This window comes from Auritidibacter ignavus (assembly GCF_003703835.1).
In the GTDB taxonomy this organism is placed as follows: Bacteria; Actinomycetota; Actinomycetes; order Actinomycetales; family Micrococcaceae; genus Auritidibacter; species Auritidibacter ignavus.
Genome location: NZ_RDQR01000016.1, coordinates 1 through 57563, shown reverse-complemented (window position 1 = coordinate 57563; position 57563 = coordinate 1). Strand labels below are relative to the sequence as shown.

Sequence of the window (57563 nt, the reverse complement as noted above, 5' to 3'; positions counted from 1 at the left end):
AGGCACGTCGAGGTCTTTCAGATGGCTTGTGTAGGAACTTCCATCATCGGAAGGCCTCGACCTCTATCCAGCTATCGACGCGCCACTTCCCCGAGACCCCCGTCTACACCCTCGATTGTGAAGAGCCCCTTTGGGCCCGATAAGAAAGTGGAGGAATACTTGCAAGCCGTGGTAGACGGTGAAGCCTCGACCGCGGTGGAACTGGCCGACCCGAATGTGACTAATGATCGGCGAGGCCTGCTGAATGATGAAGTTTATGCGGCAGTCGAGAATCGTCCTACCGAATACCGCATCGGTGAGGTTGGTGAACAAGACGATGCTGGGAATGTCACGGTCGAAGCGTTTTTGACTCAGGACGGCCGGGAATATCCGATCACTGTGGAACTGACCGCCGAGGGTAACCAGGCAGTCCTCTTCGACGACTGGAGGATAACCTCTGCACCGTGGAGTTACGTCTACATGAGCCAGGGCCCCTCTACGCTGGAAGTTAACGGTGTAGAGACTGAGCTGTCACCTGCGACAGAAGGAACGGAGATTTCCGAGGGACCCAGCCCGGAGGACTCGGACTACTTTTCGGATGAACCCCAGGATGGTGATGTCGACGTCCCCAGCCTAGATGAACCAGGTATGATGCCGGCCCTCCCCGGTACCTATACTTTCCAGGCGCCTGAAGGTAGCACCTATGTCTTCTACGGTGATGATATTTCCATCACCGTCACTGCGGAGACATCAGATCCGACAGCCGCTGAAATCGTACACTTTGAACAGCAATACACCGATCAGCTGATCGAGGATGTGGTCGCTGACGTCGAATCCAGATTGGCTTCCTGCGTGACCAATGAGAACGTGATTGTGGTGCCTGAATGTGAGGCAGTTTCCTATGAGTCAACCATCTACGAGGCCACCCGCATTGTCTCGCGTAACTGGAGCGAAGGTCCCACGATCCGGTTGAACTCCGATAACGACTCAGGGTATAGCTTAGGCGATGATCAGGTTCCTGCCGAGGAGCTTACTGGCGACTTGTTTGTCACCGTCGACGCGGAGCTTGAGATCGAGTACGAATACCGTGATGAGGGTGACGAAGACTGGGAAGAGAGTTCCACCACCCTCAATCTATTCACCCCACTGAGTGTAACGGATGAGGCGCTTTCAGTTGTGGTGGATGGTGATTCCTTGAGTGTTGATTACTCTTCCTTGCGAGAGATGAACCCCTCGAATGTCAAGAGTGACACCTACAGTAACTATGATTCTCCCGCTGAGCCATCCAATGGTGAGGATGGGCCGGATGAGACATAGTAGTTCGACCTATCGGGGGAACGATCAGAAATGATCCCGGCAACGTATTCAGCAATCTGTCGTGACTATTGCTGAAAACGTCGGCCGAAGGTATCCGTTCACAGGAATAACGCGCGAATCGATTACTGCGCCTGCTGACGACAACAGGTTCATCGCATGTAGGGGCTCATCGTATTCGAGGGTGTGGGAGACGTCTGAAGCCTCCGGTTTCGTGGGGGGCTTAGGCCGGCCCGTTGGGCGTTAGTGGGCGGGTGAAAAATGCCAGTATGTCCTCTGCTCGGTTGATCCCTCACGGTGTGGGATTCAGCATCAGACGACTGTCCGTCGTGGCCCGCCCGACAACCCAGCAACCCGACAACCCGCTGGCCCGCTGCACCGGGCAGATAAGACCCTGCTGACAGGCACCCTCTGCCCAAGCCCCCATCACAACAACGGAACAGGAAGCAATCATGAACCTGTTGGCTAACCCAGGCTTCACCGTTGTCGACGTGACCTGGGGGCTCTACCAGGACATCGTCACCGCCTACAGCACCCGAGAGAGGCGACGGCACAACGCTGTTACACAAAGTCATCTCCGGCCCATACGATCCAGTCGCCGATGACTGGAGGAGCTCAAACGACTCGGACGAACACGCAAACCCCGAACAGAAAACATACTCGCATTCTTCACCCGCCCACCAACGCCCAACGGACCGGGCGAAGCCATCACGAAACCGGTAACTTCAGGCCCCTCCCACACCCCAAATACGATGCACCACATTCCTGTGGAGGCGGTTTTGACCCAGGGCGGACGGGAGCACACGGTCACGTTTGAACTCGCCACCGCTGGTCAGCGGGGCGTGGTGTTTGATGACTGGACGAGCACTTCCACAACCGAAGCGTACCTCCAAACCGCCGCCGAGGACCTGGACCACTCGATACGGGCCCCCACCGGTGGTGATGTCTGCCTTGCCTGGAACCCTTTGGGCCCCTTGCCTGGAATCTCTGTGTTTCACGGGTCTGAAAGCACAAACGACTCCTCGTGGGGCGGTGATGTCACCGTTACCGTGAGTGTAGATATCCCCGATCCCTCGGCCGTAGCAACCGTGGAGTTCGACCAGGGCTATACCGGGAGCTGATCGGTGATGTGGTCGCTGGGATCGAAGCTCGAATCGATGGGGTTAACACTGACAAATATGAGGGTGAATGGAGCAGGACGAGACCACCATCGAGCCGCTGGATGTGTGGGACCTGCCCGATCAGGAATCCTTCGTGGTGACCGACGGCGAGTCCTTCACGCATAACGACCAGGCACCCATGACGACCTTGAAGACTCAGCCATGAGGGAAAGCACCCCCTCCCTTGCCGCGGACGAGAAAACCAGGAAGCCGACCATTTATCTGGGCAGTTTGCTATGCCCCGGGAGACAGTCCAACTATCCAGTGGCCATCTGGCCATCGTCCTCATCCTCATCCACCCCGATCCCCGATGTATACATCGACCGTGGGGCGCTGGCTGATGTTTGGGAAAAGTGCCATGAGGTATCGATCTCGAGCACGACTGTGTATACACTGGGGTGATGTGAGAGCAAGTGACCTAGCTTACGAAACACTTCGGGATGACATCATCCATTGGACCTTAGCCCCGGGAAAGGTACTGGCTGAAGTAGAACTCTCGGAGCGACTCGGTGTATCCCGCACACCGGTGCGAGAAGCCATTGCCCGGCTGGTCGCTGACGGCTTGGCCACCCAGCAGGGGACTCGAGCCACCACGGTCTCCGATGTTTCGTTGCCGGAAGTGCGTCACATGTTCGAGTTGCGCCGGTTGCTCGAAACAGCGATCGCCCGAGCCGCCGCGAGTGCTGATCAGATGCACCGTGAGCCGTTCGTGGAGTTGGCCGAAGCTTTTGAGAACGCTGCCCGGCGACACACACTGGAATCCGAACCCTATTATCAGCTGGTGTCCCAGCTTGATGACCGGCTCGACCAGGCCGGGCAGAACTCATATATCACCGCCGCGGTGAGAAATCTGCGGATCCACCTGCAACGGGTGCGACTGATGGCCCAAGATGATCCGGACCGGTTGCGCGCCTCAGCTTCCGAACACGCAGAGATCGCCCGGGCCGTGGCCAACGGTGATCCCGATGTTGCCCAAGCCGCGACCACCCTCCATCTGCACCACGCCCTCCGACACATTCTTGACCACGCCCTGACCCCCGCATTCAACGCCGCCATTGCGGCAGATCATGAAAGGACATGTGACAGAACATCATGAAAGACCATACAGTACGGGTTTACCGCTCCGAAGAGAACCTGCCCCGAGAAGAGCAACTGGCTTATCAGCTCGCTCGCGTTGCCGCCGATGAGGTCGAGGTCACCGAGGAAGTGCGGGAGATGATCATCAACCGGATCATCGATAACGCCGCGGTCGCCATCGCCTCCCTGAACCGGGCCCCGATTATCTCCGCTCGGTCGCAGGCCACTACACACGAGGTCTCCCACGGCGGGTCCGGTGCCTCGATCTACGGCGTGGAGACCAAAACCTCTCCGGAGTGGGCTGCCTGGGCCAATGGGGTAGCGGTGCGTGAGCTGGATTATCATGACACGTTTCTGGCCGCCGAATACTCGCACCCCGGAGACAACATCCCGCCGATTCTGGCTGCCGCCGAACATGTGGGAGCTTCCGGCCACGATCTGATCCGCGGTCTGGCCACCGGGTACGAGATCCAGGTCGATTTGGTCAAGGGGATCAGTCTGCACGCTCACAAGATCGACCACGTCGCCCACCTGGGGCCCTCGGCTGCGGCCGGGATTGGGACCGTACTCAAGGCCGATGTGGAGACCATTTTCCAGGCCATCGGGCAGGCGTTGCACACCACCACCGCGACCCGGCAGTCGCGGAAGGGTGAGATCTCCACCTGGAAGGCACACGCTCCGGCTTTTGCCGGCAAGATGGCCGTGGAGGCCATGGACCGTGCCCTGCGCGGGCAGACCTCGCCGGTGCCGATCTACGAAGGCGAGGATGGCGTGATCGCTTGGTTGCTGGATGGCCCGGACGCTGAATACACCGTCCCGTTGCCCGAGGCTGGCGAAGCCAAGCTGGCCATTTTGGATACCTACACCAAGGAGCACTCAGCCGAATACCAGGCCCAGGCCTGGATTGACTTGGCGCGCAAGTTGCACCACGAGCACCCCGAGGTGGCCGATCCGGCCAACGTTGAATCGATCAAGATCGCCACCTCGCACCACACCCACTACGTGATCGGTTCCGGAGCCAACGACCCGCAGAAGTACGATCCCACCGCATCGCGGGAGACCCTGGACCACTCGGTGCCCTATATCTTCACCGTCGCTCTGCAGGATGGTACCTGGCACCACGTCAATTCCTACGCGCCCGAGCGCGCCGGGCGTGAAGACACCGTCGCCCTGTGGCACAAGGTCACCACCGAAGAAGATCCGGAATGGACCCGTCGGTACCACTCGCTTGATCTGGATGAGAAGGCCTTCGGCGGTTCGGTCACCATCACCCTGACCGACGGATCGGTGATCACCGACGAGATCGCTGTGGCCGATGCGCACCCGCTGGGTGCTCGTCCCTTCGGTCGTGAGCAGTACATCAACAAGTTCCGCGCACTGGCTGAGGGCGTGGTGGATGAAGAAGAGATCCAGCGCTTCCTGTCGGTGGTCCAGGATCTGGAAAACCTGCCGGCCGGTGAGCTGGGACAGCTCAACATTCGCGCGACAGCCGGTGTGATCAATCCGGCCGATGATCCTCGGGGATTGTTCTAGATCTGGTCGTGCCTGACCGATGTATGTCGTAAGGAGAGGATGACAAGCCATGCTGTACTCCACCGTCGCCCCCGAAGCGAAACGCCAACACCTGCGGGAGATTCTCAAACCCGGGGCTGCCGTGCAGTTTCCCGGAGCATTCAACCCGCTCAGCGCCAAGCTGATCTCCGAAAAGAATTTCGATGGCGTCTACGTCTCCGGCGCGGTGCTGGCCAATGACCTGGGGCTACCCGATATCGGGCTGACGACCCTATCTGAGGTGGCTACCCGCGCCGGGCAGATCGCCCGGATGACTGACCTGCCGACCATCGTGGATGCTGACACCGGATTTGGCGAGCCGATGAACGTGGCTCGCACGGTGCAAATGTTGGAGCTGAACGGCCTGGCCGGGGCCCACATCGAGGACCAGTTCAACCCGAAGCGGTGCGGACACCTAGATGGTAAGAACGTAGTCGACACCGAGACCATGATCAAACGCATTGCTGCTGCGGCAGATGCCCGGATCGATGAGAACTTCCTGATCATGGCCCGCACCGACATTCGGGCCGTGGAAGGCCTGAACACCGCCATTGATCGGGCCAAGGCACTGGTCGATGCCGGAGCGGATGCGATCTTCCCGGAGGCGATGAAGGACCTGAGCGAATTCGAGCAGGTCTGCCAGGCCGTGGATGTCCCGGTGCTGGCCAATATGACCGAGTTCGGTAAGTCCGAGCTATTCACCCGCCAGCAGCTGGCTGATGCTGGTATCGCAGTGGTGATCTACCCGGTCACACTGCTACGCTCAGCCATGGGAGCCGCCGAACGGGTGTTGGATGAGATTGCTTCCTCGGGGACGCAGCAAGCCGCCGTGGACCAGATGCTCACCCGCGCCAGGCTATACGAGCTGGTGGACTACGAGGCCTACAACACCTTCGACACCGGAATTTTCAACTTCCAGGTGCCCGGGTTGGACATTGAACAGAACGCTGAGAACCTCTAGACCCCTGGTCGCGGAGGGAACTAGATGTGGAAGGAATACTCTCAACCATGAGTGAGAACACCGAGATCAAGAAAGGACTGGCCGGAGTTGTCGCAGACTACACCGCCATCTCCAAGGTCAACGCTGAGACTAATTCCCTGCTCTACCGCGGGTACCCGGTCCAGGAGTTGGCCGCAGAGAAGTCCTTTGAAGAAGTAGCACTGTTGCTGTGGACGGGCGAGCTTCCCACCGAGGAAGAACTGGCTGCCTTCACCGAATTCGAACGCGCCAATCGGGCCTTGGACCCAGCGGTCAAAGAAGCCATTGACCTGTTGCCCACCGACTGCCATCCGATGGATGTTGGCAGGACCGCCGTCTCCGTTTTGGGTGCCCGCGACGATCGCTCGGAAGACTCCTCCCCGGAGACCGAGCTGGCCAAGGCTCAAGAGATCTTCGTGGCGTTCCCGGCCGTGGTGGCCTACGATCAGCGTCGCCGGCGTGGTCAGGAGATCATCGAGCCCCGCGATGATCTCAACTATGCCGAGAACTTCTTGTGGACGACCTTTGGCGAAGAGCCCGCCCCCGAGGTCGTGGATGCGTTCCGAGTGTCGATGATCCTCTACGCCGAGCACTCCTTCAATGCCTCCACCTTCACCGCGCGGGTGATCACCTCCACCCTGGCCGATATGCACTCAGCGATCACCGGTGCCATCGGGGCTCTGAAGGGATCGCTCCACGGTGGGGCGAACGAGGCCGTGATGCACACCTTCGAGGAGATCGGCATCCGTACCGAGGAATCCCGCGAAGAGGCCGCCGCGCGGGCCAAGAGCTGGATGGAACAGGCCCTGGCCGACAAGAAGAAGGTCATGGGCTTCGGCCACCGGGTGTACAAGAACGGCGACTCGCGCGTGCCGACTATGAAACAGGCCCTGGATGCCATGGTCGACTATTACGGTCGTGGAGAGCTGATGGGCCTGTACGACGGGCTGGAAACCGCCATGTCGGAGGCCAAAGATATCAAACCCAACCTGGACTACCCGGCGGGGCCTACCTACTACCTGATGGGCTTCGATATCGAGATGTTCACCCCGCTGTTCATCGCTGCCCGGTTGACCGGTTGGACCGCCCACATCATGGAACAGCGTGCCAATAACTCGCTGATTCGCCCGCTGTCGGAATACAACGGTCCCCAGGAGCGTCACCTGTCCTAATGTGCGGTGACAGCGCTGTTCGGCCCCGGGATCTGCTGTTGTGGCGGGTTCCGGGGCCGAGCTGGTGTCCGTCGTCGTTTTCGCGCGACGGACACCGTGCGAGCGGGCATTTGTCACCTGCTCGTGAAGAATTCTCGCAACGTTAACGTTCGGGCCATCTTCCGGTATGACGGGTGGTTTTACCCTAGGGACTATGCGCTTTTCACCATCACCACACCCTGCAGATCAACCACGAACCCTGTCACTTGCCGGCCTGGCATTGCGCGCTACGTGTGCAGCCACCGCAGCCGGTGCACTGGTAGCAACCTCTACCATCACCAATATCGCCCTCACTCCAGCCGTGGCAACCAACCAGGAACAGCCGACCGATAGTCCCCAGGCACTTGATCAGCAGGGCCAGACTGATCAGGACGAGCAGGAAGAGGTGCAGTTCAGCGTTACCTCGGGCACCTTTGACGAAGAGCTGGTCAACCCCACCGAACAGTCCTACGAGCAGGCACCCAGCGAGGTAGCGCAGCTGGACGAGCAGACGCTGGATACCAACTCTGAGGGCCCGGGGCGACAGCCGTACCAGATCTACCAGGTCGACAATGCTCGGGCCGGCCAGATCATCACCGTCACCGCCGTGGTGGACCCCAGCCGGAAAGTCCAGCTGATGGTCTGGGATCAGCAGGCAGGCGAGTGGGAGCTGGCCGCCGATGAGCAGGGGCAGGCCCCCGAGAACACCGAGCTCAATGCGTTGCTACGCGCTCAGGCCTTCAACGACCAGGGACAGGCCTACGTGGCCGTGGTCGGCGAGGACCCACACATGACCGGTTCCACCGAGTGGAACCCCACCGACGCCCCGGCTTTGGGTGGCTTCCGCGATCCCAGCACCTATGATTTTTCGATTGCCCACATCACCGACACGCAGTTCCTCGCTGAGGGGGCGGTGTCTGAGGATCCGGAAGTAGCCCAGCGCTTCGGTCAGGTCTACCGCGACCAGGTTGAGTGGATCGTGGACAACGCTGAGGATCGCAAGATTGCCTACACCGGTCACACCGGTGACATCATCGAAAACTACATGAACCTCAACCACTCCGCCGAGCACGCTCGCAAGGAGTTCGGTTTTGCCTCGCAGATGCAGCAGATCCTGGATGATGGCGGGGTCCCGAACGGTATTTTGCCCGGTAACCACGATAATAAGTGGGGCCGGGAAGATAACTCGCTGTACAACGAGTTCTTCGGGCCGGAGCGCTACGAGGCGCTCTCGGAGACTTGGGACAACGCCGAATACGGTGGCCCCTGGGCCGAAGGCGACAACGCGGCGCACTACGACCTGTTCTCGGCTGCGGGACAGGATTTCGTTGCCGTGCACCTGCCGTACGGTCACAGTCGCGAGATGCGGCAGTGGGCCAGTGAGATCTTCCAGTCCTTCCCCGATCGCGATGGGTTACTGTTCACCCACGCCTACCTGCAGGCTTCGAATAACGATGACGGTTCCATCTCGGGGATCGCGCCATATGGCTTCCACGGGTTCCTGGGGGGTGAGGGGTTCTACATTCGCGATGAGGTCGTCGAGCCCAACGAGAACGTCGTGATGGTGCTGTCGGGTCACTATCACGGTACCGCCTGGAACGTGAACCACAACGGTCCTGGTGCACCCAGCTTCGAAATGCTGGCCGACTACCAGAACTATGAGGTTGACGGAGAACGCCGGACCGGGTTCATGCGCCTGTTGCAGTTCGATGTGGACGACAGCGAGGTCACGATCAACACCTACTCGCCGACCTTGGACTCCTTCGACGCGCCCAGCTACGACACCTCGATCCCACGGAATTACATTCCTGAGTCGGACCAGTACACCGTGCCTATCTCCCTGAGCGCGCGCAGCACCATGCTACGGACCGACGAGGTGCGCGTGGGTGAAGCTGACGAGTCTGAGTCACAGGCACCGGTGCGTGTGGACCCGATCTCCGACGTTCACGGTACGGTCAACGAGCCCATTGAGGATGTTCAGGTCGTAACGCACAACGCGGAGACGGTCACGATCTCCGGTCTGCCGAGTGGTCTGAGCTATGACGGTGAAACCGGCGTCATTTCGGGAACTCCGACTGAGGCGGGAACCTTCACCGCTACCGTGACGGCTACTGGTGAAGCTGGTGAAGACACCCAGTCGGTGCGGTTCGTCATTGAGCCGGAACCAGAAAACCTGCAGGTGAGTATCGCCGAGATCGCTGATCAGACGGTGACCGTCAACGAAGAGATCGACCCGATCGCCGTTTCGGTCGAGCCGGCCGATGCTGAACTGGATGTCACCGTTGATGGCTTGCCTGAGGGCGTGTCCTACAACGCTGAGACCGGCGCGATTGAAGGAACTCCGACCGAAGAGGGAAGCTTCGAGGTCTCGGTGCGGGCTCAGAATGAGTCTGGTGACTCCGCTGATGAGATCACCTTCACGCTGACCGTTGAAGCTGCTCAGGAGGGGCCGACTGATGGGCCTGGTGACGGTGAGTCGTCTGATGAACCGAGCGAGGATCAGACCGAAGAACCGAGTGAAGAGCCCGGTCGCGACACCGATGGTGACGACACCGACGGTGACGACACTGACACCGATGACCAGGCCGGCTCTGACAAGGAATCTGGCGAGGATTCTGGCCAAGATGCCGGTGAGGACCAAGCTCAGGATACCGAAGGCGACACCTCAGCTGAGGACCCCCAGGCAACTGAAGACAACGAGGGAACCTTGGCGGCAAGCGGTGCGACAATCACGTTGGGAGCGCTCGGTTTGGCAGCGCTGTCGATCGGACTGGGGTGGGTGCTGATGCGCCACCGTCGCCAGGTCTAATTGAGACCAGCGTGGCCTCGTGAGGGGGTCTCGTGCAGTCTCACGACCTTCGGGGAGTGCTACGCCGAGAGATTGGGGTGGGGCTCCCCGTCGTGTTGGTCGGCTTGTTGCTGGAGTGTACGAGCGCGAGCTTCTTGGGCGCGAACGATCGGACGACGTGCGAGGAAGGTGACGACGAAGCTGAGCACCAGTGCAACAATCACACCAAGGTTGGAGTAGGCCCAGTCGCCGTCTTTTCCGCCCAGAGGCCCCAGGAAATAGCCCTGCCAGTTGTTCCACGGCGCCTCGGCGGCGAATTGGTTGATCACCAGTCCCCAGCCGATGATCGAGCTGATGACGAAAGTCACCAGGGAAATCAGGTCCCAGGAACCATAAAGACCGCGGGGGTTGAATAGGGAGGGCTCGTGATAGTCCACGCGCCGGGTGAGGATATCTGCGATGAGGATGCCGGCCCAGGCAGCCAGGGGTACACCGAGGGTGATCAGGAAGGACTGGAATGGGCCGAGGAAGTCTTCGGCGAAGAACACCACCCAGATGGTCCCCACGGTCAGGATCAGCCCATCGATGCCGGCTGCCGCCGGGCGGGGGATTCGAATACCTAGGCTGAGCAGGGTCAGCCCGGAGGAGTAGATGCCCAGCACCGCCCCGGAGACTAGTGCCAGCAGTGCAGTCAGCCAAAACGGGATGATCGCCCAGGTAGGCAGTAGCAGTGTCAGCGTGCCCACCGGGTCTTCGGCGACTCCATCGACCAGGACAGGGTCGGAGCCGGCCAGTAACAGTCCGATGGTGACCAGGATGATCGGAGCCGCGGCACCACCGAGGGTATTCCAGAAGACAATCGCAGCGTCAGAGGCGGAACGGGGCTGATAGCGCGACCAGTCGGCGGCGATATTGATCCACCCCAGGCCGAATCCGGTCATGACCATCACCATGGCGCCGATAGTCTGTTGCAAGCTTCCCGGCGGGGTGGACAACACCGCAGCGAAGTCGATCTGGGGGATCACCAGGATGAGGTAGACGATGGTGACCACGCCGGTAAACCAGGTCAAAAATCCCTGGAGCTTCATGATCGTGTGGTAACCGGCCACCGAGGCGGCGACGATGACAGCGGAGACAAAAAGAGCCGCGATCACTTGAATCCCGGTGCCATCCCCCCAACCCATGGTGCTGAACACCGCACTGGTGGCCAGCACCGCAGAGATGGCCAAGAACGTTTCCCACCCGATGGAGGTCAGCCAGGATATCAGGCCGGGAACTTTTTGGCCGTGGACGCCGAAGGCTGCCCGTGAGAGCACCATCGTGGGGGCAGAGCCACGTTTCCCGGCGATCGCGATCAGGCCACAGAGTAAGAACGAGACGACAATACCGATGATCGACACAACGAAGGCCTGCCAGAACGAAATGCCGAAGTCCAAAACCCAGGCACCGTAGCTCATGCCGAAGACCGAAATATTGGCGGCAAACCAGGGTTTAAAAAGGTCGGCGGGTTTAGCGGTGCGTTGCTCGGGGGCGATAACCTCGATCCCCGTGGTTTCGACCAGCGGTTTGGTGCTCATAAATTCGGCCCCTTGTCGTTGTGGTGAAGAGTGAGTGCGTTTGTCAGTGATGCAGAACATTATTGATCAGAATGATGATAGTGACGCATTGGAGACAGGTGGTCTCAATAATGGAAAAAACTCACGGTGAACAGCGTCATAACCTGACACAGTAGCCGACCAGGACCCCGAGGTGCATAAAAGTGCATAAAAGAGTCCCACAACATAGCCAGAACTATGTCGTGGGACCTTAACTCGGCGGTAGCGGAGGGATTTGAACCCTCGGTACGGGGTTACCGTACACGACATTTCGAGTGTCGCACCTTCGGCCGCTCGGACACGCTACCTGAAGTTTCCCGGAGGAAACTTGACCCACATAGCATAGCCGACATTGCGCGCACTCTCCAATTGAGTCGATGTGCTTAGCGGCGCGCGCGGAAGAAGGTGCGCAATAGAGTAGCGGATTCCTCGGCCATGATGCCTGCGATGACTTCGACCTGGTGATTGAATCGTGGCTCCCGCAGAACATCCAAAATTGATCCACAGGCGCCGGTCTTGGGTTCCCAGGCGCCAAAGATCACGCGGGGGATCCGGGCGGCCACAATTGCCCCAGCGCACATTGCACACGGCTCGAGCGTGACGATCAACGTGGAGTTTTCCAGACGCCAATCAGCCGAGGCGGCCTGGCGGATGGCCAGCATCTCAGCGTGGGCGGTGGGATCGCCAGATACTTCGCGACGGTTGTAGCCCTGGCCAATGACAGTGCCGGTGTGGTTGACGACAAGGGCTCCGATGGGAACGTCGCCGGCGCGGGTGGCTGTTTCTCCGAGAGCCATGGCAGTTTGCATCCATGTTTCGAGCTGGGCGCGGTCCGGCAATGGGCCGGGCCCGCAGGGAGGATCACAGGCTCCTGTTTCGGTCACGTATCACAGCTTAGCCGTGGGCCCGTTCTCAGGAAATCCAGTCGGGTTGAGTAGAGTTTGGAGCATGCGATTCCACGTTGTTGATCATCCCTTGATTGCCCATAAACTCACCGCGCTGCGCGATGAGAATACGCCGTCACATATTTTCCGTCAGCTCACCAGCGAACTGGTGACGTTGCTGGGATATGAAGCCACCCGCGACCTACCCGTGGAAGATGTCGAGATCAACACGCCGGTTGCCGCGACCACAGGCGCCCGTCTGGCCGCACCCCGTCCGTTGGTGGTCCCGATCTTGCGGGCCGGTCTGGGCATGTTGGAAGGCATGATGACGATGACTCCGACCGCTGAGGTCGGTTTCTTGGGGATGCAACGCAATGACGAAACTTTGGATATCATCACCTATGCCGAACGACTCCCCGGGGATCTGGCCGGACGCCACTGTTTCGTTCTCGACCCGATGCTGGCCACCGGGGGAACGCTGGTGGAGGCTATCCGTTTCCTGCACGAACGCAAAGTTCGGCGGGTGACCTGCATTTGCTTGGTGGCCGCTCCGGAAGGGTTGAAGAAGGTCGACGAGGCATACCACCAGATGGACATCGATCTTTTTGTGGCAGCACTCGACGATAGGTTGACCGAACAGGCCTATATTTCTCCAGGCCTCGGTGATGCCGGCGACCGGCTCTACGGTACGGCGGAGTAATCCTATACAGGGATTTCTTGGGTCCAAAAGGAATGCATCGCTATATTACGAGTGATTTTTCTCATATTCAGGGCTGATAATTTCAGTATGTGGGATATGGGTGGGCCGTGTACTTGCGTTACGGGAATGTTACGGGGGAATCTAAGGGGATAGAACATTGTCGAGGCGACGCTCGTCTCGCCGGATGAATCGCACGATGGGAATGCGATGGATCGGGGACAGCGTAGTGTCGCAGAGTCTGTGTAAGGAATTGCATTCTATGTCCAGCTCAGCCCAAGGATACGTTCACATTTCCGTCCGCAATGCTCGCCGTCGAGCCGAACGGGCTCGGATGGTCCAGGAGCAAGCGCATCATACTTCTCGTCGTGCTGAGTCTGAGGCGATGCAATCTGATCATGCCCGCGCGGACGGGCAGGTGCGTGAGCCCTCGACCATGATGGCTCGTGACGAGGCTCACCCGGGTCTACAGCCGGTGGCGCAGGAAACTGAAGCACGTGGATTCGTGATCTACGTTGGCATGGATGAAGGACTGGCCTCGGCGGCTGGTACCTCGCTGACCAGACTGGCCAATGAATTGCGCCACTACGTGGAATCGCTGGTTCCTGGGGCGGATACTCACGCAGCTGTGGCCGTTGCCCCGGCCGGAGCTGCCGGTGATGACCTCGAGGTGGTCCGGCAGGTGCTGGGCGATCCGACGATGAATGCCGGGGTTCGTCCTGACTTGGCCCAGCCACCAGCTCCCGTCTCGACACGTCAGCCCGGTGTCTTGATCGACCTGGCCCGCCGTGAAGTGTTGCTGGACGGTGAGCCGTTGAATCTGACTTTCAAAGAGTTCGAGTTGTTGAATTACCTGATCGACAACGGATCCCGCACGGTGAATCGTGACGAGCTGTTGCACGCGCTGTGGGACGAAAGCGATGAGGTCCCCAATGAACGCACCATTGATGTGCATATCCGCCGCTTGCGCTCCAAGCTGGGACGTCTCTCCGGCACGGTACGTACGGTGCGCGGTCAGGGGTACCGCTTCTACGAGCACCCTGAAGTGGTGGTCTGGGCTGCTCCGGAATATTCCATTTAGATCGGGTGGCCACGATAGCAGTGAGGGTATGCCGTGATGACTGTGCGAGGTAACGATCAGCAGAAAACATTAGTGATCATCCGGCACGCTCAAGCCGAACACGGTCTGGGGGTGGCTGACCATGAGCGCACTTTATCAGCCACCGGAGCTCAAGACGCCCCGGAAGCGGGGAAGTGGCTTCTCACTCGGGGGCTGATCCCCGACCAGCTCATCACCTCGGATGCAGTACGTACCCGACAGACCACCACCTGGGTTCTCTCCGAGCTCGGCGAGCAGGCGGTGACTCCGGCGTTGGATCCACGGCTTTATGAGGCCACCGCGGCCCAGGCGCTATCGGTGATCAATGAAACCGAAGAATCAGTGCGCACACTGTGTGTGGTGGGACATATGCCGTGGGTACAAGACCTCGGGATGCGACTGGCCTCGGTCGCTTCTGACGAGCAATCGGTGATCCGGATGGCCGAGCATTACCCCACGCTGGGCATCCAAGTTTTTGAGATCTCAGCGCGTTGGGCGGAGCTGGATGGGCGGGATGCCCGCATGGTGGATTTCATCGCACCGCGGGGCTGATCAACCGCGGTAATTGGTGGTAATTGGCAAAGTCCGCAGATCGGGCCGAATACCCAAAGGGGAATGCTCCAAAAACTGAAAACCCACACCAGAGCGGATGTGATCTCGGACATAAAAAAGCGCGCCCTAAGGGATTCGAACCCCTGACCTTCTGTTCCGTAGACAGACGCTCTATCCAGCTGAGCTAAGGGCGCTGGGTCATCATGACCGTTGAATACTATACGCGGATCAGAACTGAATGCCAAATTGAGGCAAAACCCGCGTGAACACGCACCTCAGGTCTCGACGTGCAACGATCTCAAGCGACACCTCAGCGACGTCTAAGGGGCCGATGTGACCAAGAGGGAAATTCCGCTGGGGCGCTGATAGACTGGCCACAGGAGTAACACTGATCTCATCACGTGCTGATACAACGGCGTGTTAGTGACGATGATCCGATTGGTGGGCTGAGGTAGCTCCCAGCATCGGGTGGATGAGCGTGCTGACTCCGTTTAAACCGAGACCCTAGACTCTAAGGACCCACATGGTTGCTCATGTTGCCTCGAATGATCTCTCCGCACTGGAGGAAAATGCACCCACGACCTACCGTGACCTGCTGGATTGGGTCAAGGAGGTCGCCGGGCGTACCCAGCCGGACTCCATCTATTGGGTGGACGGATCGCAAGAGGAGTATGATCGGCTCGCGGCGGAACTGGTTGAGGCCGGAACGTTGACCAAGCTGACCGATCCTAAGTTCCCCAATTCCTATGCGGCATTCTCGGACCCCAGTGACGTGGCCCGAGTGGAGGGGCGGACCTTCATCTGCTCCGAAAAGAAAGCCGACGCCGGATTCACCAATAATTGGATGGATCCTCGGGAAATGCGCGCCATCCTCAACGACGCCTTCGCCGGCTCAATGCGTGGGCGCACCATGTACGTGATCCCCTTCGTGATGGGGCACTTGGACGCCGATGACCCCAAGTTCGGTGTCGAGATCACCGACTCGCCCTACGTGGTGCTCTCGATGCGGATCATGGCCCGGATTGGTCAGGATGTGCTGGACCGGCTGACTGAGACCGAAGCCTTCTTCGTCCCTGCCCTGCACTCGGTGGGTGCCCCGCTGGAAGAGGGCGAAGAGGATGTCGCCTGGCCGTGTAATGACACGAAGTGGATCGTGCATTTCCCCGAGAGCCGCGAAATTGTCTCCTACGGTTCCGGATACGGCGGAAATGCTCTGTTGGGCAAGAAGTGCTACTCGCTGCGTATCGCCTCAGCCATGGCTCGCGACGAGGGATGGCTGGCCGAGCACATGTTGGTGTTGAAACTCACCAGCCCGCAGGGCGATGTCCGGTACATTACCGGCGCCTTCCCCTCGGCGTGCGGTAAGACCAACCTCGCGCTGATCGACCCGACCGTGAAAGGGTGGAAGGCCGAGACCCTGGGTGACGACATTGCTTGGATCCGCCCGGACGCGGAGGGCACTCTGCGGGTAGTCAATCCCGAGTTCGGCTTCTTCGGTGTCGCTCCCGGCACCGGTTGGTCCACCAACCCCAACGCGATGCGGGCAATCTCCAAGGGCAACAGTATCTTCACCAACGTCGCCCTAACCGATGAAGGGGGCGTGTGGTGGGAAGGTCTCACCGAAGACACCCCGGAGCATTTGATCGACTGGCGGGGTCAGGACTGGACTCCGAACTCCGATACCCCAGCTGCCCACCCCAACTCGCGGTTCTGCACCCCGATCACCCAGACGGATATGCTGGCCCCGGAGTACAACGAGCCCAACGGCGTGCCGCTGGACGCGATCCTGTTTGGCGGACGCCGGAAGACCACGGTACCGCTGGTCACCGAAGCCACCAGCTGGACCGACGGCGTTTTCAAGGGTGCCACACTGTCCTCAGCGCGCACCGCCGCGGCGGAAGGCCAGGTCGGCGAGGTACGTCGGGACCCAATGGCCATGTTGCCGTTCATCGGATACGCTGCCGGTGACTATGTACAGCACTGGTTGGATATGGAAGATCAGATCGGCACCGAGAAATTGCCCAAGATCTTCTTGGTCAACTGGTTCCGTCGCACCGCCGACGGCGATTTCGCCTGGCCCGGGTTCGGCGAAAATTCTCGTGTGCTGAAGTGGATCGTCCAGCGACTGCAGGGCGAAGCCGAGGCGATCGAAACACCGATCGGTCACGTCCCGACCCGCGATTCGCTGGATCTGACCGGCCTGGATGTGTCCCAGGGCCAAATTGATGCTGCGTTGCACGTCGACCGCGATGAATGGAAGGCCGAGGTCGAACTGATCGAGGAATGGTTCGACAAATTCGGCGACAGCCTGCCACAGGCCATGCGCGAGCGACTCGACCAGCTCAAGGCGGATCTGGAGGCATAACTCCACCTGACTCTCGAACACGGCGGTCAGCACCGACTGTCACCGTTGCCCCGTGACCGTGCACACCTCAGCACGATGACGGGGCAGTGGTGGCTCCGGTGTATCGGGGAGGTGCTTTCTTCCTGATCGCCCGGCTGGTGCTCTATCAGCATGATGTCAGCATGATGAGGCCGGTGCGATGACCCAGGGCACTGAGGATCCGCACGACGGCCAGCACGCATCGGCGGGGCTCGACCGGAACCTCGCCGAGCAGGCACAGCGACGGCTGCGGGAAGACCAGCTCATCAACAACGAGCTGACCGCCCTGGTGGCCACCTCGGCCTTGGGGATGGGATTCGATAAACCCGATCGGGGATTCGTGATCCGCCTTGGCGCTGGCGGAATAAAGAACCCGACCGGATTACTGATCGCGAATGGCGGCCAAGGCCCGATCACGAACCTCAGCCATCACGGATTCGTCCTGGGCCTCACCGTTGTACCGTAGCAAGGGCTCGGTGTTCGAAGGCCGAACGTTGAACCACCAGCCACCGGACTGGGAGGCCACCGTCACCCCGTCGAGCCGGTCAACCGTGAGGTCGTTATCGGCAGAGTCGGTCTGGAAGGCCTCCAGCACCCGCGCGGTGGCCGCCTCCTTATCGGCAACCTCGGAGTTGATCTCGCCGGAGGCGATGTAGGGGTTGAATTCTTCGGCCACGTCGGACATGGCCCGTTCGGTGCTACCCAGCACGGCCAGCACGTGCATGGCCGCCAACATGCCGGTGTCGGCGTTGAAGAAGTCCCGGAAGTAGTAGTGGGCCGAGTGCTCACCACCGAAGACAGCATTCTCCTCGGCCATGACCGCCTTGATGAAGGAGTGCCCCACTCGGGTGCGCACCGGTCGTCCACCGCTGGCGGTCACCAGCTCCGGGACCGCCTGGGAAGTGATCAGGTTGTGAATAATCACCGGGGTCTGTTCACCCTCTGCCTGAGCACGCTGAATTTCACGCTGAGCCACGATCGCGGTGATTGCCGAGGGCGAGACGGGGTCACCGTTCTCATCGACCACGAAGCACCGGTCGGCGTCACCGTCGAAGGCCAGTCCCAGATCGGCGCCGGTTTCGCGCACACGTGCTTGCACATCCTTGAGGTTCTCCGGCTCCAGCGGGTTGGCCGGGTGATTCGGGAAAGTACCATCCAGGGTGAAGTACAGCGGATCGATCTCGATCGGTAGCGCCTCGAGAAGCTCATCACCCAGCACCGCCGGGGTGGTCTTGCCAGCCATACCATTACCGGCATCCACCACGATCTTCAGCGGACGAATTTGAGACAGATCCACCAGGGAGCGCAAAAACGTGGCGTAGTCAGTCAACGTCTCGGTATCGGAGTACTCGCCGGGGTTTTCCACCGCAGGAATCCCGCCCTCGTTCAGGTAGCGCTGGGCTAGCTGTTGAATCTCGGCCAGCCCGGTGTCGGCCGAGATCGGGCTGGCCCCGGCACGTGCCATCTTCATCCCGTTATAGGAGGACGGATTGTGACTGGCGGTGAACATCACGCCCGGAGCATTCAATACTCCCGTGGCGTGGTAGAGCATGTCGGTGGAAATCAGCCCCAGGCTGGTGACATTGGCCCCGCGGGATCGCGCGCCGTCGGCGAAGGCCTGCATGAATTCCGGTGAGGAGGCGCGCATATCGCCACCGACGAGCACAGTGGCACCGGCCAGCTCGAGCACATCCACGAAAGCGGCTCCCACCGCCCGCACGGAGTCATCGGTGATGGTGGACCCGACAATGCCACGCACATCGTAGGCTTTAAACGATTCGGATAGGTCAACGACATCTGGTGTTTGAGAACTCACATCAGACACTCTAGCCAGTCAGTGCCGATTGTGCCGAGCCTCGGCAGACGCTGGAGTTCCCAACCCCGGGCGCTCGGCCACAGGCCGGGCTGAGAATGACGGTGCACTCCAGTTACCGACCAGCTGGGCAGCGTACCGGACCCACCGAATGAGACGAACAGACCGGTCAGGAGGCGAGACAGACTGTGGGTGAGAATCGTGGATGATCAGCACACAGCCACCCGGGCGTGGCACGGGCACGTGCCTCAGACCGCCGGATACCGCCGGTTATTGGCGGGCCTCTTGTTAGCCGGGATCGCCACGTTCGCCCAATTGTACTCACCCCAAGGGCTACTACCACTGATCTCGGCGGATGTGCAGATCAGCGCCGATCAAGCCGCACTGTTGATCTCGATGGCCACCGCCGGGCTGGCGCTGGCGGTGATCCCGTGGTCTTTCGTTGGTGATCGTCTGGGACGCAAAAAAGCCATGGCCATCGCGCTGATGGCGGCCTTGATCTTCGCCGTTGCCTCGGTGGTTGCGCCGTCGTTCAACCTCATGCTGGTGTTCCGGCTCCTGGAAGGCATCAGTCTCGGCGGGGTCCCGGCCCTGGCGATGGCCTATTTGAATGAGGAAGTTGATCGCAAGTATGCCGGCCAAGCTGCCGGAACCTACATCGCAGGCACCGTGATCGGCGGACTTATCGGCCGGGTGATCGCCACGCCGATCGGCGACTGGGCCGGGTGGCGAGTCGGGATGCTCATCGTCGTGGTGATCGCCGGCATCTCAGGGATCGGATTCTTATTGCTCAGCCCCGATGCCAGAGGGTTCACACCCTCCGGGCACAGCATCAAACACGCGTTGGTGGCGATCACCGGCAATCTGAAATCCCCGCAATTGATCGTCACCTATCTGCAGGGCATGTTGCTGATGGGCGGGTTCGTTGCGATCTACAACTTCCTGGGATACCACCTGATGACCGAACCTTTTTTCTTGCCCGCTGCGGTGGTCTCCGTGATCTTCTGGGCCTACGTGATGGGGATAGTCACCTCTCCGATGGCCGGGCGTTTGGCCACCCGTTACGGGCCAGCGACGGTGCTGCTAGCGGTTTCGGCAGCCATGGTGATCTCGGTGGCGCTGACACTAGTCCCCAATGTGTGGGCGATCTTGTGGGGGCTGATCATTTTCACCGGAGCGTTTTTCGCCGCCCACTCAGTGGCCTCCGGCTGGGCGGGTGCGGCCGCGGTGGCCGGCCGGGCACAATCCACGGCGCTGTACAATCTCTGCTATTACGCTGGATCGAGTCTTTTCGGATGGCTCGGCGGAGTGTTGTTGGATGCCCACGGTTGGCCGGGCACCGTGATGATGACCATCGTGTTGACCCTCACCGCGGCGTTGCTGGTGGTAGCCGTTGTCATCACCCGGGGGATCCGCCATCGTCGCGGGTAGGTCATGTGACCACATCAGGGCGACAGAATGCGCTAGGGGACCGTAGAATTGTCCCCATGGAATACCTGATCCCCGTGCTCATCATCCTTGGTGTTGCTGTTCTTGTTGCCCTGGGGTATCGCGGGGTAGCCGCTGTGGCGAAGAAAAATAACGGCTCCTCCAAGCCGTCTCGGTCCTCCTCGGGGACCGGTGGCGGGTCTCAGCGACGCGGTGGTGGATTGTCCGAACGGATTTCACCGATCACCGCAGCGCAAGCCTCCACGCGGTTGGATGAAGAAGACCACCGCCAGGTTTATCGGCTGATTGCCGTCGGTAAGATGCGGGAGGCCGCCATGCGGTACCGTGAGGCGACCGGTGTGTCCTCGATGGATGCGATGCTGGATGTGCAGGCCCTGGCGTCCTACCCACAGGAATGGATCAGCATCGACGAGGCCGTGTCGTCCTCGGAACCGGACACGCCCCACATGGCACGTGACAGTGTTGAGAATACTCCTCTAAACGATCGGGACGACCAGCGCGACCAGGACGATCTGACCCCGACAGACCGCTCAGTACCGGATGACTCCGATGGTGCTACATCGGCTGATCAGGCTGGCTCGGAGCAGTCCCCGGCAACGGAGGACGGAGAACAGGAACTGACCGACCTCACGGTTCCCGTCGAGTGGGAAAACGAAGATTTCAGCACCCCGGAGCCTCGTGGTTTCCAGGTCGAAGTCATGCGCGATAACGGCACCGTGCAACTCTCGAGTGAGGACCTCCCACCGTGGCTACGAGATCAGTTACGGGCGATGGTGCGTGATCACCGCATTGACGAGGCAGCCCAAACCCTGTCAGAGCACACCATGCTCACGGTGCCCGAAGCGATGGACCTGATGCAAATCTTGTCGCAACAGGATAATAATCCCCAAGACGACGCCTAGGCCTCTAAGCGTCGTCCTCGCCGACCGGTCCGCCTTCACCTTCCCAGTTTTCCACCTGGGTCACTTTGCTCCGGGGGAATTTGGCGCGCACCCCCTGACCACCGTGGGCATCCTCGGTGATGAATCGGGCCCCGAGATTCTCCAACGTTGTTTTGAGCTGGTGGGATTCGGCCTCGGAAAGTTCGCCCACACCCTTTTCGAAGTCGCGGAGCTGTTGGCGAGATAGTCCCGCTTCCTGCGCGACGTACATGGGGTTGACACCTGCAATGGCCCGAGCAGCCCGAGCCAAATGACCGTTGAATTCAAGTTGTTGACTCATATCACCATAGTCTCATGTGCCACGCGGGGATTCTAGGGCCTACTGTGCCACCGGCCACTGTCAAGCGTGGGTTGTGATACCGCGGTGATCCTAGTTTTGTCGTATCACCTGACGTTTTGGGGGCATAAATGACACCAACACGATTGGGTCCAATTCCGCTACTTCCCTTTATTTGCAACGAAAAACCCCGGAAACTCGACGGTTCCCGGGGTTATACGCGGAGGCGGGGGGATTTGAACCCCCGGTCCGGTTTAACCCGGACCCTTCATTAGCAGTGAAGTCCATTCGGCCGCTCTGGCACGCCTCCAGATGTGCCCTGAGGTAGGCACAACTCTCTTAGCATAGCTAACCCGGGGCTCGATCTTCAAAACAGCCAGATGACGCCACGGTCGGTGACTGACCCCAGTCTAGCAATTGTGCTTCAGATCACTCCTGCTGTATGTTGTGTCTGAAGGAAGGCATTGACACCATCACAACGACAATCATGGAGATGATGTGATGAACCAGCAGGTTACGACGAATCAGACCTATCAGGATGTCTACCGCTACGCCACAGACCATCCAGAGCAGTTTTGGTTGGAGAACGCAGCGTCGCTTCAGTGGGAGAAGGCTCCCAGCGTCGCAGTCGAGCAACCCGATGAGTTCCACTGGCGGTGGTTTCCTGATGGCGAAATCAACATTACGGTTCAAGCCCTAGACCGGCACGTTGCTGCCGGTCACGGTGATCGAATCGCGATCTACTACGATTCGGCGGTCACCGGGGATAAGCGAGCCGTGACCTACCAGGAGTTGCTGGAGGAGGTCGCCCAAACCGCTGGAGCTCTGCAGGATCTCGGCGTGACCCGGGGTGACCGAGTGTTGATCTATATGCCAATGATTCCCGAGGCGGCGGTGGCGATGCTGGCTTGTGCCCGCTTGGGAGCGATCCATGTGGTGACCTTCGGCGGTTTTGCTGCCAAAGAGATCACCACACGAATGGACGATACTCAACCGAAGGTGGTGCTCACGGCGTCTGGTGGGATCGAGCGCACGAAACAGATCCCGTACTTGCCACCGATCAAGGCCGCCATCGAATCTGGAGAGCATCAACCGGAGTATGTGATTGTCAAAAAACGGCCCCAGTTCGACGAAGAGGCCCGAGACTTTGATCCATCATGGTTGGACTGGGACGAGACAGTCGCCACGGCTAGCGCCGCGGAGGCCGTGCCGGTGGCCTCCTGTGACCCGCTGTACCTGCTTCACACCTCGGGTACCACCTCGAAGCCCAAAGCTGTCATGCGTGACCAAGGTGGATACGCCACCGCGTTGGAGTGGTCGATGCCTCGTATCTACGACCTGCATGCCGGTGAGGTGGCATTTGTGGCCTCCGATATCGGCTGGGTGGTGGGGCACTCGCATATTATTTACGGACCCCTGATCACCGGGGCATCCACCGTGCTCTACGAGGGGAAACCGGTGGGCACCCCGGACGCTGGAGCTTTCTGGCGGGTCGCGGAAGAATACGGAGCGAAGATGCTCTACGCGGCTCCCACAGCATTCCGCGCGATCCGGAAAGAAGATCCGCGCGGTGAGGAAGTGAAGAAATACGATCTGTCTCGTCTGGAGAACGTGTTCTCGGTTGGGGAGCGACTCGATGAGGCCACCTACCACTGGATTGTCGAGATCACTGGCAAGCCGGTGGTCGATCACTGGTGGCAGACCGAAACCGGATGGCCGGTGGCGGCCAACCCCCGTGGCCTGGAAAAGCTCCCATTCAAGCCCGGCTCCCCGACGGTGCCGATGCCCGGATTCCAAGTCTCTATCGTGGATGCAGCCGGAGAACCCGTGGCTGACGGGATGGAAGGCAATATCGTCATCAAGCTTCCGTTGCCACCCGGGGCGTTGATCGGACTTTGGAACGAGGAAGATCGATTTAAGCGCTCGTATCTGGAAACGTTTCCGGGATACTATCTCACCGGGGACACCGGGTTTATCGATGAGGATGGTTACATTTTCGTCCTGGGCCGGTCGGACGATGTGATTAACGTGGCCGGACACCGGCTGTCGACCGGGACTTTGGAAGGTCTGGTGGCAGAACATGACGCGGTGGCCGAATGTGCCGTGATCGGGGTGGCCGATGAGCTCAAAGGTCAGAAACCGGTAGCCTACGTTGTCTTGGCAGATGGTGCCGAGATTTCTCAGGATCAACTGGCCGAAGAGCTGATCGCCAAAGTTCGGTCAGACTTTGGCGCGGTGGCAGCATTCCGAGATGTTGAGATCGTCTCCGCGTTGCCCAAAACCCGTTCGGGCAAGATCCTGCGCCGGACAATGCGTGACATTGTCGAGGGCAAGGAATACAACACGCCATCAACCATTGAAAACGCCAGCGTGCTGGACAGCTTCGGGCAGGAAACCACCCGACTGAACGGCTAGTTCGATCCACAGAACCGCTCACAGAAGCGGCCCCTCGACGTCCAGACTGCGAAGCGACGTAGCCTGATGTGTCGAGGGGCCGTGCGTTGCGGTCTGTCTGACTCATCACGCGTGAGTTAACAGACCACTGACAGCGGACGGTGTGGGATTTGAACCCACGAGACGGGGTTACCGCCTACTGGTTTTCAAGACCAGCGCCTTCGGCCGCTCGGCCAACCGTCCTGACCGCACTATCATACAGGTCTTGATCCCGATCGGCACCTTCAGATGACGCGACCATGACCCTCGCGACGAGACGAACCACCCAGCAAGGGTAGGGCGATGAGCATCTGCGGTGTTATATCCAGCACAGGTCTGAGACAATGAAGGTATGTTTGCAGCACGGTTTTACACCCCCGCAGGACACGATCAGCCCTCGGTCGACCACCCCTGTGAGGTGAAAGTTGTCGAGGAGTCCGTCCCGGAATACGGTGCGAGGGAGGTATTAATCAAAGTTGCTGCCGCCGGGATGAACCAGGCCGATATCCACCAGCGGGCCGGTAACTACCCCCCTCCGGAAGGTGCTAGCGAGATTCCCGGACTGGAAGTGGCCGGCACCATTGAAGCCGTTGGTGCCCAGGCCGGTCACTGGGACTTCGGTACGCCGGTGTGCGCCCTACTGGCCGGGGGCGGTTACGCCGAATACGTGGCGGTGGATGCCCGCCAGCTGTTGCCCTTACCCGAGAATACGTCCATGACCCAGACGGCCGGACTCGTTGAGGTCGCGGCCACGGTGTGGGCCAATGTGTGGATGCAGGGTGGGGCTCAGCCAGGCGACGTTGTGCTGATCCACGGCGGTACCGGAGGGATCGGTGAGTTTGCGATCCGTGCCGGGCTCGGCCTGGGGTTGCGCCCGATCGCCACCGCCGGAAGCGAGTCCAAGTGCCAGGCCGTGCAACAGATGGGTGCCGAGGCCATTAACTACCGGAGCGAGAGTTTTGTCGATCGGGTAATGGAGCTGACCGACGGCCACGGTGCCGACGTTATCCTGGATACCGTGGGCGGGGCCTATGTGGAGGACCACGTCAAAGCGGTGGCTAGTGGCGGTCGGGTTGTTACCATTGGCACCCAGGGCGGAGCCAAAGGAACACTGAATGTGATGCGACTGATGGCCAAACAGGCCTGGTTTACCGGAACCCGGTTGCGCTCACGGACCGCTGAGGAAAAAGCCGAGGTGCTCGCAGGAGTACAGGCTCACCTCTGGCCGTTGATCGCAGACGGTCGGATCTGTGTCTCCGAACCGGAGGTGTTTGATCTCACGGATGTCGCAGCGGCCTTCGACCGGTTTGGTGACGCTGAGCGACAGGGCAAGATCGTGTTACGGATGCCCGAGGCGTAAGATACCAGCTCAGACGAAACAGTACAGAAGAACACCGAGACCGAAAGTAGCTGAGGCGATGAAGCTGGGTCCCTTTGCGCGTCGTCGCCAACAACGTCGCGATGACCGGGAGTTGGGTCACCATTTGTGGCGTCAGGCCCACGACCGGTTTCATCGCTCGCTGCAACGCTATTGGCAGATCGTGGACCCGGATGAGGAATACGCCCGCAACGTCCAGGGTTTCGTCTCGGCTGAAGAACGCAACGGGTTGATTAACGCCGGCAATATTTTGGCCGATCTGTTGCCCAGGGTGCGGGCATTGTGTGTGGCCGCGCGCCGGGCCAGCCCCGATCAGCAGAGCCTTGATGTGCCCGGAGAATTTCAGGATCTGCACCGGTGGATTTCACGGGCTGCTAATGATTTGGCGGCGGTGGCCCAGGCGGCTGCGATGTTCCGACGGGGGCAAACCGATGTGTATACCGTCGGTCGTCGGGCCCAGAAAGTCATCGAGGACATTGAGGCCGCTGAGGCCGCACTACCCGATCTGACGTCATAGGGCGGGCGGACCTCGATCAGGGGTTGGTCCGTAGCCGGGGTGGCCAGGACAGCAGGCGTTCGGCCGGACCAGCGCCGAACCTCACCCACCAGCCGTGGGCGGCTAGCACGAGGGTGGCTGACAGGCCGATGGTGACCAGATATCCCTGGGCTAAGTTCTCCGGGGCGGGTCGGATGACCAGGGCCAGAATGATCAAATGGGCCAAATAGACGGTAAAGGCGAGACGTCCGGCCGATACCAGGGCCGGGACCCACCGTTTCAGGTAATGCTGGGTTAGCAGACAAACACCGAGAATAACCGCTGCGATCCCGATGCTGGAGAGCAACCATAACGGCATTTCGGAGTGCCCCTGCGCGGTACGTAGCTGATCCCAACCGGCCTCGGAGCCCACAGGACCGAAGAGGTGCATCAACGCGGTCGCGGTACCCAGGCCGATGACCGTGGCGGCCAGGCCGAAGAACACCAGCTCGCGCTGAACGACGGGCGGCCTCGCTCCAGCCGGCCGAGGCTGAGCTCGATCAACGTCAGACCGAAGCAGTGCAAGCCGGTAATACCACCCACATCACCGTGGTGGATGACAGTGGGATGACGGTTTCGATGACGCAGACCCTGACCAGTTTTTGGGGAGGGGATCAGTCTGAGTATGTGGCCGGGTTCTTTCTCAACGATCAGCTTAACCGGTTCGCGGCACTCGACACTGAGCAGAATCAGCCCGCGCCTGAACGGAAGTCGGTCAGTTGGTCTGCACCGGTGTTACTCCTGGATGATCAAGGGCGGCCGGTGTTGGGCATTGGTTCCCCGGGGGACATCAGATCCCGAATATTTTGGCCTCCACAGTGTTGCCGTGGACGTTGAGCGGAGCCAGCCTTGAGCAGGCGGTTACCGGACCGCGACACAGTCTGCAGGGCTCAACCTTGGCCTTGGAAACGGAACCTGCTGCCGAGGTGACGCAACTGGCTGAGGACCAGGGCTGGGAGATTCAGGTCACTACCCGCAACGACGCGGTATTCGGCAGCGTTCAGGCCTTGGAGATCGACTATGAGGCCAGGACCCTCACCGGGGCACCAGATCCCCGTCGCGATGGCGACGTGGAGATTATAGACGGCGATTCGACCGGGGCCGGCTGATGCGGCGTCTCTTGCATTGACACCGTCACCCCGGTGGTGATTGACTTCACAGGGATATTCAGTGACGTAGGTCTCAGACCCTTGATCAGGAGGACCACGATGCCCACCGTGCTGGTCGCGAACCGTGGAGAGATTGCCGTGCGTATCGTGGAGGCAATCCACGCGGTGGGGATGAGCGCCGCCGTGGTCTATACCGCCGACGATCAGGCACACATCCGGCACGCCGACGTGGCGGTGGAGCTCAACGGTACCGGGGTGGGGCCGTATCTGGATATCGATCAGGTGATCGCAGCCGCGCAGTCGGTGCAGGCCAGTTACCTTCACCCTGGGTACGGATTTCTCTCAGAGAATCCGGAGCTAGCCCGGGCCGCCCAGCAGGCTGGGATCGTGTTCGTCGGGCCTGATGCGCACGTGCTGGAGGTTTTCGGTGATAAGGCCCGGTCGCGACAGTTGGCTGTCTCGGTGGGGGGTCCGGTCGTTCCTGCCACGGGGTTGAACCCGGACTTGCCACAGGCTCAAGAATTCTTGGCTGAGCACGGCACCGTGATGATTAAGGCGCTCGCCGGTGGTGGCGGGCGAGGGTTGCGCCGGGTGTCGGATCCGGCGCAGTTGGAGTCACTGATGCGCGAGTGCGCCCGGGAAGCGCAACAGTTCTTCGGGGCCGCAGATGTGCTGATCGAAAAATTCGTGGCCGACCCGCGCCACGTGGAGGTGCAGGTGATCGGAGACGGGCACCACGTGCAACAGCTGGGAGAACGAGACTGCTCGGTGCAACGTCGCCACCAAAAGATCGTGGAAATCGCGCCGAGTCCGCACCTGAGCGAGCAGCTACGGGAACGTCTGACTGTAGCGGCGCGACGGATCGCTGAGGCGGTGCAGTTGAGGTCGTTGGCGACGGTGGAGTTTTTGGTGACCGGTCAGGGACCCGACGACGACCTCTACTTTATGGAGGTCAATCCGCGCTTGCAGGTCGAGCACACGGTGACCGAGGAGATCACCGGTGTGGATCTGGTGGCCGCTCAGGTGCACCTGGCGGCCGGGGCATCACTGACGGAACTCGGTCTGGACCAGCCACCGGTATCGCGAGGGTATGCGATTCAGGCCCGGGTCAACGCGGAGGTATTGGAGGCCGACGGAACGGTGACCCCCACCGCGGGCACGGTGGAGCATTTATCGTTACCGGCCGGGCGCTATGTGCGGGTTGATACCGCGCTTCGGGCACCCGCGGTGATCAATCCCCGGTTCGACTCGCTGATCGCGAAGGTGATCGGACGCTCGGAGACCTTTGCCGGGGCTGCTCAGGTGACCGCCCGGGCGCTACAGGACCTTTCGACCGCGCCGGTGGACACCAATCGTGGCCTGTTGCATGCGATCCTGACAGACGAGCAGTTCCGGTCCGGGGCTATCACCACCGGATATCTCCAGGCTCGACTGCCGCAGTTACGAGAGCACCCGCCAGTCGGGCAACTAGACGACCAGTTGCAGGACGTATCAGCTAGGCGGGCAGCGCTTCCACATCAGGTCACCGCAGAGAGCCGGCGCGCGGTTCCTGAAGGGGCGCAACCCATCAGCACCCAGGTCACCGGGGTCGTGATCTCGGTCGAGGCGACACCGGGCGAGCGTGTGCCGGCTGGGACGACGGTGGCCACGGTGGAAGCGATGAAAATGGAACATCCCGTACGGGCGCGCACCGAGTGCGTGGTGCAGGGTGTGTTGGTCGATCTCGGAGACACCGTCGAAGCTGGGCAACCACTGGCCTATGGTCAGTCGATGTCCGACCACAATGCCGTCTCGAGCGAGTCCAGTGACCCCGATCGCCCGGCGGGTTCGGACCGGACCAGCTCGACCAACCTCGAGGAATGGCAACCGGAGTTGGACGAGCTAGCCCGGCGAGGCGAGTTCGCCCACCAGCACGGGGGTACAGCCAAAGTCGAACGCCAGCACGCCGCGGGTAAGCTCACCGCACGGGAACGGATCGCACAGTTGGCTGACGAAGGTTCCTTTGCCGAGATCGGAGCGCTGACCGGATTCGGTGAGTACGATGACCAGGGTCGTCTGATCCGGGTCAAACCCACCAATTATTTGTCCGGCACCGCCTTGCTCGCGGGGCGACGGGTGCTGTTAGGGGTTGATGATTTCACGATCCGTGGTGGATCCGGAGATGCCGCGATCTATGACAAACAAATCTTCACCGAGCAACTGGCCGGGGAAATGCGGGTCCCGATGGTGCGGGTGCTCGACGGGGCCAGTGGGGGCGGGTCGGTCACCAAAGTGCTGGATGCCCAGGCAATGTATCTGCCGGTCAACCCGGCGTGGAATCACGTGGTCGACAATCTTTCCCGGGTTCCGGTGGTCTCGGTGTGTGCTGGCCCTACGGTCGGGCTCGGCGCGGCTCGGTTTGTTATGTCTCATTTCGGGGTGATGATCGAGGGGATCGGGCAACTGTTCACGGCCGGACCACCGGTGGTCAAAGCCGCCACCGGTGAAGACTTGAGTAAAGAAGAACTCGGCGGGGCCACCGTGCACCGAGGCAACGGCACCGTGGAACGAATCGTGGCCGATGAACAGGCCGCCTATCGGCTGGTCCGGGAGTTTCTGTCCTACCTTCCGTCCTCGGTCGATGAGATCCCCGAGGCCATTGCCACCGATGACCCGGTGGATCGAGCCGATGAGGCCCTCGTCTCGGCGATTCCTCGCAACGAACGACAGATCTATGCCATCGAGCCGATCGTGGAGGGTATTTTTGACCGGGGCTCGGTGTTCCGCTTTGCCGAATACGGGGCCGGCACCTACACGGCGCTGGCGCGACTAGACGGACACCCGGTTGGCGTCATCACCGCTAATCCGGCCCACGGTGCGACGTTATCCCGCGAGGGTGCGATGGCGGTCGAGCGCCTGGTGAACCTGTGTGAGGCCTTCCACGTGCCGTTGGTGAGTTTGACCGATCAGGCCGGGATGACGATCGGCTCCCGCGCGGAACGAGATGCCACGATCCGGCTCGGTGCTCGGGCAATCAGTGCGATCTATCAGGCCACGATTCCGCAGGCCGAGATCATTCTGCGGCGGGTGTACGGGGTCGGTGGTGCTGGGATTGTCAACCGGCACCGGGCGGTGCGTAGCTGGGCTTGGCCCTCGGGAGATTGGGGGTCGCTACCATCCCAAGGCGGAATCGAGGCGGCATTCCGTTCTGAGTTGGCGACTCATCCCCATCCGGAACAGCGCTTGGCAGAGATCACCGAACAACTGCAACGGTACTCCTCACGGTTTCGAACCGCCGAAACGTTCAGCGTCCAAGACATCATTGATCCCCGAACCACCCGCCGGCGACTGTGCGAGTGGATCCATGACGCCTACCGGGTGCTACCGCGTCTTCTCGGGGCGCCCTGCTTCGGTGTGCGCCCCTAAGTACGGCTGGTAGCTCAGAGTCATACCAGCGTGCACCGTAGAGTGGTTTCAGACAGCTCACGGCACAACCGATCCACACAGAGAGGCGGAACAGGAACCATGGTTCATCGGATTGCAGTGATTGCCGGAGACGGTATCGGCCACGAAGTCGTGCCCGAAGGCCTCAAGGTCTTACAGGCCGTTGCCGAAGCGTATCAGGTGCCCCTAGAATTTGAGCACTTTGAGTTTGCTTCGGCACAGTATTGGTCGCAAACCGGGCACATGCTACCGGAGAACTGGAAAGCGATTCTCAGCGGGTTTGATGCGATCTATTTTGGTGCGGTGGGGTGGCCACAGACGGTGCCCGACCATATCTCGTTGTGGGACTCGCTACTGACATTCCGCCGGGAGTTCGACCAGTACGTCAATCTCCGTCCAGTGAAACTTCTGCCCGGGGTTCCCTCACCGTTGGCCCACCGTCAGCCCGGAGAGATTGACTTCGTGGTGGTCCGGGAGAACACCGAGGGGGAGTATTCCCGCATTGGTGGCACCATGTTCGAGGGCACCGAACGAGAAATCGTGGTCCAAGAGACCTTGATGACCCGGACCGGGGTGGACCGGATCGTGAAATTCGCCTTCGAGCTGGCCGAACAGCGTCAGCGGAAACTGACCTCGGCAACTAAATCCAATGGCATCTCGATCACCATGCCTTACTGGGATCAGCGGGTGGCTGAGCACGCCAGACACTTCCCCCAAGTGGAGGTTGAAAAATTCCACATTGATATTTTGGCAGCCCACTTCGTCTTGCACCCGGACCGGTTTGACGTGGTGGTGGCCTCAAACCTGTTCGGTGATATTCTCTCCGATCTCGGTCCGGCGTGCACCGGAACCATCGGGATAGCCCCGAGCGGGAACATCAATCCGACCGGTAGGTTTCCCTCGCTGTTCGAACCGGTGCACGGCTCCGCCCCGGATATCGCCGGCCAGGGGATCGCCAATCCGATTGGCCAAATCTGGGCCGGTGCGATGATGATGGACTTCTTGGGGTACCGCGAGGCGGGGCAGGCGATCGTCACCGCCTTCGAGCAGGTGCTGGCTGACGGCGCGGTGCTCACCCCGGATCTCGGCGGGACCGCGGGGTGCGCAGAGCTGGGAACCGCCATTGCTGAACGGGTCACTCGCTGAGAAATCAGCGTTGCGGGTCGGGGCGTTGAACACCCGGGCGCCCGGACCGGGCACGTCTGGAGCCTCCTACCGGATTCGAACCGGTGACCTGCTCTTTACGAGGGAGCTGCTCTGGCCAGCTGAGCTAAGGAGGCGAGGCTGAACAAGCCACGACTAGAAATCATAGCGGTTGCGGTGGCCGTTGAGCAAAACGTTGTGCTCAAGCATGACAGCTGACCACAGACGTTCGGGGCACGCCAGGGCGAGGACTAGGCGTTCGGGCAGGTGGTGCCGTCCTCCGGTACGGTGCCGTGGATCAAGTAGTCATCCACCACCTCGATGATGCAATCGTTACCGGGAACGTAGGCGCCGTGGCCTTCACCCTGATGGGTGACCAACACGCCGGAATCGAGTTGACTGGCCAGGGCCTCAGACCACTGGTAGGGGGTAGCCGGATCCCCGGTGGTGCCCACCACGACAATGGGGTCTGCCCCGGTGGCAGAGACTTCACGGCCTGGCTCGGGGGTCTCAATCGGCCAGACGTCACAGGCGATCGCTCCATGAGACATATGCGGTCCAAACGTCGGGGAGACCTGCGCGAGTTGCTCGGCGTGAGCATCCATGTGCTGTTGATCGGCATCGACCGGGTGGTCGGCGCAGTTGATGGCATTAAAGGCGTCAAAACTGTTGGTGGTATAGGTGCCATCCGGGGCCCGGTCGGCCGTGATATCAGCCCAGGACTGCACCAGCGACGGGTCACCATCGATGGCCTCGGTCACGCCCTGCCCTAGCAACGGCCACGACGCTTCGGAATACAGGGGCACGATCAGCCCTGACACGAAGGTCCCGATCGGCACATCCCTCCCATCAGCTGCGGTGGGCGTCGTCTCGGCGACATCGGCCAGCAGGTCGCGGACGGTCTCCACGATCTGCGTGGTGGAGCCCTCTAGCTGACATTGATTCGGGGTCTCGGTGCACCAGGTGGCCCAGGCGTGGAGGGCTTGTTCAAATCCTTCGGCCTGAGCCAAGGTGATCTCGTCGGTGCCCACCGCCGGATCGAGCGCGCCGTCAAGCACCATGGCCCCAACCCGATCCGGGAACTGCTCCGCGTAGCTGGCACCCAACGCGGTGCCGTAGGAATAACCCAGGTAACTCAGCTTCTCATCTCCGAGCACGGCCCGCAGAATGTCCATATCCTGGGCGGCACTGTCGGTATCGATATGATCGAGCAGCTCACCGGAATTCTCATCACAGACGCTGGCATACTCTTCGGCCTGCTCGCGAACCTGCGCTAAACCCTCATCGCCGGAGAGATCGCCCTCATCAACGGCGCGCAACTCATCGGTACCGGCATCATCGAAACACTCCACCGCAGAGGAATCACCCACCCCGCGGGGATCAAAACCGGTGATGCTGAAGGCCTCGAGCAGATCCTGGGAAAACAGGGTCTCGGGGTCTTGCTGAACGAAATCAACACCGGAGGCACCCGGTCCGCCGGGGTTGACGAGGAGGCTGGGCTGATCCGCGTCGGTCCCGGCCGGACGGGTCACTGCAATCTGGATTGAGGCCTCCTCGGGGTGGTCATAGTCTAAGGGGACTTGCACCATCGAGCACTCGAAGTCCGTCGTCTGCTCGCACTCGGACCATGCCAGGTCTTGATCGTAGTAGGACTCCAGGTTGCCAGCCTCCTGAGAGATACCGGGGTTCTCATCCTCGTCCTCGGGCTGACCGTTCTCGGTGGGTTCCTCAGAGCCCTGGCCGTCAGTGACAGGTTGCGAATCGCGACCGGTGTTGGTGCTGTTCTGGTCTTGCTCAGACGAGCAGGCAGACAGCCCGAGACTCAGCGCGGTGATGACCGCCAGAGCGGTCGTAGTAGTGCGGTCAGACAGCCAGCGTGGGGCGGTGGGGGATGGGGGCATCGGTGATCCTTCCTCACTCAGGGGCGGGGTCGGCGTGGGATCAAGGCCAGAAACATGGCTTCCAGGGCCAACTGGGGTGGGACATTGCTCCGCAGGCGTAGCCGGGCCTCGTTGATGGCCTGTAGCGCGTTGAGAGGGTGGGCCGGGGTCACGGTACGGGCGTAGTCGAGTAGCTGATCGGTCAAATGCGGATTGATCAGCTCGATATCGTGACGGGTCGTGGCATCCGGAACGTGCTGAATCATCAACACATCCCGGTACAGTCCACTCAGATCAATCATCGCCCGATCTAATGCATCGTGCACGCTACGTTTCGTTCGGGCGGTCTGCTCCTCCTCGAGACGTTTGACGTGGTGGCGCAGTTTCGGCGGAATCGTTTCATCCGCGTTCAACCCCAAGGACCGCAACAGGCTGGCGCGTTCGTCGGCGTTGCGTTCGGTGGCCGAGTCATCGGCTTCTTGCTTGGTGAGTGCGACGAGTTCTTCGGCGGCTGCCACCGCTGCCGAGGCGGTGCGAATGGTCAGTGGCAGGCGCACCACCTTATCCCGGCGGCGCATCGCCTCGTCGTGACTGGCTAACCAGCGGGCCATTCCTACATGGTGTTGAGCCAGCTGGGCAGCACATCGCGCTCGTTGCGGATCGAGGCCGTCGCGGGAGACCAGCAGATCCGTGACATCCTTCAGCGAGGGGATCGCCAAGTTGACCGAGCGGGTGCGGGATCGAATAGTGATCAGCACATCGGCCGGGGAGGGGGCACATAGGATCCACAGCGTGCGCTCGGGGGGTTCCTCAATGGATTTCAGCAACACGTTGGTGGCCCGTTCGGTCATCCGGTCGGCATCTTCCATGATGAAGATCCGCCAGCGCGCGGTGGCCGGGCGGTCCTGGGCCTCGGCGACTAGGGAGCGGACTTCCTCGATCGTGTAGTTGACCTTCTCGGTGGCCAGGATCTTCACATCCGGGTGAGAACCGGCCGCCACCGTGGTACAAGCCGGACATTGCCCACAACCACGTTCGGCGAGCTGCTCGCGCTGACAGACCAGCGACTGGGCGAAAGCTCGGGCAGCGGTGGAGCGACCCGACCCCGGAGGCCCGGTAAACAGCCAGGCGTGGGCTGGGGCGCGCAGTGTCTCGGGACGAGTTAGTTGGGCAATCACGTGGCGCTGGCCGGCCAGATGGCGCCAGACCGGCGGAAACTGGCGCGAGAGATGCGAGTCAGTGGCGAAACTGGAGTTGACGGTGTGGTTCATCGGCGCGACTCCGGGGGCCCCGCGGGTCCGGTCGACGCCGTCGGCTCGATCAATGCCCGGGTCAGCAGATCCTGCTGCACGCGCTGGGCAATGGTGCGGGCGATGTCGCTGACCTCACCGGTGGCATCCAACACGAGGTGGTGTACGGGATCGGCGGCCGCTTGGGCGAGGAAAGAGTTCCGCAACCGCGTGTGGAAGGCGTACCCGGCCGATTCGATCCGATCCTCACCGACACTGTGTTGTCGTGCCCGGCGTCGGTGCGCGCCCAGCTCGGGGTCGAGATCCAACACGATGGTCAGATCAGGACGTAGTCCCGCCACCGCTGGGGCATTGAGCCGTGAGACCAGATCTTCGCCCAGCTGACGGCCGGCCCCCTGGTAGGCCACTGACGATGCCAGAAAACGATCGCTGACCACCACGTGTCCGGACCGTAGTGCCGGGTCAATCACCTCAGCACAGTGGGAGGCGCGTGCCGCGGCGAACAGATAGGCCTCGGTCAACGGCGTGATGTGCTCCTGTGGGGACTCCAACAGTAAAGTCCGGACGTTTTCGGCCAGCGGGGTCCCGCCGGGTTCCCGGGTGTGGATAATCCGCTGATCGGGATGCACCCACGGCAAACCGGCCAACAACTTGTGCAACCGGGATTTTTGGGTGGATTTGCCGGTACCGTCGCCACCCTCAAACACCACAAAATACCCGGTGCGGTCGTCGAGCGCGTCCGGGCGACGGGCAGAAGCAGGATCAAGTGCGGGGTGACTCACGCGGATCAGTCTACCCAAAACCCGACGAGCAACACTCAGGGTGTGATCGAGATCGAAACCAGGATCTGCGCGTAGAATAGCATCATGCTGACATTATCTACCCCCGGGGCGATTGTGCTGACCATTGAGCACTGGCTCAGCATCATTTTTGCCGTGGTGTCACTGGTCATCCAACTCTGGGCGTTCATCGATTGCCTGGGGCGCAAAAGTCGTGACTTCCTGGCTGTGGGACGTCAGTCGAAAAACTTCTGGCTGTTGCTGACCGGGATCTCGGCGGCCGTCGGTACCATCATGACCGCCCTGCCGTTGTTGTTCTACCAGGTTGGAACCACCGGCCTGCTGACTCTGGTAGCGCTGTGTGTGGCTGCGGTGTACTTGGCCGGTCCGCGCCGAGAGATCAAAGGAGATACCGGCGGATACGCCTTTTAGTCCGCGGGTGAGGTGACCGACAAGACCCGATATGCTGGAGCCATGACTCAAAATTATCGTCTCGTGCTCTTGCGTCACGGCCAAAGTGTTTGGAACGAAAAGAACCTGTTCACCGGGTGGGTGGATGTCCCGCTGACCGAGAATGGTCGCGCCGAAGCGACCCGCGCCGGCGACCTGCTGGCTGAGGGTGGCTTTTTGCCCGATGTGGTGCACACCTCGCTGTTGCGCCGGGCCATTACCACCGCGAATCTGGCTCTGGACACCGCTGATCGGCAGTGGATTCCGGTCAAGCGTTCCTGGCGATTGAATGAGCGCCACTACGGTGCCTTGCAAGGCAAGAATAAGACCGAAGTACGCGATGAGTACGGCGAAGAACAGTTTATGATCTGGCGTCGATCCTACGATACGCCTCCGCCGGAGTTGGCAGACTCCTCCACCTGGTCCCAGATCGGTGACCCCCGCTATGCGGACCTGGGAGATAACGCCCCGCGCACCGAGTGCTTGAAGAACGTGCTCGAGCGTCTGTTGCCCTACTGGAACGACGCGATTATTCCGGATCTGGCCGAGGGCAAGACCGTGCTCATCGCCGCCCACGGTAATTCGTTGCGCGCTCTGGTTAAGCACCTGGAGAACATCTCCGACGACGATATTGCCGGGCTGAACATCCCCACCGGAATTCCGCTGGTCTACGAGCTGGATACGGACTTTGCCCCGATCGCCCCGGGACGCTACCTGGACCCTGAGGCCGCTGAAGCTGGTGCTGCCGCGGTGGCCTCCCAGGGCAAGTAGTCGGCCCGGCCATCCGCCACGATGGTGTCGGCTCACCGTCTGCTGGTGATCGATCACCAGGACTCCTACACCTATAACTTGGTCGACCTACTGGCTACCATCTCGGCAACCACCCCCACGGTGGTCGAACACCGTGAGATCACTGCTGAGCTGGTGGCCGCAGTGCGCGCCGGAGCCTACACACATGTGGTGGTCTCACCCGGTCCGGGGACCCCCACCCGAACCCAAAACTTTGGAGCCACCGCCGACATCATCCGAGCAGCCGGTGATATTCCGGTACTTGGGGTCTGCCTGGGTCTGCAAGGCTTGGCGATGCTACACGGAGCCACCATCGACCGCCTACCTCACCCCGCCCACGGCCAGGTCTGTGCGATCCAGCACTCTGGGGAAGGGATCTTTTGCGGGATCCGCCAACCCACCACCGCGGTGCGCTACCATTCGTTGCAGGTTACCGATCTGCCTCAGGGCCGGATGCGGGTGCATGCCCGCACCGAGGATGACGTGGTCATGGCGCTGAATGTTCTCGATGAGCAGGGCGGGCCCACCAACCACTGGGCAGTGCAATATCACCCCGAATCGGTGCTGACCGGGCACGGTCCAGATCTGATCCGGAACTTTCTGGCTCTCGGAGACACCGCGCCTACTGGATCCGGGAGCACCTGCCAGAGTCCTGTGGACAGTCGGTCGGCCAGCATCCAGCACGCCCCACCCCAGCCGGCACACCAGGCCCGGCCCGAATACCGGATCTATTACCGCCAGCTCAACGGGTATCGGGCCGATACCGCAGCGACCTTCGCGCGCCTGCGCGCACGTGCGCGCACGCCTGAGACCGATGTGGCGATCTGGCTGGATACCTCCGCGCCCAGCTCAGCCGGTGCCACCGGACCGATCCGCAGCATCCTGGCTGCACATATCGGCCCGCTGTCCCAAGTGGTCCGCTACCGGGCCACCGATGAGCAGTTGTGGGTGCTCACCGGCTCGGCTGCGGATGCCGGGAACTTCCAGCAACTCCGCGGGAACGCGTTGGAATATCTGCAGGACCACCACCTGCTGACCGACGCCGCTGACTTCAGCCACACCGCCCCGGGGTCGGTTGGATTCCGTGGTGGGTGGTTAGGGTATTTCGGATATGAAGCTTGGCAGCACATCACCCCCGGTCTCCTCACGGCACCACGTCATCGGTCCCAGGTGCCCGACGGGTACTGGTTGCGCCCACAGTGTTTCACTGTGATCGAGCCCGATACCGTCCACCTCTACGCTATCGGTGACCCGCGGCTGCTGGATGATCTCCACCAGGATCTGGTGCCACTGGGTCCCCAGACTGACCCGCCACCGGCAACCGACGAGCGACTCCTCAGCGAAGACAGCTCGCTGACCCCACCCGGTGACACCGGGTCTTGGCAACTGGGTGACGAGCAGTACCTGCAGGCAATCGACCGGATCCAGGAACACCTGGCGGCCGGGGATGCCTACGAGGTATGTCTGACCGATACTTACACCCAAACCGTGCCCGAACAGCTCGACACCTTCGCGCTGTATTGCCGGCTACGTCAGGCCAACCCGGCGCCATACTCGGGTTACTTGTGTTTTGACTGTTTTGCAGGGCTCGAGCTCGACCGCTTCGGTCGGACCGATCATCGCCTGGAGATCCTGTGTAGCTCGCCCGAACGATTCCTGACGATTTCGACAAACGCTGTGGGGGAACGAATTGTCGAATCCAAGCCCATCAAAGGCACCGTGGCGCGTAGCGCGGATCCCGAGCGCGACCGGCAGATCACCGCCGAGTTGGCCACCGACGAGAAAACTCGGGCCGAAAATCTCATGATCGTGGACCTGCTACGCCATGACCTCAGCCGAGTGGCCGAACCCGGCACCGTGCACGTGCCACAACTGATGAATATCGAAACCTACGCAACTGTGCACCAGATGGTGTCGACTATTACCGGTCGGCTTGCGCCCCAGACCAGCGTGGCCGAGGTACTCGAAGCCAGCTTTCCCGGCGGGTCGATGACCGGTGCACCGAAAGTCCGGTCCCTGGAGATCATCGATGCGCTGGAGGCTGGCGCCCGGGGTGTGTACTCGGGCACCATCGGTTGGCTGGGAACTCAAGGGGAAGCCGACCTAAATATCGTGATTCGCACGCTGGTCCGGCATGGATCACGGGTCTCGATCGGCGCCGGTGGGGCCATTGTCGCCGACTCGAACCCTCAGGCGGAACTGGCCGAACGCAATCTCAAAGCCCAGGTGCTGATCACCGCGCTCAACCGCGCCGTCCAGGAGACGACCGCCGACAGTACCCGAACAAGGCCGAAAGGGGAACGACCATGATGCTGGTCTATGACCTGAACCGCGACCGGTTCGACCCGGTTCCGGCCGAGGCCAGCGCCGAGGGGCGAGTGTACGCGGACCAGGTGGTGTTGGCCGAGTCTTTTCGGGTTCGGCACGGTGCCGCACCGGATCTCCGGCGCCACCGAGACCGCTTTCTGGACGGGTGGTATCGATTGAGTGCGCAACCGGAGACCGCCGGCCTTGTGCCCTGCCTCAGCGGTGGCACTGCACAGATCGAACACATTTGGTGGCGAGGCATTCAAACGTTGTCAGAACACGTCACCGACCGGCCAAACCCGACCACCGAGCGCCCGGATCTGTTCCCCCGGATTGCGGTCGAAATCCCGGATCGGTCTGCCCGGGATGCTCCGACGCCGAAGGTGACCTTGTCGTTACGAGTTGCGGCCCCGTTCCGGCAGATAACCCGCCTGTGGATTCCGGCAACCCCTGATCCACGACGGTATCCGATGATCAAAGGCCCCGATCTGGCCAGATTGGCTACCTTTACTCAAGACTCTCGGGCCACGGCGATCCGAGAGGCGGACGTGGACATCGACGATGTGGTGCTCCACGACGGACGAGCCGTGTGCGAAGCCGGCAGCGCTGCCTTGGCGATGGTTGACGACGATCAGCTGGTGTTCTTCTCCGGGGAGGCCAGACTGCCGTCCACCAGTCTGGCCTGGCTCCAACAGGCATGTGCAGAAACCGGGGGTAGATTCGGGGCGATGCGCATCACCGCAGACACAGTCTTGCTCGATGACTTCCTCCGCCGGGTCACCGATCCTCAAGCGGGGGGAGCCATCTATTTCAATGCGCACCGTGGCCCCAGCGCAGTGGTCTTGGCCGGGGCAGAGAACACTGTTCCGAACGTAGGCCGGACGTCGGTGAGTCAGGATCTGTTGGAATGGGTCGAGCGCCTGCGCCTCCGGTGGCTGGACAGCTTCAGGCCCGTGGAGCAACAGTGGCGACAGGGGCCAACCGAGGTGGCGCCGGGTTAGCTGGCGGGGCTAGTGTATTGGGTTGCCCGGTGCGCTACTGCTCAATCTAGATACCGGAGTGAATTCAGCCGATAGGAGCACTCCTCGCCGATTGCCACCGTTTCCGCAATGAGACCCTCATCCCTGAGTCGAAAGAGCTCCGGGAGGACCCGATCGCGTAGCGTCCAGGGGTCGATGGTGTTGACATAGATCTTGGTGCCACCTTCAAAACCAGCGAGCGTGGAGACCCGCCATTTCATCAGCACCCGCCACGGCATGTTCACAACCGAACCGATCGGCTGGGCGTACCACTCTTCATTGGCCGGCACGAGAGGACCGGTGGCGGCGTGCATTGCCTGGACGAGATCGGAGACGCCCCGTAGCTCGTCGGTGGTGTGGTCGAAGGGCTGGGCGTGTTCGGAACGGGACCACACTTCCAAGCAGGGGTAGCGGTGCCCCACCCCGGCGAGCATGACCGCATGCTCGTTTTCGGCCAGCACGAGGTTGTGATAGCCAGCGTAGTCAACGGCGGCTTCGTTATACAGGTTGGGATTCTGGCGTAGCAAAGTTTCTTCACGTGCCGCCCATACGGGAGGTTGGTCAATGCCGACCAGTTGTTTATGCAGGTGATCGAAACTTGCCCCGGCGGGTTTGAGCCAGTTTTGGAAGACCTGGACATAACGCACGTAGCGGTTCTGGGCATAGATACTGCGCATCGCGTCGGCGCTGAGTTCAAAGAACGCCGCATGTTCATCGGGTGTCAACGTACCGGCTGAGGCTAGCTGGTCACTCCGGGTGGCTCCCGGCTGGAAATGGTGGCGACCGATGATCAGCTCGTGGCCGCCACCGAAGAAGGATAGTGTCGCGTTTTCTCGGGATGTGGCGGTGGACTCGATACCGGAGGCCTGGAGCTTGGTGGTGACAATGTCGTCGACGTGTTGCCGACCTGCCGGATCTGCCAGATACCGTTGCATCCGATCACGGTCGGAATGAGAAAGCTGATAGCCGTAGTTTTTCGCCCAATAGTCGTAGCTGAGGATCTCGAACAGGTTGGGCACCCGCCGGAAGTTCCACGGGTCCTCGGTCAGTTGACTGGCAGTTAGCCCGGTCCGAATGGCTGTGCCCACGGTGATTCGGGATTTTTCCGGGGGCGTGTCCATCAGTCTGCCGGGACAAAACGCACAGAAGTGGTCGACCTCGGCGGGGTCGAGGGGCTTAACTGCTGGGCTCGCTACGTTGAGGGGCCGCTGGGCTCTGCCGGGGACGGTCCACACCTGGGTGCCAGAAAATGGGTTGGTCTGTTTGACGGTGCCGTCGGTCATCTTGGTGAGCGGGGGTGGGTACAGCGTGTCAGACCAGGTGGGAACCATAAGTCCTACAGTATGCGAAACGGCCCCGGTGGAGAACCGGGGCCGTGCGCGGGGTAGAGGTGACAGTCTTACTCGGCGGAGGCCACGTTCGGCTCCCACTCACCGGTGACCAGGTAGGCCACCTTGCGAGCGATGGAAACGCTGTGATCGGCGATCCGCTCGAAGTAGCGAGAAGCCAGGGTGACGTCAGCGGTCTGGTACGGGGTACCTTCCCAGCTAGGGTCGGCAATGGCAGCGAAGTTCGCTTCGTGAATCTCGTCGATTTCGGTGTTGAGCTTGACGATCTCACGGGTGAGATCCAGGTCGTGAGTCTTCAACAGTTCATCAAGCTTGACGGCGACCTCGACGGTGTTGTCTGCCAGAGCCTTGAAGGCTTCACGGCGGGATTCCGGAACGACGTGCTCGGGGTAACGCAAGCGGGTCAGCTGAGCGATGTGGCGAGCCAGGTCGCCGGTGCGCTCCAGCGACGACGACATACGCAGGGCTGCGACCAGGGTGCGCAGGTCAGTGGCTACCGGCGACTGTAGCAACAACAGCTCGATGGCTTTCTCGTCCAGGGTGTTCTGCAGATAGTCGATCCGAGCATCTTCGGAAATAACGGTCTCAGCCAGCTCGACATCGGCGGTTTCGAACGCGGTGCGAGCCTGCTCAACGGCACGGCGCACCAAACCGGCAATTTCTTCCAGCTGGTCTCCCAATGCCTTCATATCGGCCTGGAATAGTTCACGCATGTGAATTGTCCTCTTTTCTAGGGTGTCTTTGCTGTCAGTCTAGTCAGCGCGCCGTTTAACGAGCAGTCAGAGCACGGAGAACAGCACAGTAGCCGGCCGCAGGCGCGCGGCCAGATCCCACCATCTCGTACTGAAGTTAACGTCATTTAAACACAAACTAGCTTGGTGTGCACGATAGGTGGCTTTAAAACTTCCGGTGGACCAGAGGCGTTTTTCTCCGTACGCAAGCCCAAAAATTCGGTACTGTGTTGAGGTGTGAACGACCCGGTAGTTATTGGCATCATCTGCGGATTAGCTGGTGTTGTGCTGGGTGTTTTGGCCATGTGGGCGTTGAGAGCATCCGAACAGCGCCACGCGATCCACTACGAGGTCGACGAGCCCTCGATCCCCACCGGCGCAGCTGAAGTTTTGGCTGTGGTGGGGCGCGCTTATGCGGTCGTGGACGCTGTTGACGGTGTAGTGCGAGCTAATCCATCGGCCTATGCATTCGGTCTGGTTCGGGGCCACCGGCTGGCCCAACACAAGCTGATCGAATTGACCAGACGTGTCCGTGCTGATGGTGCAATTATCGACCAGCGCTTTGAACTGCCGCGTGGACCGCTGGGAGAAGGCGCCTGGATGGTCCAGTTGCGGGTGGCGCCATTGAGTGACGAATACATTTTGCTCTTGGCCGAAGATCGTTCACAGGTGTCTCGGACCGAAGCGATCCGTCATGATTTCGTTGCCAACGTCTCCCACGAATTGAAAACCCCGGTGGGCGCGATCCGGTTGCTGGCCGAAGCGATCGATGACGCAGCCGATGACCCGCTGGCGGTGCGACGGTTTGCCGATCGTTTGTCGGTGGAATCAATGCGCTTGGGTGCCTTGGTGCAAGACATTATCGAACTCTCGCGCCTGCAGGGTAAAGACCACGTCGATACGGCCGAACCTGTGCGTATTCCTGGACTGGTCCGTGAAGCGATGGATCGGGTGCGTACGGAAGCTGAACGGAAAAATATTACGCTCAAGACAGCGCAGATGGCCGATGCGATGGTCTTCGGCGATGCTGACCAGCTCATGACAGCGATCCGTAACCTGATCGATAACGCGGTGAGCTACTCACCCGATGACACTACGGTGGGCATCGGCGTCAAGATCGCTAAGGGCCTGGTCCAAATCTCGGTGACGGACCAGGGACCGGGCATCGATGTCGACGAACAAGAACGCATCTTTGAGCGTTTTTATCGCGTCGATAGCGCCCGTTCTCGAGGAACCGGCGGAACGGGTCTGGGCCTGAGTATTGTAAAACACGTGATTGCTAACCACGGTGGTGAAGTTTCGGTATGGTCGCGCGTGGGGCATGGATCGACATTTACGATCCGACTTCCGCTTGTCGACCCTGACACTGTGGATATTATTGACAAAGATGACACGAAAACCACCACCGATCACGGTGGGAAAGGAGAGCGGCCATGAGCCGTATTCTCGTGGTGGAAGACGAACCTTCCATTAGCGATCCACTGTCCTACCTTTTAGAACGAGAAGGGTTTGAAACCACCGTCGTTGAGGATGGGAATGAGGCGGTTGAGGAGTTCGAACGCCACGGTGCTGACCTGGTATTGCTGGATCTGATGTTGCCGGGACAGTCAGGTACCGAAGTCATCCGTCAGATTCGGCAGAACTCGACGGTTCCTGTCATCATGCTCACTGCGAAGGACTCCGAGATTGACAAGGTCGTGGGCCTGGAACTTGGCGCCGATGATTACGTCACCAAGCCGTATTCATCGCGTGAGCTTGTCGCCCGGGTACGTGCGGTACTGCGTCGCCAGTCTGAACCAGAAGACACCGAAGCCTCGATTATCGAAGCGGGCAATGTGCGCATGGACGTTGAACGGCACGTGGTATCGGTCGACGGTGAAAATATTGCGATGCCGCTGAAGGAATTCGAACTCCTCGAGATGCTGTTGCGCAACTCCGGGCGCGTGCTGACTCGCGGGCAACTGATCGATAGGGTATGGGGCCCCGATTATGCCGGTGACTCCAAGACCTTGGATGTGCATGTCAAGCGGTTGCGTACCAAGATCGAACCAGATCCTGCCGAACCGCGCTATCTGGTCACGGTGCGTGGTCTGGGCTATAAATTCGAGCTCTAGTTCTCGTCTTCTCGTCGCGTTGTCTTTTCCTCACCACAACGGCGGTGGGACTGCATCGTGAAGATCAGTTCCACCGCCGTTGTGGTGTGCCGGTACGACGGCCCGGATCGCGCTGGGGTAGGCGGGCTAGTGCCCTTCGTAGTCCTCGGAGTAGGGGCCTTCGTAATCCTGCAGGTGTTCCACGTTTTCTTCCGGATCAAAGTCTTCTTGCGGCACGAACTGCCGGTACTCTTGCAGAGTGCCATCCAGCACGCTGACCTGAAGGTCTGCTGAATCGCCCATGCTCTCGACCTCAGAGTCCACCATCTCGCCGGGCGCACCCGTGGTGTTGTCGATGACCACAGCGTTCTCATCGTCTTCCAGAGCAATCCGTTCGCCGGCGGGAACAGTCCACGTGGCCGAGTCAGATCCGACCTTAATAGTGACCGTGGCCTCTGCATCCGACCGGTTATCCAGGCTACCAATGAAGCGACCGGCCCCATTGGGCTCATCAGAAACCAGAGCCAGGTTGCGGATCGCCATATCGGAGACTTCGACTTGGACGCCGTCGGACGGCGCATAATCCATGGTGGTGGCCTGGTCGTTGATAAACATGCAACCGCTGGTACCGAAAGCGGTCGCGACAACCAATCCCACTCCGGTCGCGCGACGGATAATAGAACCCTTCACGGTGGTTTCTCCTCAATAAAGGTGCGATGAAAAAGTCAAAATAACTCAACCCCGAGGTTACCGTAAAAAGCTAGCGAATGCTTCTGTATGGCATCCCCTCATCAGGGCCTAGCCGAGCACCCGACGACATTCAGCCGATGCCAGCTTAGGGTTCAGCAAGTCGACCCGGTAGACTCTGTACGCGTGGCACAACGATTTTATGACTCCAAGACCGCACAGATCCGCGACTTTGAACCTCTGGTTCCCGGTAAAGTCTCGCTGTACTACTGTGGTGCCACCGTGCAGGGCAAACCACACGTCGGTCATATCCGCTCCGCTATTGTTTTCGACATCCTGATTCGCTGGATGGAGTACAGCGGTTTCGACGTCATCTCGGTGCGTAACGTGACCGATATCGATGACAAGATTCTCGACCGCTCAGCGGCTTCCTATGGGGAAGACTTTCAGCCCGATTCGCTGTATCCGTCCGAAGATCCATGGTATGTGCTGGCCTACCGTTTCGAACGGGCCTTCCACGAGGCCTACACGAGCGTTGGGGTGCGTCCGGTCAGCTATGAACCACGCGCGACCGGTCATATTCCGGAAATGATCGTGCTCATTGAGCGGCTGATTGAGGCTGGACACGCTTATCCGGCCCTGGACGGCACAGCTGACGTGTACTTCGAGGTGGCCTCATGGGCCGAGTACGGATCGTTGACTCGCCAGTCCATCGATCAAATGCAGGATGCAGCCGATGCCGATCCACGCGGGAAAAAGGACCCCCGCGATTTTGCACTATGGAAAGCCGCCGACCCGAAAGACCCCGAGACCGCCGGTTGGAACTCACCCTGGGGTCGGGGCCGGCCAGGGTGGCATCTGGAATGCTCGGCGATGTCGACCAAGTATCTGGGCGCCCAGTTCGATATTCACGGTGGTGGCCTCGATCTGCGGTTCCCCCACCATGAAAACGAACTGGCCCAATCAACGGCTGCCGGAGATGGGTTCGCTCGATACTGGTTGCACAACGGGTTGGTGACGATCAACGGGGAGAAAATGTCGAAATCGATCGGCAATATTGTCACCCCCGAACAAATGTTGGCCTCGGCCCGCCCAACCGCGGTGCGCTACTTCTTGGGTCAGGCCCACTATCGGTCGCAACTGGATTATCAAGACTCCTCATTACAAGAGGCCCAGGCAGCCGTGGAACGCATTGAGTCCTTCCAAGCACGGGCAACCCGTACCGTGGAGGCCACCGGCGAGCGCCAGGTGACCCCGGAATTCCGGGCTGCTATGGAAGATGACTTGAATGTCCCGCAGGCGTTGGCTGCTCTGCACGCCACCGTGCGTGCCGGTAATATTGCTCTGGATACCGGAGATTCTGTCGCTGCGGCCCAAGCGCTGGATCAGGTCAATACGATGGTTAGCGTCCTCGGGCTGGATGATGTCCCAGAAAACGATGACGTGGCCGGAAACAACCAGGTGCTGGATGCGGTAATTCAGGCGCAGCTTGACGCTCGGGCCCAGGCGCGCGCGGATAAAGATTGGGCTACCGCCGATACCATTCGCGACACGCTAGCCGCTGCCGGGATTACCATCGAGGACACGCCTTCGGGCGCCGAGTGGCACCTGGCAGAAAGGACATCGAGACCATGAGCAGCCCCCGCAAGAAAAAAGGCCCCACGAAGGGTAGTGGTGGTCAAGGACGGCGCCGTCTAGAAGGGAAAGGTCCCACTCCCAAAGCCGAGGATCGCACCTGGCACAAAAACTATAAACCCAAGAAAAAACGACCCACGAAGGCGCCGAAAACCAAACACGATGCGGTGGCCGGACGCAACCCGGTCGTGGAAGCCCTGCGCACCGAGATTCCAGCCACTGGATTGTATGTGGCCACCGGCGTGACCATGGACGAACGGATCCGTGAGGCCTTGAAGCTCGCCGCCGATCGAGGTCTTCCGGTGTTAGAAGCCACCATGCCCGAGCTGGACCGGATGACCCGGGACGCCAAACACCAAGGGATTGCTCTGCACATTCCGCCCTATGAGTACCAGGACGCCACGGAATTGGGCCTGCAGCTGATGGCGGATTGGAACCGTGGCTACCGGCAAGAGCCGCCATTGATCGTGGCTCTGGACTCCATCACCGACCCCCGCAACCTGGGTGCGATGGTCCGCTCTGCTGCTGCATTTGGGGTCGACACCGTGGTGGTGCCCGCCCGTCGCTCGGTGGGCATGACCGCCACCGCCTGGAAGACGTCTGCCGGTGCCGCTGCTCGGCTCCCGGTCTCCCAGGTCGTGAATTTGCCGACCATGCTCGTTGAATATCAGAAGGCCGGCATGTTTGTGATCGGGCTGGATGGCCACGGTAGCCAAACCCTGCCGGGGCTTCCTCTCGCCACGGAACCTCTGTGCGTGGTCGTCGGTTCCGAAGGAAAAGGACTGTCTCGACTGGTTGCAGATACTTGTGATCAAATTGTCTCGATTCCGATTGTCGAGTCCACCGAGTCACTTAATGCCTCGGTGGCTGTGGGCGTGAGCCTGTATGAAATTTCCCGCCAACGAAACGGTCGTGCATGACTGAAACGATGACATCCACCTATCCCTCACGGCCCAACCCGTGGGGGCTGTCCGAGTCCTTAGAACAAGTTCCCGACCGCTGGTTGCAGAACTTTGCCGTCTACGCGCCCGGGTTGCAGGCCGCTGATGTGGTCTTCACCTCCGCCGGACTACCGCTGGACCACACTCCCGGCCTGGAGGATCTCACTCGCGTCCAGTTGCCGGGATTGAGCGGTGGCGTGCACCACGGAGTGATCCCGGATCTGCATGACGGGGCGATGTATGCCATCATCGATCGCGCCACCGCCGATGAAGACATCCTCGAGGCCATCCTGCTTGACCCCTACGCTGCTGCGGTGACCGAGCGGGAAGGCTATTGGTGGTCGGTGGCCATGCACAGTTCCTTTGACTGGGACGGAGTGACCCGCCCCCAGGTACCAATGCGTGACACCGTCATCTATGAGGCCCATGTGGCGGGTCAGACCAAGCTACACCCGCACATCCCCGAGCACCTGCGTGGCACCTATGCCGGCATGGCTCACCCGGTGATGATTGACTACCTGAAAGATCTGGGCATCACCACGATCGAGCTGTTGCCCGTCCACCACTGTGTCTCCGAGAATCACCTGGTCGATATGGGGCTGGATAACTACTGGGGCTACAACACCATCAACTACTTCTCCCCGCACCCCCGCTACGCCACAGCAGAATCCCAGGCTCAAGGCCCAGCGGCGGTGGCCACCGAGTTCAAGGGCATGGTCAAGCTGTTGCACCAGGCCGGGCTGGAGGTCATCTTGGACGTGGTCTATAACCACACCGCTGAAGAAGGCCAAGGCGGCCCGGTGCTGTGCTGGCGCGGGTTGGGCGATCGTGCGTACTACCGGTGGGACCCCACCGGTGAGCACTACGACGACACCACCGGTTGTGGTAATGCGCTGGACTTTTCCAATCCCGCCGTGGTGCGGATGACGCTGGACTCGCTACGCACCTGGGCTAGTGATTTCGGGGTCGACGGCTTCCGTTTTGATCTGGCGACCACCCTGGCTCGTGACGAGGAAAACACCTTCTCGCCAACCCACCCGCTGTTGGTGGCCATCACCCAGGATCCGGTGCTGTCCAAAGTCAAGATGATCACCGAGCCGTGGGATGTCGGCATGGGAGGATGGCGGACCGGGCAATTCCCGCCCGGATTTTGCGACTGGAATGACCACTATCGCGATATCGTCCGTGAATTCTGGGTGCTCGGCCGGCGCGCACTGGTGCGCGGGGAACAACCCAGTACCCTGGGACGGTTCGCCGATGTACTGGCCGGCTCGCAGAACATCTTTGCCGAATCCGGGCGCTCGCCGCTGGCCTCGGTCAATTTCGTCACCGCCCACGATGGATTCACGCTGGCCGATGTGGTCAGCTACGACCACAAACACAATGAGGCCAACGGCGAAGATAACCGAGATGGAACCGATAACAACCGGTCCTATAACCACGGGGTGGAAGGTCCCAGCGATTTGCCGTCGGTTTCCCAAGCCCGGATGCAAACCCAGCGCAACGTGTTGGCGACCCTGGCCTTGTCGCTGGGGGTCCCGATGATTACTGCTGGGGACGAAATCGGACGTAGCCAAGGCGGAAATAACAACGCCTACTGTCAAGATAATGAGATCTCCTGGACCGACTGGTCGCTGTTGGACACACCCGAAGGTAAAGATCTTCACGATACGGTGCGCCTGTTGCTGACCATTCGGCGCAACTTCATGGCCGGCCAGCCCTACACTTACCCCTCGCAGTCGAACATGCTGTGGTTCAACGACGAAGGCCGGCCAATGAGCGCGGTCGAGTGGGAATCCCCGCAAGAGCGTTTCTTGCAAATGTTGCTCTCCGCCCCCGAGGGTAGTGTCGACGGTCTCGTGGTCTTCAATGGGGGGCTGGAATCCGAACAGTTCCGAATCCCCGATCTGGCCGAGTTGGCTACAGAGGTTGCCGACGGAGACGAGGAACACGTTATCCCGGTCGCCTCGGGTCTGCCTTTTGTCCGTGAGCTGACCACCAACGTGCCGGACCGTCCGCGACAAGGTGGACTAATCTATCCCGGTGAGACCGACACGATCGCCCCGTTTTCTGTGTCGATGTATTCCGTCCAACGGCACGAGTCCTAGCTTCTGAGGTGTAAAGTAATCTGGGTCACTGCACGTGAAGCGGTGACTGTATCACTCAACTCACCGATCACTGGAGAGCTCATGAAACACACCCGAGATCTACTGGCAGTATCCGCGACCGCGGTGATGGCCAGCCTGGCACTATCTGGATGCGGCGATAACGGTTCCGGGGGAGGCGACGGCGGGTCCTACCAGGTCGGGATTTCCCAGTACGTCGCTCACCCTTCTCTGGATGCCACCAGGGAAGGCTTCAAAGAGGCCCTGGAGGAAGCCGGACTCGAGGTTGACTACGATGAGCAAAATGCCGCCGGAGACCAGTCCACGGTGAACTCCATCTCCGGGAACTTCGCCAATAACAGCGACCTGGATCTGATCGTGGCCGTGGCAACCCCCTCGGCTATTGGGGCAGCGTCGGCGATCACCGATCGTCCGATCCTCTTCGGTGCTGTCACCGACCCGGTGGATGCCAACCTGGTGGAAGACTGGGAAGCCCCCGGTGGAAACGTCACCGGAGTCTCCGATCTGAACCCGGTCGAAGACCAGTTCCAGATGATCCGTGACGTAATGCCCGATGCCACCACCATCGGTATCCCCTACTCCTCAGCGGAGAGTAACTCCGAGGTCCAGGTGCGCTTGGCTCGTCAGGCCGCCGAAGAACTCGACTTCGAGATCGAAGAGTCCACCGTGACGAACTCCTCCGAGGTCCAGCAAGCGGTGAACACCTTCTCGGATGTGGACGCCATCTGGGTCCCGACCGATAACGTGATTGTCTCCACCCTAGAAACCGTGATCGGTTACGGAGAAGACCACCAGATCCCAGTCTTTGCCGGCGAACCTGATTCGGTCGAGCGCGGTGCGGTGGGCACCTTTGGTATCGACTACCATGCGCAGGGGCAACAGCTCGGTGAGATGGCCGTCGAGATTCTGGAAAACGGTGCCGACCCGGCAGAGATGGCCGTCATCCGTGCCGAGCCGGACACCATGGAAATGACTGTCAACCCCGGCGCGGCCGAGCGGATGGGCCTGGAATTCCCGCAAGACACCCTCGACGAGGCCGTCACCGTCGGCGACGACACCGAATAAGGTAACTCGGCCAGACAACAGGCCCGCTCGAGAATCAACGAAACACAGAACAACATAACGGACAAGACAAAGACAAGTCGAAAAGGAACCGATACCGAGATGCTGGTGGGTATTGAACTCGGGCTGATCTACGCGCTGCTCGCGTTGGGTGTGTATCTGACCTTTAGGATCCTGGATTTCCCAGATCTGACGGTGGACCAATCCTTTACCACCGGTGCCGCCACGGCAGCGATGATGATGGTCCATGGGGGCAGCAACCCGTTGCTGGCCATGTTGGCGGCCTTCGTGGTGGGGGCGCTGGCCGGGATCATCACCGGTCTGTTGCACACCAAAGGTGGCATCAACCCGCTCTTGGCGGGAGTTTTAACCATGCTCGGGTTGTATTCAATCAACCTGCGCATCATGGGTAACCAGGCCAACGTGCCACTGTTGGGTACCGAGACGATCTTCACCTGGATGGGCCCCTACGCCCGTACCTGGGTGTCGATATTGATCCTGCTGGTCGTGGTGTTGGTGATCAAGCTGATTCTGGACTGGTTCTTGTCCACGGACCTCGGTCTGGCGCTGCAAGCCACCGGTAATAATGAATCGATGGTGCGTAGTTTCGGGGTCTCTACTGACACCATGAAGATCATCGGTCTGGCTGTCTCCAACGGTCTGGTGGGTCTGTGTGGCGCCGTGGTCGCCCAGTCACAGGGATCGGCCGATATCTCGATGGGTATCGGGCTGATCCTGGTGGGGCTGGCCTCGGTGATCCTCGGACAGGCGCTGTTTGGTCAACGCAACGTGTTCATCGCCACCACCGCGGTGGTCGTCGGGTCGATCCTCTATCGCCTGGCGATCCAAGGGGCTCTCGAGCTGGGGCTGAACCCCAACGACATGCGCCTGATTTCGGCACTGATCGTCATCGCAGCCCTGCTGTTGCCCAAGCTCAAGATCGTGCGGAGACTACGACGCAAGCGCGAGATTAACGCAGATCCCTCGGGTCCGGTCCAACCCATGCCTGAATACTTGCCCAGCGAACATACTGCGGGGACCGCACCGCGGGCCACATCCCAGGAGGGTCATCGTGCTTGAACTCACCAATATCTCCAAAACCTTCTTCCCCGGCACGCTTAACGAGCGCCGGGCACTGAAGAGCATTAACCTGACCCTGAACGACGGCGATTTTGCCACCGTGATCGGGTCGAACGGTGCCGGTAAATCCACCCTGTTAAACGTGATCGCCGGCAAGCTGATGCCCGACACCGGTTCGGTGTTGATCGACGGTCAGGACTTGACCCGTACTAAAGATCACCGGCGCGCTGCCCTGGTCGGGCGGGTGTTCCAGGACCCGCTGGCCGGAACCGCGCCGGATCTGACCATTGAACAAAATATGGCCGTAGCAGCCAAGCGCGGGCGCACCCGCGGGTTGGCAATGGCGGTCCGTCGCGAGCAGCGCGAGTTATTCGCCCGTGAGCTGACGGTGCTGGAACTGGGACTAGAACACCGGTTGAAAACTAAGGTCGGGTTGTTGTCAGGAGGCCAACGTCAGGCCTTGAGCCTGTTGATGGCGACCTTCTCGCATCCGCAGGTGATGCTCCTCGATGAGCACACCGCAGCCTTGGACCCGCAACGGGCCCAGCTGATCACCGAGCTGACCGCCAAGGTCGTCGAAGAACAGCAACTCACCACGTTGATGGTCACCCACAATATGTCCCAGGCGCTACAGGTCGGCAACCGGCTCATCATGATGCATGACGGAGAGATCATCTTTGATGTTTCTGGTGAGGAGAAATCCCAGTTGAGCGTTGCTGACTTACTGGAGAAATTCGCCAGCATCAAAGGTGCCGTCCTGGACGATAAAACCCTGCTGGATTAGGCATCCAGGCCTGATTGACAACGATTCATCCGGCAACTCTGGCCCCGTGGTGCAGACCCACTGTAGCGTAGAGACCGTGATGATTCCCCACCAGGTCAATCCCACCGCCGAGAGCGTGATCCCGAGCGTAACCCGGATCCCCGTCACCGATGTCAGCCCGGTGGTCGATCAGGGGCGTTACCCGGCAACTGCCGTGCTGGGAGAAGATATCCCAGTCAGCGCCACCGTTTTCCGGGAAGGCCACGACTCCTTGGGCGTCACCGTGGTGTTGCTGGATCCGGAGGGGAATGAAGTCCAGCGGGTCAGAATGCATCCCGGCGCCCCGGGAACTGACCGGTGGCACGCCAGGATCCGGCCCTCCGCACTCGGACGGCACACCTTCGCGATCGAGTCCTACGCCGATGACTTTTTGACCTGGTACCGGGCCGCGGTGATCAAGGTTGATGCCGGGGTTGACGTGCAACTGATGTTGGACGAGGGCGTGCACCTGTTTGAACGCGTCCAACGGTCCCGCGCCGAACGCCAGAAGTTTACTCCGCAGGCTTGCGAGCTGTTCGCCGACGCTGTCACCGTGTTGCGGGATTCTTCGCTGAGCCCACCACAACGACTGGAACAGATCAACACGGCCGAACTTCAGCAGGTGTTGGAAGATCAGCCGCTGCGTTCGTTCGTGGGAACCACCGGCGGGTATCCGCTAGATGTGCAACGCCCGGCCGCCGGTCAGGGGAGCTGGTACGAATTCTTCCCCCGCTCGGAGGGGGCCTATATCGACGAAGACACTGGACTTTGGGTATCCGGAAGCTTCGCCACCGCCGAAAAGCGGTTGGCCGAGGTAGCCGAGATGGGGTTCACGGTGGTGTATTTGCCACCGATTCACCCGATTGGCACCACCCATCGCAAAGGTCCCAATAATACCCTCACCGCCGGTGAACATGACCCCGGTTCCCCGTGGGCCATCGGAAGCCCGCAGGGCGGCCACGATGCAATCCACCCTGATTTGGGGAAGAAGAAAGACTTCAAACGGTTCGTCAAAACCGCCCATAAACACCAGCTGGAAATCGCGTTGGATCTGGCCCTGCAATGTTCTCCTGACCACCCGTGGGTGGAAGAACACCCCGAATGGTTCACCACCCGGCTGGATGGCACGATCGCCTATGCGGAAAACCCTCCGAAAAAATATCAGGACATCTACCCGCTGAACTTCGATCACGACCCGCAGGGCCTTGCTGAAGAGATCCACCGGGTGGTGTTGCACTGGATCAAGCTCGGGGTGAAGATTTTCCGCGTCGATAACCCCCACACCAAGCCGTTGTGGTTCTGGGAGTGGCTGATCGCCACGGTCCGGAAGGACCACCCCGAGACGGTTTTCCTGGCCGAAGCCTTCACCCGTCCGGCCATGATGCACGCGCTAGGAAAGATCGGATTCCAGCAGTCCTATGGGTACTTCACCTGGCGTAATTCCCGCGACGAGATTGCCGGGTACCTGCACGAAATCTCCCACGACACCCCGGCGTTCTACCGCCCCAACTTCTTCGTCAACACCCCGGATATCCTGACCGAGTTCTTGCAGTCCGGACTGCGCTCGGCCTTTGCTATCCGGGCCACCCTGGCCGCTACTGCCAGTCCGTTGTGGGGCGTGTACTCCGGGTTTGAACTCTTCGAACACGTCCCGCGTCCGGGCGCGGAGGAATACATCGACAACGAAAAATATCAGTACCGTCCCCGGGATTTTCGCGGTGCCGAAGCCGCCGGAAACTCGCTGGCACCCTATCTGCGACACCTTAACGCCATTCGCGCCACCCACCCAGCACTAGGGCAGCTGCAGAACCTGCAGTTGCACTCCGCTGATACCCCGAACATTTTGGTCTACTCCAAGGTGCGCAACGCTACCCCGGCAGGCATCCACCGCGATCGAGACCTGGTCACCGACAGTCTCGGGCCGGAACACAGCGACAGCATCGACCGGGTGATTGTCGTGCTGACCACCGACCCGGAACATGTTCAAGAAGCCACCATCACCCTGGACCGTGCGGCCCTGGAGTTGCCCGCAACCGGGGAGTTTCAGGTCAAGGACCTGATCACCGACGCGGTCTGGACCTGGTCCGATCAGAACTACATCCGGCTGGACCCCGGAATTCACGTGGCGCACATTCTCACCGTGTTGTCCCCTGAGGAAGAACAGTCGTGACCCACCAACCACTCAACCCCTCCGAACGTCGTACCGGCCCGGTCCCACTTGAGGTGCCGGCTGAGATCCTGCAGCTGGTCTCGGAAGCCCGTTACCACCAGCCACACCAAGTGTTGGGCGCTCACGCGGTACCCGGGGTACTCACCATCCGCGTGTTGCGCCCCTTTGCTCGATCGGTCACCGCGGTCACCGAGGAGGGGGAACGCATTGATCTGGTGCATGAGTTCGACGGGATTTGGGTCGGGGCTATCGCTCATGAGGACCCCAAAGATATTCCCGGCTATCGTCTGGTGATTAGCTACACCGATGACGAACATGACCAGTTCGAGATCGACGATCCCTACCGCCACTGGCCGACCGTGTCGAACGAGGATCTTGCAGCTTTCCACTCCGAGGAAGGGGTGGAAGATCTCTGGCGGATTCTCGGAGCCAGGATTCACCCCGAAACCGGTGGCACCTCCTTCACCGTGTGGGCCCCCAACGCCCGCGCGGTGCGGTTGATCGGCGACTTCAACCACTGGGACGGCCGACTCCACGCCATGCGCAGCCTCGGAGAATCCGGGATCTGGGAATTACTGATGCCCGAAGTCGGTCACGGCGCCCACTACAAGTTCCAGATCCTGGGCGCTCATGGTCAGTGGGTCGACAAAGCCGACCCCATGGCCCGCTGGACGGAAGTCCCCCCGGCCACCGCATCGCGGGTGTTCGATCCGAATCACCCGAAGGCCTACACCTTTACCGACCAGGACTGGATAACTCACCGGGCAACCCATAATGTCCACAACGGTCCCATCTCGATCTACGAGGTTCACGCCGGGTCCTGGTCCCCCGAAGTCATGCACGAGCAGACCAAAGTCAGCTACCGCACCCTGGCGGATCAACTCGTTGACTACGTGACCATCCACGGCTTCACCCATGTGGAATTCATGCCCCTGGCCGAGCACCCCTTCGGTGGGTCCTGGGGATATCAGGTCTCCGGATACTATGCCCCCACGTCACGCTACGGCACTCCCGATGACTTCAAATACCTGGTCGATCGACTCCACGGAGCCGGAATCGGAGTCCTGGTCGACTGGGTACCAGCCCATTTCCCCAAAGATCAGTGGGCACTGGCCCAATTCGACGGGGCACCACTGTACGAATACGAGGACCCGCGGTTAGGTGAGCACCCCGATTGGGGGACCAAGGTTTTTGATTTCGGACGTCAAGAAGTCCGCAACTTCCTGATTTCTAACGCCTTGTACTGGCTCGAAGAATTCCACGTCGACGGTCTGCGCGTCGACGCCGTTGCCTCCATGCTCTACCGCGACTATTCGCGCAATGATGGTGAATGGGTCCCCAATGTTTACGGTGGTAACTACAACCTCGAAGCGATTTCGTTACTACAGCGGGCCAACGAGTTGGCTTACCAGCGCAATCCCGGCATTGTCATGGTCGCCGAAGAGTCGACCGCCTTCACCGGAGTGACAGCCCCGACCTCCTGGGACGGACTCGGTTTCGGTAAGAAATGGAATATGGGGTGGATGCACGATACCCTCAACTACCTTGCCGAAGACCCGGTTAACCGTAGCTGGCACCACAACGAGATCACCTTCTCGATGGTTTATGCCTACTCGGAGAAATACATCTTGCCACTTTCCCATGACGAAGTCGTGCATGGCAAAGGCGCCCTGGTCAACAAGTTCCCTGGAACCCGACAACAACAACTGGCCACACTGCGCGCCTACTACGGTTTCATGTGGGCCCATCCCGGCAAGAAGCTATTGTTCATGGGTGGAGAATTTGCCACCGACCGTGAATGGTCCGAACATGCCGGGTTGAACTGGAGGCTGATCGAAAATCTCAGCCACCGTGGTGTGATGAACGAAATCGCCGACCTCAATCAGCTCTACCGTAAGACCCCGGCACTGTGGGAACTCGACGATGATCCGGAAGGGTTCTGGTGGATCGACGCGCACGCCGCAGAGAAAAACCTGGTGGCGTTCCTGCGCTGGGACCGTAACCAGCACCCGGTATTGTGCTTGACCAACTTCTCCGGCATTGAGCACCGAGACCACACCGTCGAGTTGCCGGTACCCGGAGTCTGGCACGAAATCTTCAACTCCAACGCCGTTGAATACGGTGGATACGGAGGAGGGAACCTGGGACAGGTCACCACGCACCCAAACGCAGAAAACCCCTCTAAGAATGAAGCGCAGATCACTATTCCCACATTGACGACCCTGTACCTCTCACCGCGCTAAAACCCTTGACATCGCGGGGAAGTACAAGGAGTTCACCCCGATTTTGCACTCACGCAAAAAGCGTGTAATGTTGTCACTCGTGCCCGGGAGATGTTCGGAAACGAAGATCGGTCGGCACAGATGAGAACGGGATACGAACCGGATCATCATCCACAAAAAACCTAATATTAGCTCGCACCAGAGCGCTTGTGATGTAGATCACGACGTATCAAGTTGACAAGCTGAGAGTGATGAGCATATATTAGTAAAGTTGCTTCGGACGGAAACGATAAAAATTCGCTAAAGTTCGAAAGTGAACGGTTGTTTGATAACTCGATAGTGTGCCAAGTTTGTTGATGCCAAATTTTTTTTGTTTGGTTGCCATGGCCTCTTTTTTGCCTCGTTGGTTTTGGGGTTGTGGTTTGGCCAGTGGTGGGTTTTT

46 protein-coding genes, 5 tRNA genes and 1 pseudogene are annotated in these 57563 nt (G+C 60.4%); 35 read left to right on the top strand and 17 right to left on the bottom strand.

Annotated elements, in window-relative coordinates; all coding sequences use genetic code 11:
* Positions 1 to 117: 117 nt before the first annotated feature.
* From DYI20_RS08750 to DYI20_RS08720, 8 genes are all read left to right on the top strand, one after another.
* Entirely contained in the window at positions 118 to 1296 is a 1179-nt protein-coding gene (locus DYI20_RS08750) for a hypothetical protein (protein ID WP_147472547.1), read from the top strand.
* Positions 1297 to 2045: 749 nt separating this feature from the next.
* Complete coding sequence (locus DYI20_RS08745; protein ID WP_122549323.1) at positions 2046 to 2414, top strand: hypothetical protein; 369 nt, start codon at positions 2046 to 2048, stop codon at positions 2412 to 2414.
* Between the two features lie 67 nt (positions 2415 to 2481).
* Positions 2482 to 2619: a hypothetical protein gene (locus DYI20_RS12355; protein WP_158524756.1), complete on the top strand. Its 138-nt coding sequence runs from the start codon at positions 2482 to 2484 to the stop codon at positions 2617 to 2619.
* Positions 2620 to 2856: 237 nt separating this feature from the next.
* Entirely contained in the window at positions 2857 to 3549 is a 693-nt protein-coding gene (locus DYI20_RS08740; RefSeq protein WP_122549322.1) for a GntR family transcriptional regulator, read from the top strand.
* Entirely contained in the window at positions 3546 to 5063 is a 1518-nt protein-coding gene (locus tag DYI20_RS08735) for an MmgE/PrpD family protein (RefSeq protein ID WP_122549321.1), read from the top strand. The genes DYI20_RS08740 and DYI20_RS08735 overlap by 4 nt, the downstream gene beginning before the upstream one ends.
* 49 nt (positions 5064 to 5112) lie before the next feature.
* Entirely contained in the window at positions 5113 to 6042 is a 930-nt protein-coding gene (gene prpB, locus DYI20_RS08730; protein WP_122549320.1) for a methylisocitrate lyase, read from the top strand.
* A gap of 47 nt (positions 6043 to 6089) precedes the next feature.
* A complete protein-coding gene (locus tag DYI20_RS08725) occupies positions 6090 to 7232 on the top strand; it encodes a bifunctional 2-methylcitrate synthase/citrate synthase (RefSeq protein WP_122549319.1) in 1143 nt (380 codons plus the stop codon).
* Between the two features lie 193 nt (positions 7233 to 7425).
* Entirely contained in the window at positions 7426 to 10059 is a 2634-nt protein-coding gene (locus tag DYI20_RS08720) for a putative Ig domain-containing protein (RefSeq protein WP_166769893.1), read from the top strand.
* Positions 10060 to 10118: 59 nt separating this feature from the next.
* Here DYI20_RS08720 and DYI20_RS08715 read toward each other — a convergent pair whose 3' ends face one another.
* The 3 genes from DYI20_RS08715 to tadA form a co-directional block, all read right to left on the bottom strand.
* Positions 10119 to 11615 (bottom strand): purine-cytosine permease family protein, encoded by a 1497-nt coding sequence (locus DYI20_RS08715; RefSeq protein WP_122549317.1) that lies wholly within the window; start codon positions 11613 to 11615, stop codon positions 10119 to 10121.
* A gap of 238 nt (positions 11616 to 11853) precedes the next feature.
* Positions 11854 to 11941: transfer RNA gene (locus tag DYI20_RS08710), tRNA-Ser, on the bottom strand.
* A gap of 75 nt (positions 11942 to 12016) precedes the next feature.
* Positions 12017 to 12517, bottom strand: a complete 501-nt coding sequence (gene tadA / locus DYI20_RS08705; RefSeq protein WP_279717863.1) for a tRNA adenosine(34) deaminase TadA — start codon at positions 12515 to 12517, stop codon at positions 12017 to 12019.
* 64 nt (positions 12518 to 12581) lie between these two features.
* Here tadA and upp point away from each other — a divergent pair, with 64 nt between their 5' ends.
* The 3 genes from upp to DYI20_RS08690 all read left to right on the top strand — a co-directional run bounded on the left by upp (position 12582) and on the right by DYI20_RS08690 (position 14865).
* On the top strand, positions 12582 to 13217 hold the full coding sequence (upp, locus tag DYI20_RS08700; protein WP_110101199.1) for a uracil phosphoribosyltransferase: 636 nt from the start codon (positions 12582 to 12584) through the stop codon (positions 13215 to 13217).
* Positions 13218 to 13476: 259 nt separating this feature from the next.
* On the top strand, positions 13477 to 14295 hold the full coding sequence (locus tag DYI20_RS08695; RefSeq protein ID WP_110099872.1) for a winged helix-turn-helix domain-containing protein: 819 nt from the start codon (positions 13477 to 13479) through the stop codon (positions 14293 to 14295).
* A 36-nt stretch (positions 14296 to 14331) separates the two neighbouring features.
* The gene (locus DYI20_RS08690) at positions 14332 to 14865 is read left to right on the top strand and encodes a SixA phosphatase family protein (RefSeq protein WP_122549316.1); all 534 of its coding nucleotides are present in this window, start codon (positions 14332 to 14334) and stop codon (positions 14863 to 14865) included.
* A 120-nt stretch (positions 14866 to 14985) separates the two neighbouring features.
* On the opposite strand, the gene DYI20_RS08685 is transcribed toward DYI20_RS08690, so the two are convergent.
* Positions 14986 to 15059, bottom strand: a tRNA-Arg gene (locus tag DYI20_RS08685).
* A 329-nt stretch (positions 15060 to 15388) separates the two neighbouring features.
* Here DYI20_RS08685 and DYI20_RS08680 point away from each other — a divergent pair.
* On the top strand, positions 15389 to 17230 hold the full coding sequence (locus DYI20_RS08680; protein WP_122549315.1) for a phosphoenolpyruvate carboxykinase (GTP): 1842 nt from the start codon (positions 15389 to 15391) through the stop codon (positions 17228 to 17230).
* A gap of 178 nt (positions 17231 to 17408) precedes the next feature.
* A complete protein-coding gene (locus tag DYI20_RS08675) occupies positions 17409 to 17714 on the top strand; it encodes a hypothetical protein (protein ID WP_122549314.1) in 306 nt (101 codons plus the stop codon).
* Here the strand turns inward: DYI20_RS08675 and DYI20_RS08670 are convergent.
* Positions 17631 to 19064 (bottom strand): phosphomannomutase/phosphoglucomutase, encoded by a 1434-nt coding sequence (locus tag DYI20_RS08670; RefSeq protein ID WP_122549325.1) that lies wholly within the window; start codon positions 19062 to 19064, stop codon positions 17631 to 17633. The two genes, DYI20_RS08675 and DYI20_RS08670, sit on opposite strands and share 84 nt — an antisense overlap.
* A 198-nt stretch (positions 19065 to 19262) precedes the next feature.
* On the opposite strand from DYI20_RS08670, the gene DYI20_RS08665 reads away from it, so the two are divergent.
* The gene (locus DYI20_RS08665) at positions 19263 to 20492 is read left to right on the top strand and encodes an MFS transporter (protein ID WP_233242777.1); all 1230 of its coding nucleotides are present in this window, start codon (positions 19263 to 19265) and stop codon (positions 20490 to 20492) included.
* A gap of 56 nt (positions 20493 to 20548) precedes the next feature.
* Positions 20549 to 21412: a hypothetical protein gene (locus DYI20_RS08660; protein ID WP_110101195.1), complete on the top strand. Its 864-nt coding sequence runs from the start codon at positions 20549 to 20551 to the stop codon at positions 21410 to 21412.
* 4 nt (positions 21413 to 21416) lie between these two features.
* Here DYI20_RS08660 and DYI20_RS08655 read toward each other — a convergent pair whose 3' ends face one another.
* Entirely contained in the window at positions 21417 to 21731 is a 315-nt protein-coding gene (locus tag DYI20_RS08655; RefSeq protein WP_110101194.1) for an XRE family transcriptional regulator, read from the bottom strand.
* Between the two features lie 218 nt (positions 21732 to 21949).
* Positions 21950 to 22038: transfer RNA gene (locus tag DYI20_RS08650), tRNA-Ser, on the bottom strand.
* Between the two features lie 191 nt (positions 22039 to 22229).
* Here DYI20_RS08650 and DYI20_RS08645 point away from each other — a divergent pair.
* The gene (locus tag DYI20_RS08645) at positions 22230 to 24143 is read left to right on the top strand and encodes an AMP-binding protein (RefSeq protein WP_122549313.1); all 1914 of its coding nucleotides are present in this window, start codon (positions 22230 to 22232) and stop codon (positions 24141 to 24143) included.
* A 134-nt stretch (positions 24144 to 24277) separates the two neighbouring features.
* Here DYI20_RS08645 and DYI20_RS08640 read toward each other — a convergent pair.
* A tRNA-Ser gene (locus DYI20_RS08640) sits at positions 24278 to 24365 on the bottom strand.
* Between the two features lie 148 nt (positions 24366 to 24513).
* On the opposite strand from DYI20_RS08640, the gene DYI20_RS08635 reads away from it, so the two are divergent.
* A complete protein-coding gene (locus DYI20_RS08635; protein ID WP_110101192.1) occupies positions 24514 to 25521 on the top strand; it encodes an NAD(P)H-quinone oxidoreductase in 1008 nt (335 codons plus the stop codon).
* Positions 25522 to 25579: 58 nt separating this feature from the next.
* Positions 25580 to 26056 (top strand): hypothetical protein, encoded by a 477-nt coding sequence (locus DYI20_RS08630; RefSeq protein ID WP_183145620.1) that lies wholly within the window; start codon positions 25580 to 25582, stop codon positions 26054 to 26056.
* A gap of 16 nt (positions 26057 to 26072) precedes the next feature.
* On the opposite strand, the gene DYI20_RS08625 is transcribed toward DYI20_RS08630, so the two are convergent.
* Positions 26073 to 26519 carry a DUF418 domain-containing protein gene (locus DYI20_RS08625; RefSeq protein ID WP_122549312.1) on the bottom strand — a complete coding sequence of 149 codons (447 nt, stop codon included), beginning with the start codon at positions 26517 to 26519 and terminating at the stop codon, positions 26073 to 26075.
* Between the two features lie 62 nt (positions 26520 to 26581).
* On the opposite strand from DYI20_RS08625, the pseudogene DYI20_RS12950 reads away from it, so the two are divergent.
* The 3 genes and pseudogenes from DYI20_RS12950 to DYI20_RS08605 all read left to right on the top strand — a co-directional run.
* Positions 26582 to 27183 (top strand): annotated as a pseudogene (locus DYI20_RS12950) (gamma-glutamyltransferase); the annotation flags it as partial.
* A gap of 99 nt (positions 27184 to 27282) precedes the next feature.
* Entirely contained in the window at positions 27283 to 30588 is a 3306-nt protein-coding gene (locus DYI20_RS08610; protein WP_122549310.1) for an acetyl-CoA carboxylase family protein, read from the top strand.
* Positions 30589 to 30687: 99 nt separating this feature from the next.
* Entirely contained in the window at positions 30688 to 31752 is a 1065-nt protein-coding gene (locus DYI20_RS08605) for a tartrate dehydrogenase (protein ID WP_110099886.1), read from the top strand.
* 57 nt (positions 31753 to 31809) lie between these two features.
* Here the strand turns inward: DYI20_RS08605 and DYI20_RS08600 are convergent.
* The 4 genes from DYI20_RS08600 to tmk all read right to left on the bottom strand — a co-directional run bounded on the left by DYI20_RS08600 (position 31810) and on the right by tmk (position 35661).
* Positions 31810 to 31886 (bottom strand) — tRNA-Thr (locus tag DYI20_RS08600).
* Between the two features lie 114 nt (positions 31887 to 32000).
* On the bottom strand, positions 32001 to 33650 hold the full coding sequence (locus DYI20_RS08595) for an alpha/beta hydrolase (protein WP_122549309.1): 1650 nt from the start codon (positions 33648 to 33650) through the stop codon (positions 32001 to 32003).
* Positions 33651 to 33667: 17 nt separating this feature from the next.
* Entirely contained in the window at positions 33668 to 34900 is a 1233-nt protein-coding gene (locus DYI20_RS08590) for a DNA polymerase III subunit delta' (protein ID WP_110110824.1), read from the bottom strand.
* On the bottom strand, positions 34897 to 35661 hold the full coding sequence (gene tmk, locus DYI20_RS08585) for a dTMP kinase (RefSeq protein WP_110110823.1): 765 nt from the start codon (positions 35659 to 35661) through the stop codon (positions 34897 to 34899). The genes DYI20_RS08590 and tmk overlap by 4 nt, the downstream gene beginning before the upstream one ends.
* Before the next feature lie 84 nt (positions 35662 to 35745).
* Between tmk and DYI20_RS08580 the strand changes: the two genes are divergently transcribed.
* From DYI20_RS08580 to DYI20_RS08565, 4 genes are read left to right on the top strand one after another with little or no spacing between them, the layout of a single operon-like run.
* Entirely contained in the window at positions 35746 to 36090 is a 345-nt protein-coding gene (locus DYI20_RS08580; protein WP_110099890.1) for a DUF2516 family protein, read from the top strand.
* 42 nt (positions 36091 to 36132) lie between these two features.
* Positions 36133 to 36879: a phosphoglyceromutase gene (locus DYI20_RS08575; protein ID WP_110101186.1), complete on the top strand. Its 747-nt coding sequence runs from the start codon at positions 36133 to 36135 to the stop codon at positions 36877 to 36879.
* A 21-nt stretch (positions 36880 to 36900) separates the two neighbouring features.
* Positions 36901 to 39207 (top strand): chorismate-binding protein, encoded by a 2307-nt coding sequence (locus DYI20_RS08570; protein WP_122549308.1) that lies wholly within the window; start codon positions 36901 to 36903, stop codon positions 39205 to 39207.
* On the top strand, positions 39204 to 40205 hold the full coding sequence (locus DYI20_RS08565; RefSeq protein WP_122549307.1) for an aminotransferase class IV: 1002 nt from the start codon (positions 39204 to 39206) through the stop codon (positions 40203 to 40205). Before DYI20_RS08570 ends, DYI20_RS08565 begins: the two co-directional genes overlap by 4 nt.
* Before the next feature lie 41 nt (positions 40206 to 40246).
* On the opposite strand, the gene DYI20_RS08560 is transcribed toward DYI20_RS08565, so the two are convergent.
* Together DYI20_RS08560 and phoU are read right to left on the bottom strand one after the other, a co-directional pair.
* The gene (locus tag DYI20_RS08560; RefSeq protein WP_183145619.1) at positions 40247 to 41554 is read right to left on the bottom strand and encodes a DUF4921 family protein; all 1308 of its coding nucleotides are present in this window, start codon (positions 41552 to 41554) and stop codon (positions 40247 to 40249) included.
* A gap of 68 nt (positions 41555 to 41622) precedes the next feature.
* Entirely contained in the window at positions 41623 to 42285 is a 663-nt protein-coding gene (phoU, locus tag DYI20_RS08555) for a phosphate signaling complex protein PhoU (protein WP_110099894.1), read from the bottom strand.
* A 321-nt stretch (positions 42286 to 42606) separates the two neighbouring features.
* Here phoU and DYI20_RS08550 point away from each other — a divergent pair, with 321 nt between their 5' ends.
* Positions 42607 to 43740: a sensor histidine kinase gene (locus DYI20_RS08550; RefSeq protein WP_110099909.1), complete on the top strand. Its 1134-nt coding sequence runs from the start codon at positions 42607 to 42609 to the stop codon at positions 43738 to 43740.
* Positions 43737 to 44417 carry a response regulator gene (locus tag DYI20_RS08545; protein WP_110099895.1) on the top strand — a complete coding sequence of 227 codons (681 nt, stop codon included), beginning with the start codon at positions 43737 to 43739 and terminating at the stop codon, positions 44415 to 44417. The genes DYI20_RS08550 and DYI20_RS08545 overlap by 4 nt, the downstream gene beginning before the upstream one ends.
* A 126-nt stretch (positions 44418 to 44543) precedes the next feature.
* Here DYI20_RS08545 and DYI20_RS08540 read toward each other — a convergent pair whose 3' ends face one another.
* Positions 44544 to 45086 carry a hypothetical protein gene (locus tag DYI20_RS08540; RefSeq protein WP_110110819.1) on the bottom strand — a complete coding sequence of 181 codons (543 nt, stop codon included), beginning with the start codon at positions 45084 to 45086 and terminating at the stop codon, positions 44544 to 44546.
* Positions 45087 to 45269: 183 nt separating this feature from the next.
* On the opposite strand from DYI20_RS08540, the gene cysS reads away from it, so the two are divergent.
* The 8 genes from cysS to glgB all read left to right on the top strand — a co-directional run bounded on the left by cysS (position 45270) and on the right by glgB (position 57142).
* Complete coding sequence (gene cysS / locus DYI20_RS08535) at positions 45270 to 46718, top strand: cysteine--tRNA ligase (RefSeq protein WP_110110818.1); 1449 nt, start codon at positions 45270 to 45272, stop codon at positions 46716 to 46718.
* Complete coding sequence (gene rlmB, locus DYI20_RS08530) at positions 46715 to 47638, top strand: 23S rRNA (guanosine(2251)-2'-O)-methyltransferase RlmB (protein WP_110110817.1); 924 nt, start codon at positions 46715 to 46717, stop codon at positions 47636 to 47638. The genes cysS and rlmB overlap by 4 nt, the downstream gene beginning before the upstream one ends.
* Positions 47639 to 47646: 8 nt before the next feature.
* Complete coding sequence (gene glgX / locus DYI20_RS08525; RefSeq protein ID WP_243857641.1) at positions 47647 to 49767, top strand: glycogen debranching protein GlgX; 2121 nt, start codon at positions 47647 to 47649, stop codon at positions 49765 to 49767.
* 81 nt (positions 49768 to 49848) lie between these two features.
* Positions 49849 to 50850 carry an ABC transporter substrate-binding protein gene (locus DYI20_RS08520; protein WP_110110815.1) on the top strand — a complete coding sequence of 334 codons (1002 nt, stop codon included), beginning with the start codon at positions 49849 to 49851 and terminating at the stop codon, positions 50848 to 50850.
* 99 nt (positions 50851 to 50949) lie between these two features.
* On the top strand, positions 50950 to 51927 hold the full coding sequence (locus tag DYI20_RS08515) for an ABC transporter permease (RefSeq protein WP_122549305.1): 978 nt from the start codon (positions 50950 to 50952) through the stop codon (positions 51925 to 51927).
* Entirely contained in the window at positions 51920 to 52711 is a 792-nt protein-coding gene (locus DYI20_RS08510) for an ABC transporter ATP-binding protein (protein WP_110099902.1), read from the top strand. Before DYI20_RS08515 ends, DYI20_RS08510 begins: the two co-directional genes overlap by 8 nt.
* A 79-nt stretch (positions 52712 to 52790) precedes the next feature.
* Complete coding sequence (locus tag DYI20_RS08505; protein ID WP_122549304.1) at positions 52791 to 54899, top strand: alpha-1,4-glucan--maltose-1-phosphate maltosyltransferase; 2109 nt, start codon at positions 52791 to 52793, stop codon at positions 54897 to 54899.
* On the top strand, positions 54896 to 57142 hold the full coding sequence (glgB, locus tag DYI20_RS08500) for a 1,4-alpha-glucan branching protein GlgB (RefSeq protein ID WP_122549303.1): 2247 nt from the start codon (positions 54896 to 54898) through the stop codon (positions 57140 to 57142). The genes DYI20_RS08505 and glgB overlap by 4 nt, the downstream gene beginning before the upstream one ends.
* A gap of 241 nt (positions 57143 to 57383) precedes the next feature.
* Here glgB and DYI20_RS12460 read toward each other — a convergent pair.
* A partial coding sequence (locus DYI20_RS12460; protein ID WP_221040951.1) for a hypothetical protein occupies positions 57384 to 57563 on the bottom strand: 180 nt, incomplete at its 5' end.

Excerpts from the sequence above, each read along its gene's own strand:
- DYI20_RS08745 (WP_122549323.1), top strand. The coding sequence starts at position 2,046 with ATGCACCACATTCCTGTGGAGGCGGTTTTGACCCAGGGCGGACGGGAG.
- DYI20_RS12355 (WP_158524756.1), top strand. The coding sequence starts at position 2,482 with ATGGAGCAGGACGAGACCACCATCGAGCCGCTGGATGTGTGGGACCTG.
- DYI20_RS08735 (WP_122549321.1), top strand. The coding sequence starts at position 3,546 with ATGAAAGACCATACAGTACGGGTTTACCGCTCCGAAGAGAACCTGCCC.
- prpB (WP_122549320.1), top strand. The coding sequence starts at position 5,113 with ATGCTGTACTCCACCGTCGCCCCCGAAGCGAAACGCCAACACCTGCGG.
- DYI20_RS08725 (WP_122549319.1), top strand. The coding sequence starts at position 6,090 with ATGAGTGAGAACACCGAGATCAAGAAAGGACTGGCCGGAGTTGTCGCA.
- DYI20_RS08720 (WP_166769893.1), top strand. The coding sequence starts at position 7,426 with ATGCGCTTTTCACCATCACCACACCCTGCAGATCAACCACGAACCCTG.
- DYI20_RS08715 (WP_122549317.1), bottom strand. The coding sequence starts at position 11,615 with ATGAGCACCAAACCGCTGGTCGAAACCACGGGGATCGAGGTTATCGCC.
- upp (WP_110101199.1), top strand. The coding sequence starts at position 12,582 with ATGCGATTCCACGTTGTTGATCATCCCTTGATTGCCCATAAACTCACC.
- DYI20_RS08695 (WP_110099872.1), top strand. The coding sequence starts at position 13,477 with ATGTCCAGCTCAGCCCAAGGATACGTTCACATTTCCGTCCGCAATGCT.
- DYI20_RS08690 (WP_122549316.1), top strand. The coding sequence starts at position 14,332 with ATGACTGTGCGAGGTAACGATCAGCAGAAAACATTAGTGATCATCCGG.
- DYI20_RS08680 (WP_122549315.1), top strand. The coding sequence starts at position 15,389 with ATGGTTGCTCATGTTGCCTCGAATGATCTCTCCGCACTGGAGGAAAAT.
- DYI20_RS08675 (WP_122549314.1), top strand. The coding sequence starts at position 17,409 with ATGACCCAGGGCACTGAGGATCCGCACGACGGCCAGCACGCATCGGCG.
- DYI20_RS08660 (WP_110101195.1), top strand. The coding sequence starts at position 20,549 with ATGGAATACCTGATCCCCGTGCTCATCATCCTTGGTGTTGCTGTTCTT.
- DYI20_RS08655 (WP_110101194.1), bottom strand. The coding sequence starts at position 21,731 with ATGAGTCAACAACTTGAATTCAACGGTCATTTGGCTCGGGCTGCTCGG.
- DYI20_RS08645 (WP_122549313.1), top strand. The coding sequence starts at position 22,230 with ATGAACCAGCAGGTTACGACGAATCAGACCTATCAGGATGTCTACCGC.
- DYI20_RS08635 (WP_110101192.1), top strand. The coding sequence starts at position 24,514 with ATGTTTGCAGCACGGTTTTACACCCCCGCAGGACACGATCAGCCCTCG.
- DYI20_RS08630 (WP_183145620.1), top strand. The coding sequence starts at position 25,580 with ATGAAGCTGGGTCCCTTTGCGCGTCGTCGCCAACAACGTCGCGATGAC.
- DYI20_RS08610 (WP_122549310.1), top strand. The coding sequence starts at position 27,283 with ATGCCCACCGTGCTGGTCGCGAACCGTGGAGAGATTGCCGTGCGTATC.
- DYI20_RS08605 (WP_110099886.1), top strand. The coding sequence starts at position 30,688 with ATGGTTCATCGGATTGCAGTGATTGCCGGAGACGGTATCGGCCACGAA.
- DYI20_RS08595 (WP_122549309.1), bottom strand. The coding sequence starts at position 33,650 with ATGCCCCCATCCCCCACCGCCCCACGCTGGCTGTCTGACCGCACTACT.
- DYI20_RS08590 (WP_110110824.1), bottom strand. The coding sequence starts at position 34,900 with ATGAACCACACCGTCAACTCCAGTTTCGCCACTGACTCGCATCTCTCG.
- DYI20_RS08580 (WP_110099890.1), top strand. The coding sequence starts at position 35,746 with ATGCTGACATTATCTACCCCCGGGGCGATTGTGCTGACCATTGAGCAC.
- DYI20_RS08575 (WP_110101186.1), top strand. The coding sequence starts at position 36,133 with ATGACTCAAAATTATCGTCTCGTGCTCTTGCGTCACGGCCAAAGTGTT.
- DYI20_RS08570 (WP_122549308.1), top strand. The coding sequence starts at position 36,901 with ATGGTGTCGGCTCACCGTCTGCTGGTGATCGATCACCAGGACTCCTAC.
- DYI20_RS08565 (WP_122549307.1), top strand. The coding sequence starts at position 39,204 with ATGATGCTGGTCTATGACCTGAACCGCGACCGGTTCGACCCGGTTCCG.
- DYI20_RS08560 (WP_183145619.1), bottom strand. The coding sequence starts at position 41,554 with ATGGTTCCCACCTGGTCTGACACGCTGTACCCACCCCCGCTCACCAAG.
- phoU (WP_110099894.1), bottom strand. The coding sequence starts at position 42,285 with ATGCGTGAACTATTCCAGGCCGATATGAAGGCATTGGGAGACCAGCTG.
- DYI20_RS08550 (WP_110099909.1), top strand. The coding sequence starts at position 42,607 with ATGTGGGCGTTGAGAGCATCCGAACAGCGCCACGCGATCCACTACGAG.
- DYI20_RS08545 (WP_110099895.1), top strand. The coding sequence starts at position 43,737 with ATGAGCCGTATTCTCGTGGTGGAAGACGAACCTTCCATTAGCGATCCA.
- rlmB (WP_110110817.1), top strand. The coding sequence starts at position 46,715 with ATGAGCAGCCCCCGCAAGAAAAAAGGCCCCACGAAGGGTAGTGGTGGT.
- glgX (WP_243857641.1), top strand. The coding sequence starts at position 47,647 with ATGACATCCACCTATCCCTCACGGCCCAACCCGTGGGGGCTGTCCGAG.
- DYI20_RS08520 (WP_110110815.1), top strand. The coding sequence starts at position 49,849 with ATGAAACACACCCGAGATCTACTGGCAGTATCCGCGACCGCGGTGATG.
- DYI20_RS08515 (WP_122549305.1), top strand. The coding sequence starts at position 50,950 with ATGCTGGTGGGTATTGAACTCGGGCTGATCTACGCGCTGCTCGCGTTG.
- DYI20_RS08505 (WP_122549304.1), top strand. The coding sequence starts at position 52,791 with ATGATTCCCCACCAGGTCAATCCCACCGCCGAGAGCGTGATCCCGAGC.